The following is a 57671-nucleotide window of genomic DNA, read 5'->3' as shown; positions in this document are numbered from 1 at the left end:
AATGCCAATAATTGTTTGTGACAACATATCTAATGAAACACCCAATTCCTTTAGTCGAGATACCACTCCTTCTGCATTCTTAGCATGTACTGATGCAATAATTAAATGCCCCGTTAATGCACCTCGAATGACCATTTTTGCTGTTTCTTCATCTCGAATCTCTCCTACAATAATGATGTCGGGATGGTGACGTAGCGTTGATTTCAGTAAGGTTTCATATGTAATCCCTGCTGCTTCATTAACCTGTACTTGCAAAAATTCCGGTTCCTCTATCTCAACGGGATCTTCAATCGAAATCACTTGATTAGTCTCTTGAACCATCCGATGTTTAACTAAATTATACATCGTCGTGGTCTTACCCGAATCAACCGGCCCCGAGAATAAAATTAAACCACTTTTGTATTGAATTAATTGCTTTAATCGATCCAATTCATATTGAAAGAAGCATTGATGGCTAACATCAACATCTTCTTTTTTCTCTAGCAAACGAATCACTAGCGATTCATTGGTCCGATAATTGGAAATTGTCGACAGTCTCAAATCAACCTCTGATGCTTCCAACTCATAAACTAATGAGCCACTTTGCGGTTTACGACGTTCCCCCACATCCATATTTGCTTGAAATTTAAAATAAGAAATTAACCGCGTCCCTTCCTCCTTCTCCAAATAAAAATATTGCTTCATTTGTCCATTTAACCGAAAATAAATAGCATAATGACTTTTCTCCGGTAAAATATGGATATCACTCGTTCGATACGACGTCGCCAATGTTAGTACATGAGTTGCATATGATTCAATATCCACCAGTCATCCTCCTTACTCACTCATTGATTGACCCCTTCACTTATACTAGTACTCGAGGATCAAAAAAATTAGTTTTTTTAAATCTATTTTTCTATAAAAAAATAACCTCCTGCTAAAAATAGCAGAAAGTTATCTCTCATACATTTATTCAATTTCACCTTTTATACTTGGGCGTTGTGATACACTTCATCGACATCATCATCTTCTTCAAGTGCTTCTAAAATCTTATTTAACTGTTCTTTTTCTTCATCTGAAATAGGGACTTCAATATTAGGTTTCATGATAAGTTCTTTAGTTGCTAATTCGTAGTCTTCTTCTAATGCATCACGTACCTCAGCAAAATCAGTACCTTCTGTGTAGATTTCAAAAATCTCTTCATTAGCTTCTAACTCTTCGCCACCTGCTTCAATAACAGCCATTAACATATCATCTTCATCCATGTCTAGACCTTCACGTTCGATCACAATATAACCTTTACGTTCGAACATATAGCTAACGGAACCTTTCTCACCTAAGTTACCGCCATTTCGGTCAAAGCAAAGACGAACATTTGTTGCAGTTCGGTTCAAATTATCACTCAATGCTTCGACATAGATCCCCACACCAGCAGGACCATATCCTTCATACGTTACCTCATTGTAGTTGGCTCCTTCATTAGGATCCGTTGCTCGCTTAATCGCTCGTTCAATATTATCATTCGGCATATTCCCATCTCTAGCTTTATCGATTGCCAAACGTAACGCTGGGTTTGTATCTGGATCGTCTCCGCCTTCTTTTGCTGCTTTATAAATATGTTTCGTAAATTTCTGGAATTGTTTCGCTCGTTTTTTATCTTGAGCCCCTTTACGTTGCTTTATATTGTTCCATTTCGAATGTCCTGCCACATTATTCACGTCCTTTATTTAAAATAATCGTCTTCTATTATACCAAACTTACCTTCAATTGACAAAAACTCACTTTTAAGCTTATGGTTTCAAATGTAATTTATTACGAATTTTAACAGCGGTTGAACCGAGAAGATCATCGGCAATACGCGTCTTCAAGGTTAAGACCATATAGACAAGTCCACCAATTACTGCCAAGATAAGCACAGCTGCCAACGACTGAATGCGGGATTCATAATTGAGAAAACTATCTAGACCAAGTTTGCCAAGATACACAATCAGCGCCATAATCGCTGTAATCCCGATGAGTAAGCCGACACGTTTCAACAATCGCTTCACATCAAAATGAACCGCTAAACGCATAATCCAAATCATTAAGAAACAGGTTGAGGTAAGCCCAACTAGCGTAGATGCTAACATCCCAAACGGTCCCATCGTTAAGATGAAGAACGGTTGGGTCACTAACTTAAAACCAAATCCAATAAATACAGCATAGATTGCTGGACGCTGTTGATTCGCTGATTGTAAGACATTTCCTAGCAAAATATAGAGTGCCATAAAAATAGAAACTACCGCATACAAGACCGTTACATGAACACCGAGTTCACTATAGCCGAAGAAAATGACATAAATTGGCTCCGCTAAGATGGCCATCCCAATCGATGCCGGTAACATAATAAAGAGTAGCAATTGGATCGCTTTGCCGAACTGACGGCCAACTTGTCTTAAGTCATGTTTAATCATTAAGTTACTAATAAGAGGGACTGCCGTAATGGCTAGTGCTGCTCCAAAAGAAGTTAAAATCGTCGACAACTTTTGCGCATTTCCTTGCACAATCCCATACGTAATTTCGATCTCTTTTGCTGGTGTATTATTGAAATATTTCATTAGTGGTGCATAAGTTTGTTGATCAATTAATTGGAAAATAATAATACCCGTTGAAACCACAATAAATGGAATAGAGGTCTTAATAATTTCGATTATTAACTCATTTGCCGACACATTAACTTGTTGATGACTCTGTTCGGGTGCCATATTAAATGCGGTCGGAATAGATTTTAAGCGTACTCCCAAATAAACTAATGACGCAACCGCTCCGATAAAAGCTGCAAAAGTCGAAAAAGCCACCGCATAAACAACATCTGCTTTCAGAACAATCCGAATAACGTACACTGCTCCTAAAATAAACGCAATCCGAATCACTTGTTCCACTACTTGTGAGAGTGCCGGTTCTTTCATCCGATTATGTCCTTGAATCAAGCCTCTCGTAATACTTTGGACCGGAATAATGAGCAGAGCCGGTGCCAATGAGCGAATGACTAATACCGCATCATCAATATTTGAACTGGGTCCCGTTGAAGCTAATAGCGGTGCAAAAATAAACATAATACCTGCTGATAAAGCTCCTGTAATCAACATAATTTTTAATCCCTGTTTATAGATGACTTTGGACGTTTCAAATTCTCCCATCGCATTATATTTGCTCACACTCTTGGAAATGGCTGAAGGCACTCCTGCTGTGGCAAATGTTAAGAAAAATGCATAGGGAACGTAGCCAATTTGGTACAGCGCATTCGCACTCGCCGCAACATCTATATTTCCCATCATCGCCATCCACGGAATAATGTACAATGCACCTAATATTCGCGACAACATACTCCCTAAGGTCATCCAAGCTGAACCACTCAACATCTGGTCATCGAGATTTTGTTCATCTACAATTAAATCTTGCTCTAAATTATCCACACATTTCAATCCTTTTATTTTAAAATTGTCGTACTTCATTTTACTGTGTTCTCTAGTGTAGCGCAACATAATTCATCAATTTCACATAAAACTTTTACACCACAAGGCGAACAACAGACTAGCCCATCTGACCAGTCTGTTGCCTGTGGTAGGATATCCATTAGTTGGCTACGATATTAACTAGCTTCCCTGGAACAACAATTACTTTACGTACTGTTTTACCTTCTAAGTGAGCCTTAATATTATCGTCACTTAAAGCGAGTGCTTCCAAGTCATCTTTTGAAATGGTGCGGCTTGCTGTTTGTTTACCACGAACTTTTCCATTAATCTGGAAAACAACTTCTACAGTATCTTCAACTAATTTACTCTCATCATATGTTGGCCAAGCTTCATATGAAATACTGTCTTCTGATCCTGTTAGTTTGTGCCACAATTCTTCTCCAACGTGCGGTGCTATTGGCGCGAGAAGTTTGACAAATCCTCTCATGTAGTCCAGTGGCAAGGTGTCTTCCTTGTACGCCGCATTGATGAAGATCATAAGTTGTGAGATAGCCGTGTTGAAAGATAATGCTTCATAATCTTCTGTCACTTTTTGAACAGTCTGATTGTAGACCACCTCTAAGTTTTTATTCGCTTCCTCTACGATTTTCTCGCTTAACTGATTGTTTTCATTAATGTAGAGACGCCATACTCGGTCCAAGAATTTACGCGCTCCTTCTAAGCCTTCTTCTGACCAAGCAATAGCTGCATCCAGTGGGCCCATAAACATCTCGTACAAGCGCAATGTATCTGCTCCGTATTGTTCCACCACATCATCCGGGTTAACGACATTCCCTTTTGATTTCGACATTTTTTCATTGCCTTCACCGAGAATCATTCCTTGATTATACAATTTTTGGAACGGTTCTTTTGTCGGAACAATGTCTAAGTCATACAAGAATTTGTGCCAGAAACGTGCATACAACAAGTGTAGGACAGCATGCTCTGCACCACCAATGTATAAATCAACCGGCAACCATTTTTTAAGTTGGTCTGGATCAGCGAGTTGGTCTGGATTGTGAGGATCAATATAACGCAAGAAGTACCATGAACTACCAGCCCACTGTGGCATTGTATTCGTATCGCGCTTCCCTTTTAGACCCGTTTCAGGATCAGTAACATTCACCCAGTCTTCAATATTAGCAAGTGGTGACTCACCAGTGCCGGATGGTTTAATATGATCTGTTTTTGGTAATTCAAGTGGTAAGTCTTCTTCGGGTACCGTCGTTGTGGTTCCATCTTCCCAATGAATCACTGGAATCGGCTCCCCCCAGAAACGCTGACGCGCAAATAACCAATCACGCAAACGGTAAGACACTTTCTCTTCTCCAAGCTCATGTTCTTGTAAATAATCAATCATTTTCTTAATCGCTTCTTCATTGTTTAATCCATTTAAAAAGTCTGAATTGATGTGCAAGCCATCTTCGGTATACGCACCCTCAGCTACATTAAATCCTTCAATGACAGGAACGATTGGCAAATCATATTTCTGAGCAAATTCAAAATCACGCTCATCATGAGCAGGTACTGACATAATCGCACCCGTTCCGTATGAATCCAATACATAATCAGCTACCCAAATTGGCATCTTCTCGCCACTCACTGGATTGATTGCATAGGCTCCGGTAAAGACACCTGATTTATCCTTATTCAAATCCGTACGTTCTAAATCAGATTTTTTAGCTGCTTGTTTAATGTAGCCATCAACTGCTTCCGCTTGTTTCTCAGTTACAATAGCCTTGACTATAGGAGATTCTGGAGCGAGCACCGCATAAGTTGCCCCAAATAATGTATCCGGTCTTGTCGTAAAGACGTCAAATGTTTCATCAGAATCAGCTACTTTGAATGTCACATTAGCCCCTTTTGACTTCCCAATCCAGTTGCGTTGCATTTCTTTAATATTCTCAGGCCAATCGACCAATTCTAAGTCTTCCAGCAAGCGATCGGCATAAGCCGTGATTTTTAGAATCCATTGCTTCATTGGTTTACGATAAACTGGGTGGCCCCCCCGTTCTGACTTACCATCAATAACCTCTTCATTAGCCAAAACAGTACCTAATGCGGGACACCAATTGACAGCCACTTCTGCTTGATAAGCTAAGCCATGCTCATACAACTTTTTAAAAATCCATTGCGTCCATTTATAATATGTTGGATCCGTTGTATTAACTTCACGTGCAAAATCATAACTAAATCCGAGCGATTTAATTTGTTGTCGGAATGTGTCAATATTTTTATTTGTAAACTCAGCTGGATCATTTCCTGTATCTAAGGCATATTGCTCAGCCGGCAGTCCAAACGCATCCCAACCAATTGGATGCAGTACATTATACCCTTGCGCTCGCTTCATTCGAGCGATAATGTCGGTTGCGGTATAACCTTCTGGATGTCCGACGTGTAAGCCTTGACCAGACGGATAAGGGAACATATCTAACGCATAAAAATATTCCTTCTGTTCATCATCCCCGGTTTTGAATGTTTCATGCGTTTCCCAAAATTGTTGCCATTTTTTCTCGATTGATTTATGATTGAAACTCATTTACTTTCTCTCCTTTTAAACAGTTAAAATCGTCCTATGAAAAACTACCCTCTCGTAGCTTTTCATAGGACGATTCATTAGTCGTGGTACCACCTATGTTCCGCCACATCCATAAAATGGATGTGACGCTCTTCATCTTTAACGCAGATGAGTCGATTTTTTGTTCATTTAGACGAGTTCAGTCAGTTTAATATGCATTCGCACCACCCATGCACTCTCTGTTAATAAACAGTTCCTACTACTTCTAAATATAGTCTGATTTTATCTTATCATAATGTATCTCGTAACGCAATGATATCTTAACGCACTCGCAATTGTTGTCCCGGGTGAATTAAATTACTTGATAATTTATTCAACTGCTTCAACTGAGGAATGGTTGTATTATGTTTTTGTGCAATCGCCCATAATGAATCGCCCCGCTGAACAGTATAGTGTCTAGGTGCTTTTGGTTTTGCAGGTTTTGCTAGCTTAGAGGAACTTGGCTTAACATGACCAACATTCAAGCGTACGGTTAACTTCTGGCCCACCCAAATTAAGTTCGGATTAGAAATGTTATTCCATTTCACTAAATTGGCTACAGATACACCATAACGGTTACCAATTTTAGCTAGCGTATCACCTGATTGAACTGTCACTGTGACAGACATTTGTTTCGTTGGCTTACTGCTAGACGGTTTAGCTGGTGTTTGTTGGGTTGTTTCCGGCGCTACTTTTAGGACTTGGCCCGGTACAATTAAATTGCTAGACAAATTATTCCAAGTTTTCAAACGAGCAATTGTTGTGTTATTATCAAGCGCAATTCGGTACAACGTGTCACCATATTTTACCGTATGTGTGTTATTTGGTTTTGATTCTTGCTGTTTTGGTGCAGCTGGTTTATTCGGCTGGACTGTTTTATCTTGAGCTGGCTTGTTAGGTGTTGTTTGACTAGTTGAAGGTGTTGTCTTATTTGGACGCTTCACATCAAGTCGCGTTAAATCATATTGCTCGATAATACGATTTAATTTCCCTGCATATCCTGGATCCGTTGCATAGCGACCAGTCAACCATTTTGTCGCATCTTTGTAGGAATGAGTGTTCTCTACCCATGTTCCCTTGTAGAATTCATTATTCCAGGTTAAGCCCCCTCGCAAGAGCTTCGCATTATCGCGTAATGATGCCCCATAATTCGGGTAACTACGGAAATTCTGACGCACGCGAACCCACTGATTATTTAAATACTCAGACGTTAAGTAATTTGCTGAATTTCCGTTGTATGATCCTTTAATTCCGAATAAGTTGTGGTGTGGTGGCAATGACAATCCACTCTTACCATAACCAGACTCTAACGCTGCTTGAGCAACCATCACAGATGCGTATAAGTTATATTCTGCTGCAATTTGGCGGGCATACTCAGCAATGCTGTTAATAAAACTATTATTCGTTGAAAAAGGCATCGATGTAGATGGTTTTACTTCAGAACGATTTTGTTGTCGGCGATTACGGTCCAACTCGATCACACTACTTTCAATAATCAAACGTTGGCCAACTCGAATATGATTTGGATTTTTGATGCGATTACGACTTACAATAGCTTGTATATTGGTCTCGTGTTCCTTAGCAATTTTGGACAACGTGTCGCCAGCTTTAACAATATAGGTGGTTTCTTCTAAGGTTGGTTTTTGATTAGTTGCTTCAGCTTGTTGTGCACGTGAACGCGATGTTGGCATCATAGGTTGGTCTTCATCATCTAATGATGCTGAGCGCGAACGGAAAGTTGTTTGTGGACGCTGAACAGGCTCTGCTGTCGCTTCAACCGCGTCAGATACTGGTTCTTGTGCAGTTGATTCTTCTACAACTTCTGGTTTTTGAGTAGCATCTACTTCAGCTTGTGCCGCTTGTTCTAAGTCACGCTGACGTTCCAATTCTTTTAACGCTTCTTCTTGTTTGATCACATTAGGATGTTTTTCTTCTTGCTCTTCAGTCACTACCTTTTCTTGTGAACCTTGCACGAGTTCATCCCAAGTTGCTGGCATGTCTGGCTGATTGATCCATTGTTCCCCTTCATATGTAAGTTGCTCTTCAGCAGCTGTTTCGGGTGTTTCTGCTTGTCGAAGATTTCCATCTTCATGATTATTTTCGGTAACTTGTTCACTCGCTGCTTGTTCACCCATTGATTGAGTGCTTGAATGAGTGGTGTTATTAGCAGATATCGCAAGTGTGTTTTTGTAGTCAATAAAGGCATCGAACAGATATTCCAATTCCTGCACTGAGAATTTTTCCACTTGCAGTTGGTTCAATAATTCTTGACCACCAGTTTGTTCAATCATCGCAACTAATTGCTCTTTGTATTGAGCAAGTTGTTGTTGCTGATTCTCCGCTGTAACTTGTGCTTTGGTCATACTATATTGTGCCGATAATGCCTCAACCGCTTCAACACTAATGTTTTCTTCTGCTTGAGCAGTCTGACCTGCTTGTACTAATAAAAATGTTCCTAACGCAATACTTGTTGAAATCGCTAATTTTTTCTTAAATGGTAAAAATTTACTTAGATTCATATACCGTTTTCCTCCTGAAGATAATCGCTACGAAGCTCTCTATCTAGAAATCTGTACTTCTATTATATCGTGTTCATCTCCTTAAGATAAGCCTATTCTCCCAAATGTATTAATTGTTACATAAACGTAATATTTTTAATCTTGTTGATATCTCATGAATGCGTTAGGATAAAGATACATTATTAAAGAAAGAGGATACACACTATGTTACAGTCACCACTTGCCTTCAATCATCATTTACTGGCCACTCATTTAAAACCGAGAGATTGTGTTATCGATGCAACAATCGGTAATGGGCACGATAGTTTGTTTTTAAAACAACACATTGGACGAGAGGGTCATTTATATGGCTTTGATATTCAAGAGCAAGCCATCACACAAACCACAAATCGACTAAAGCAAGCTGATTGTCTCCACAATGTCACCTTAATTCAAGCTGGCCACGAGCAGATGCAAGCTCACATCTCAACTAATGAAACGATCTCAGCAATTGTCTTTAATCTCGGTTACTTGCCGAGTGCTGATAAATCTATTATAACCACACCAGACACAACTATCGCTGCCCTTGAACAAAGTTTACAATTAATTAAACCCGGAGGCATCGTAACGGTCATGATTTATTATGGACATGACGGCGGCCAAGCAGAAAAAGAATACGTATTATCATTCTTTCAAGCACTAGATCAACAAGCTTTCAGTGTTATCTGCTATCGCCCGCTCAACCAAATTAACCAACCACCATTCTTAATTGCAGCAGAAAAATTATAACCATTAAATAAAAAAATGTGGCGTCGAGAAATTTTCCTCGACGCCACATTTTTATTTATTTAATTATTTGTTGCCAAATACTTTAAAGCGCTTGTCATCATCCATGTATTCTTTTTCGCCTGGTTCACCTTCGATTGATCCGAATGGCATTTGAGCACGTAATTTCCAGCTATCTGGTAAATCATATTTTTTAACAAGTGCTTCATCTACAAGTGGGTTGTAGTGTTGTAGTGATGCACCAATGCCTTGTTCAGCTAATGCTGTCCAAACTGAGTATGCTGCAATTCCGTGAGAATGCTCTGACCAAACAGGGAAGTTATCCGCATAAAGTGGGAATTGTTCTTGTAATCCTTTTACATCATCTTGGTCTTCGAAGAATAGAACTGTTCCAATTCCTGCAGAAAAACTGTCTAATTTTTCTTTTGTACTCTCGAATTGGTCTTCCGGAGTGACCTCTTTCAATGCATCATGTGCGATTTCTTGCCAGAATGCATCTGATTCTTCGCCGAATAAGATAACAGCACGAGAAGATTGAACATTAAAGCTTGATGGTGATTCTTTAATGACTGATTGGATTAACTCCACCAATTCTTCTTTTGAAGCACTTACGTTCTCACCTAATGCATAAATAGAGCGTCGTTGTTGTTGTAATTCGTAAAATTTACTCATTCATATCTCTCCTTTTTGATTTCAACTTACTTTCTGTAAGTAGAATACCATCATAATTATTCCATGTCAACTATAAAGTTTCAGTTAAATTTATTTTCGCGTCAACACAGTTACAGATTCGATATGTGTTGTCTGTTCCTTTAGAATATAATTCTTGTTTTGAGTTTCACCTGTTTTGAATATTATGGTTAACATTGCAGGATCAATTTCTCCGTCGCTATTAACTCCACCTACAATAATTTTCTCAATAATACTTTCAAAAACTGTACAATCAAACTCCGTAAGAATTTTTTGCGAAGATAGCAAGTGCTTAAACTCAGTTAGTCTTTTCTTTACATCAACTTCTGACTTCAATGTTGTTTCAATATTTACCTTCTCTTCCGATAGAAACTCTTTTTCTGAGGAAATTTCAATCCTAGAATATGCCTATTGACTACAAGATAGGTATTTTGCTAAGTACTCTTGAGTAAAATCATAATCTTCTCTCAAATCTCTAATACGCCTATACATCGCTCACTCCTAAAAAAATTATAGTCGAGTTTTGAACGAATCTTGGAATTTATGCCAAACTGGTATAAAGTGATGTATAAGTAATTCTTTTTAATTAGAACATCTATCTTGTATTAATTTTTACAATTTAAGGTACTTATTGTTAATCTTGAAAATACTACAATGTAAGTAACATTCACTGCTAAAAAGAGAAGCAAATCAGATGAAGAAATATCCGCTAAAGCCCTGCTTCGAAGTGCAATCATTGGTTGAGAATAAGGGAAGAATTTTGTGAGTCTTTCACTAACAAAGATTAGAACAAAATTTAGCATGCTTCCTACAGTCGCCCATCCTATACTTTTACTAAAACTTTTTGTTTTCACAGTTATATAGGATTGAAGAGTAATAATTGAAAATGAAGCTATAATAGAAAGCAAAACCCACTTAATATACACAAACAAATTAAAATCCAATACAATTCCATCAATTTTTGATGAAACAATAAAAATAAAGAATAAGAACAATTGGATACACAAAAGAAGTATGCAAATACTAACCAATTTCCCACAATATAGTTTTCCCATTGAAACTTGATTTGCTTTTAAAAACTCAATGTTTTTTCTTTCAAATTCAGGAATAAGTAAAATTGCTGTGAGAATAGCCAACATCGGTGGAAACAAAAGTGAACTATTATAAAAGGTTAGCTGCCCCCATAAAACCAATGATTGTGTACCTTCTTTCAATACTTCTCGATTAGCAAAATAAATTCCTAATCCAATGAAACTTGCAAAAAGTAGAAAGGTAATTCCAATTAAAATAATTTGGATTTTACGAGTTTTTTTCCATTCTGCTAAGAAATAATTTCCCATATTAATTTCCTTTCCTTCTTAAAATAATACGAGCTAGACCGTATAATATAAAACACTGAACGACATAAATTATCATTTTCATAAATATCTGATTATCGAAAATATAATCAGATAATCCTTTTTTAATAAATTGATATTTATATGGAGCCAGACTGCCTGAGCCCGTGAGAGGATTTAGGAGACTTACAAAACTATCACTAGCAGGATTCAATACAATACTGATAAATCCGCCCAGCAATCCTAGTGCCAATAAAATTCCCTGCTTCTCAATAATCATAGCCAAAGTTAGGTAAAGACAGATTAAAGAAAATATTGCAAGAAGCTGTCCGATTATCTGAACACTCACAGCAGTAAAAGGAATAGAAATGCCTGCCTGAATTCCAAAAAAACTAATAACTCCAACTTCTAATATTGACAATACACTAAACAAAAGCATCATAAATAAAAATTTATGATTAAAGATAGTCAACATTTGTTGTCCATTTGCGACCTGTAACTTAAAAGTTTGTCCTGCATGCTCATTTCCAACAATTCTTGAAGCAAAGATACAAACCGCAATTGGTAGCATGAAAAGGTTGACATTTTGATTGCTAAAAAGTGTTCCTGTTACCTTCAATTCTGGGTGCTTAATTGCTGCTGAAAAAGTAAGGATATTCCAAATTGTAGCAATCATCAATAAAATGCTCACTATAAAGAAGGATTTTGTTCTCTTGCTTTTTAACAATTCAATTTGTATTGCTTTTATCATTTTAAGCCTCCTTCGTTAATGAAAGGAAAATCTCTTCAAGACTCTCACTTGCTCGGACTACTCGGAAAATACGATAACCATTTGTAGCCAAATAGCTCACGACATCTGCTAATTTTTCATCATCAATATTTTTCAGTTTAATTTGATTCCTTGAAACTTCCAATATTTCTAAACCACCAAAATCAAGTAAACTTTGAACAATATTATTTTGATAGAAATTTCCACCTATTTCTATCCAATTACTAGATTTTATACTTTCTATTTTTCCCTCATAAACAAGATGGCCTTTGTTTATAATTCCTACCCTATCAGCTATATGTTCTATTTCTGTTAGGATGTGACTGGAAATAAATACTGTTAGCCCTTTTACTTTTGCCAGTCTAACAATTAATTCACGAATTTCATGAATGCCGGATGGATCGAGCCCATTTGTTGGTTCATCTAAAAGTAAAATTTTTGGTTCTTTAACTAACGCAAATGCTAATGCAAGTCGTTGTTTCATCCCCAAAGAATAATCCCTAACCAATTTCTTTCTATTTTTTTCTTCAGTTAGTCCTACTAATTCTAAAGTTGGCCAAATATTACCTTCACTAAAACCAATCATTTTTTGAAATACTAATAGATTTTCGTACCCAGTTAAATTGGGATAATAAGATGGTTCTTCAATCATTGAACCAACTTGACTAAGGTAATCTTTATTTTTCTTTACATCTCTCCCATTTACTAGGATTTTTCCCGTAGTTGGTTCAATCAATGATAAAATCATTTTCATTGTCGTAGTTTTTCCTGCTCCATTTGGTCCTAGAAAGCCATATATTTCACCACTTTTAACTGTAATTTTTCTAATTTTACTGTTGTTACGTCGTTATAAACCTTTGTTAGGTTATGTAATTCAATTATGTTTTCCATGTATATAGTTCCTCCACTACACTCTCTCCAGAGAAAATTTCATTTATTTCATCAAATTAAAAGTTTATACATTTGATTTGATGAAATTTTGATAATTAATATTTGTTTTCATAAGCTGTTCAAGCGGATGATCTTTCTGGTCATTTGCTTTTTGGGCCATGTAATAGTGATACGTTGATGCTGGTAAAACAATAACCGTTAAGACATCTTTTAAGCGAAAGTAATCTTCAGTTAACTCAAAGGCTATCCTTGATTGTTGTCTTCGCGAGGGTCGCTCAATCCCCGCTCTCTCAACTTTTTTAAGTAGGCTAACTCAATCTTTAGTAAAGTATTTTCTTCTCGTAATTGTGCATTCTCACGAGCTACTTGATCTGTTTTTTGCTTTGGCTGTGTTGTTTTCTGGTTAGACGAACGTGATGATTTAGGCATTTTGGGTGGCCTCCCTATCGGCTTATTTAGACGTTGTGCGCCTCCTTCCATAAATGGCCGTTTCCAATTCGCTATAATAGAGGGTTCGCCTATGCCAAAGGCGTTAGCCGTCTCTTTATAGGAAGCGCCAGTCTCTAGCTTAAATTTTAATACATTGAGCTTGAAACGTAAAGTATATTTCTTCTTTTGAGATATGCTTGGACAATATTTAATTTAAACTGGTATGAATATGTTTTGGACATAAATGAACCCCCGAAAATTAGAATAATTTACTCTAACTTTTGGGGGTCAGTACAATTCCGATAGGTTATTTTCTTTACCGGTATTATATTTGTTGTAAACGTTTATACCTTGTACGGCAAAATTGCTTATCCTATCATTTAGAACTGCTGAACCACTGCTCCACTCCATCAGTTTCTCTATTTCTTTTTACCGTCTCCCCGATAACTAGATCAGCTGATACTATCACATCAAAATCTAGTCGATCATCCGGTGCTCTCTTAATATTCACTCTTTTCACTTCAAAAAAATCTAAAGAGGCTTCATCTGAGCATTCTACATCGTAGGAGCTGCAGTCTATCTCAGAAGGATTCTCTTCTACATGAGATGATAGCTCCTCAAATATTTCATTATAAAATAAGTCTTGTACGACATCTCTAAAAGAGTTTAGTTTCCCCATAGGCAAATCTCCTATTATACTTTTTCATCAATTTCCATAATATCTCTAATGTGAATATTATATCATACTATTGATCAATTTCCTGTACCTAATGACAGTCTATATTATCTCTTTATTGCTATCTTTAGAGTGTAGTAAAGAGATATTATCGCGTGTTAAAATATCCCCAAGAGGTGTCAGTAATGGATAAAATAACATTCAATAAGTTGCTAGGTCTTGAAATAAGTAAATTAAGGCATGACCTGAATATGAGCCAAGAAGAATTTGGTGAAATAGTAGGGATTAATCGAACTTACATAGGTGCTATCGAAAGAGGAGAAAAATCTATTTCTGCATTTAACCTCTACCGAATCATAAGTGCTTTTGATGTAAACTTAGAGCAGTTTTTCAGTAATATCTAAAATGAATCTTCCGGAGGTGTTATTATGATTAAAAAGAAAGACTTTAGAACTTACCAACGTCGGGCTGTGACAAGAAGAAGTGGTTATAAAGTATCTGGAGAAAAAACTGGCGGAGAGTGCATAATCCTTGACTCTGAAGCACTCGTCACTAATACTGAAACAGTACAGTTTAAATTTTTTAGAGATAACCTTCGACTTGTAGAGCTATTCGAATCTAACCTTGGAATGATAGCTTTTGGTGGTTATGTTTATACTGAATCTAAGGCAAAAATAAGATTTGTACTAGAATATGAGCTTGATGGAAAAACACTAAAATTTGAAAAAGATATTTCAAAGCCTACTATCTCAAATGACTGGAACCCTATCGGTTTTCATAAAGAGATCAGCCTTGATGTTGGTGACGAATTACATGATGTATACCTAACAATGGAGATCATTACTACTGTAGGTTCAAAACTGCACTTTATTGGATTTGATTTTGACGTTGTCAACTTTGAATACTATAAGTCTATTGATGCATATCGCTATTTTCAACAGAAAACATCAACGCATGTTCCACATATTTATTATCTAAACACACTGTTACCTTTTACTGAATATCTGATTAGTTCTCCTGAAGATTTTGAGCCTGGGCCTGAAGTAGTTCTGAAAGGTTGTAACCGATGTGCCAGATATTTACCTATAAATATTCATAATGAAGTTAATACACTTAGCTTTTCGCTCCATTGTAAAAAGAAAGCTCCATGTACGCATCCACCATTTATGAGTTATAAGATAGATAATTATGATGACCTTACCGAAAATATCCTTGAAAACTCTTATATAATGAATGATGATAAAAGAGTAAAAAGTTATTATGGTCATCAACTAGAGTGTACAGCTTGCAAGAAATTTTTCGTCAATGCAGCATTAAATCCAATGAGAAATTCACAGCAATTTAGAGAAGATAGTTTAAGAAGACGGGCAACAGAAGTTTTGGTTAACTATTTGCTTGACAAGGAACTTGTTCATCACGAGTTTAGGAAAAAAACAAAGAAAGAATTTTCTGAACATATATGGAGTAAATTTGGTCAGAGATGTTTTAAATGTGGTAAAAAACTGGCTTTAGATGAGATGCATCTAGATCATACTATGCCATTAGCTTTTTTATACAGATTAGATGAATCTGCAACCTGTCTTTGTGCTAACCATAATTCTCAGAAAAGGGATCATTTCCCTATCGATTATTATACCGAAGATGAACTTAAACGACTCAGTAGTATTACTGGACTAGGTGACGAAATCCTACATTCAAAATCAGCTAATTCAGTAGTTGTAAAACTTTTACGAGATAATATTGAATGGTTCTTTGATGTATTCTTAATGTGTAAAGAATATCAAAAGATTAGAGATGAGCGTCTTACAGCAGACAAAATCTACGCCTCTCTGCAACGAGTCATAGATTCTAATATCAATCTAGTTAATGAGTATTACTCAAAAACTGGAAAATACCCAACTTCAATAACTATAGACTAGGTGATATCATGAAAACAATCACTTTAATTCAACCTTGGGCTACTCTGATACTCCAAGAAGACAAAAAAATAGAAACAAGGTCTTGGAATACAAATTATAGGGGTAAGTTAGCAATACATGCCGGTTTGAAAGTTGATAAAACCGTTTTTAATGATCCGTTTTATCAACTACTACTAGAGAATTATTCAATAAATGATATTCCTAAAGGGCGGATAATTGCTATCTGTGAACTAGTTGACTGTATACCTACAGAGAAAATTAGGGATACACTATCTGATAAAGAAATAAAACTTGGAAATTACTCAAGTGGCAGATTTGCTTGGATTCTAAGAAATGTAATATCTATTGAGCCATCAATACCCACTAAGGGAATGCTTGGACTCTGGACTTATAAAGGAAGTAAAGCACTTGAAACAAAGCAACAATATTAATAAAATCTGAGAGTGGGAAAATAAATAATTAAACCCTGATTCAATCGATCGTTGAACCAGGGTTATTTTCATACTTACTTTTTCATTAAAAATAAAAACTGATGATGAGTTGTAGCACCTTTATCTTTGATCCCATGTTTTTCTATTTTTGATACATCTTCATCGCCCTTAAATATTACATTAAAATAAGGAGCAGCAATTATCGATAGTTCTTCAGCCATATCGCAATTCTTAGATTTCCCAAGATGCAGGATCATTTTCCCAGATTCATTTAACACGTCTGAACAAATACTGAAAAATTCATCATATATATCAAGACTTTTCTTTTGCCTAGATTCTAGAAAAGTCTTTTCTGCAACTTTAAAGTCATCTGGCTCCCATCCAGCAAGCCATAATCGCATCCAGTTTTGGGTATAAAATCTTATTGAAGCCACAAAAGGTGGAGAGGTTATGATATTATCAACTTTTACATCTAAATTTTCATGAAGTTTAAAAACATCTCCATAAATCATTTCCCCTTGTACGTATTGAGACCACTCATTTTCATTATGTTCAAACAAATCCAGCTGACCATTATTATTATATTCAATTGACGCGTAAACAAGATCAATTTTATTTCTAATGTGCTCTACAACATTTTTATAAATAAAATCTCCTTTGGGAGCATAGGGTGTTAAAGGATGTGAGTTTCTAGATAGAGCATATGGTCTATTTCCATGTAGAACATGAAGCAGTGATGACATTACAATGCTTTCAGCAGCTGTATAATCTTTTTTATTCATAAAGTACTCTCTTGCCAATAGTATTTCTTTGTAGGTTGACTCGTGGAAATACTCCGGTACAGTTTTATTAAACCCAAAATCTGAGTAAGGTAAATCGCCCTTAAATAGTTCAATATTACTAGAAATATAATTGTCTAAATCAGTTATTACGTCTTCTAATTCTTCCTTATCACAGTAATTTAACTTCGCCTTTGATACAACATAAGCTAGTCTACTCAAATCATTACCAATTCCAATCCTTCCTTGTAAACATGCTTCAAAAGGAATAGTTCCCACCCCAGATAGTGGGTCTAAAACCGTTTCCCCAGACTTTGTAAAACTCTTTATTAGCCAATGTGCAATCGCTGGTTTTAGCTTGCCATGATAAGAGCAAAGTGAGTGCCAACTGTTTCCCCAACTTCTCTTATTATAAGGGCTTACCATATACGGTAAGCCATTCATAAACCGCTCTGCTTCTTTTTTGTACTCATCTATATTCATTATTCATTAATTCACCTCAATTTTTTTCTTGAATATTAACAGTTCTTGACTCAGCGTCATCCCATTTTTTGATTTTCTGTTTCTTAATACTTCTTGATGGTCTAATACAAATCCATTCATTTGTGCAATTTCAGTTATAAATTGAAATACTGGAATATGAACACCATAATACTGGGAGTCTCCAATATCGAAGTATATTTTTCCCCCATTTTTCAAAATTCTATTGAAATTACCAAACACCTTGTACATATCACTAAAGTAAGCGCGAATCAACTTAGGGATTCTCTTATCTGGCGATACTTCGTCAAGCTCTGATACAACATTCTCTATAGAATCAAACGTATTTTCTATAATTATTCGACTTGATACATTGTTAATCCCTGCAGTAATTGCTTTTGTTCTTAACTCTCCTAAATCTTTATTGCTGCTAATATAATCAAGAACCCATAATTCTAGTTTTGTATTTCTAAAATAATTTGTCCCATTTACGTATGGCGGAGATGTTATTATTACATCGACCGTATTATAATGTTCTGAGTTTAAAATCTTCGCATTATCATTGATAAACTTTAATTCAGCAATGTCTCTATCATTGTTATTCACAATATCATTAACGATAAACCCTAACTGATCACAAAATCGTTTCTTAACATCTTTTGGAATTCTATTTAGTTCATTTGGCTTTTTTCTTCGTAAATCAACAGATCGAATCATATTAGACGACTCAACAGTAATTGAAGCCAACGCAAGTTTAAATAGATTCAAAATATCATCATCATCAATTTTTTTAATAAATTTCTTTATGTTTGCTATTTGCTTTATAACATAATCATTAAAAAAATCCATTCCTTTGTAACAGTCATTCATGTATTGCCATACATCAATGTCTTCTTCAAATTGATAGCTATTCATTAATTCAACTTCATTTATAAGTTTAGATAATTTATTTCCAACATAAATATTTCGAACCGTATTCACCTTAGTGTTAGCAATAAACCTCATTAAAGGGTTGATTTCAGAAGCTATGGGTTTAACTCCTCTGTATGCACATGTCAAAGAAGTTGTACCGCTGCCATTAAAGGGGTCATATACAACAACGTTGGAATTGTATTTATCAAGGATTTCATCTACAAATCCTTGTGAAAATCCTTCAATATATGGATACCATCTATGTACAGAGTTTATTTTGTTATTTAAAAAAGTAGCGTCATTTGCTTTAAATTCAAATCTTAAACCTTTTTTTAAATTCAATACTTCTGCTAATTTATTTTGCATTGAGTCAGTTATTTTAACATTCCCTTTCTCAATTTTTGTTATATATGAAGCACTTACGCTACATAAATTAGCTAGGTCTGTCACTGTTAAATTTTTCTTTATTCTTTCTTCTTTAATGATATTATAGTCAACCATAAATCCACCTCTATTCAATTTATCTTCTAAATTATAACATATTCTATACTACTTATCAACATGTAGTAAATAAGAACATTTTGGTTAAAAACTCATTCAAATAACCAATTCGTTTCTTACACATAAAGAAATCTCAAAACATTGTAATTCTGAGATTTAAAAGTGTTTTTTCTTGCTTATTATTTCCCATTATCTAATTACCTTGCTCATTAAGTTCTTTTAAAGATTTGCCCTGACTATTTTTCCATGACCTTGGCCCACTAGCACTGTAACCATATATAAAGTTTGCAGCAGCAGATGGGCTGGAAAATAGCGTATCTTTCATAAATACATTGTTAACAACAGTACCATCATTTAAATACTGTTTTCTTAGCTTTATAATATTTTCTGATAATGATTTCTCGGAAAATGAATTGTTAATCGTTGAATCTCTTAAAACGATAAAACCATCTGGAGCAACTAATCCTGTTGCAGATAAACCTTTATTAGTCTTTAAATATAGATAATCACTAATAGCCTCATCATCAACAACCTGAACTGTTTCTATTACAGGTATAAGCGGTTCAAAAACTTTGTGCCCTAATGCTGATACAACTAGTTTGACATTATCTATAAATTCTTCCATTTCACTTTGTTCTGCCTCCGAAACTGTTGATCTTTTAGGTGGTGTCGAATTCATAACTTCATATCTATCTATATCTCTAGCAATTTCATAAAACCTGCTTTCAAGATACTTAATATGGGCCTTATTTAAATGATCATCTTTACTAATAAATACAATAGCCTCAACCCAATAGTCTTTCTTCTCATTTTTTATGTGTTCGCCTAAACGCTGTATAGCATCTTCAGTCTCACCGATATAAACAAGAGGTTTACCATTTTCATCATCGTATCCAAAAAGAAAATAAACAGAAGGATTTCGAAGATCTCCTCTATCTATAGATTTTTTGTAACTGGTGCGAGGTATTTTATATGCCTTACCAGTCCAGTTGGAAAGTTCACACATCCAACGTCCACTAGCAGAACCATCCATTAAAAATATTTTTAAGTTTCTTCCACGTCTATTCATTATTTTTATCTACCTCCTCAAATTCCACTTGAACAATATCACTGATTTGACATTTTAGTGTCTTACATATACGCACTAAAACATCCATTGATACATATTCATTGTTAGACATTTTTGAAAAGGTGCTTGGTGCAACTCCAGTTAACTGACGCAAGTCAGTTTTTGATATCTCCTTATCAATTAACATTTTCCATAAACCTTTATAATTAACTGCCATATTCTAACCTCGCTTTTTATGACATATCTAAAACCTATACATTGATTTTATTATAACACTTATTGTATTGTGATCACACCTTAATTTTCGACTTTTCAAAATAATGTTCGAATATTCATTTCCAATGAATTAACTTTCAAATCACAAAAATAGTATTCCTTTTGCTAAACCGTTGAACCCTTAAAGCAAAACTACATTTTTAGTGGTGACTTCAATTGTAAGCGCCCATGATTTAGGCGACTAGTTTTACCTCAAATAATCCTCTAAAATAGTTAATGTAAGGCAAAACTATTGAGAGGATTGTTTGTATGTCAAAAACAGAAATTATCAAAGTAACACAGCCAAAGACTCACTCCGAAAAACTTAACTCCACTCAAATTATGAGTATCAAAACACGTGGGTTGTCCCTTATGGTATATGACTGTATCTCCTTAGATCAGTTAAGTATTCTATTAAAGGCGGTGAATGAACGTGATTATTGATTACGAAGTAGCCGATCACATTTATATTGTATGCGGAAAGACCAATTTAAGAAAAGGAATTGACGGATTAGCTGAAATCATCCGATCTGACTATGATTATGATCCCTTTTCATCCGCTTTGTTCTTGTTCTGTGGGTCTAGTCGCGATCGATTTAAAGCCTTGTATTGGGATGCCGATGGATTTTATCTATTGTATAAACGACTTGAGAATGGGGTATTCCAATGGCCCCGAACCAGTAAAGAGCTAAAAGAATTATCCCCCGAGGCCTTCCATTTATTATTGACCGGATTTAGTTCATTTCCATCAATAAATCCAGCAAAAACTGGCTCTATATTTTAAATAATTGATGATTTTCTAACTTATTATGTTATAATGATGTGATAAGGAGGTGAGCTATCATGGAAGAATTGAGATTATTGGTTGAACAATTACAGAAGCAATTGAAAGAAGTATTGCATATCAATCAGCAACAAGCCAATACCATTTTGGAATTACAAGAAGCATTGACGGAGGCACAAGAACAAGTGAATTATTTACAACGACTAGTTTTTGGTAAAAAAAAGGATAAAATTGCCAAAGGGCAAATGAATTTATTCGAAGTCAAGGCAACTACCCCACCTATTGACGCAGTCAAAAAAATAATAGTTCCAAAGCATAAGCGATCGGTTTCTCCGAAAAGGGGATTCAAAGAATCAGTCCAATTACTTCCCAAGCAAACTATTTATCATGATTTCGCAGCTGACGACAAACTATGCAAATTCTGTGGTGAAGCGTTGAAAGTGATTGGTCACACAGCTGGACAAAACCAACTTGTTTATCATCCAGCACGCCTTGAGGTAGTGTCTCATGTGGGAACGATACGCAAATGTGTCCATTGTGTTCATCCAACGACTGGTGGAGACGTATTGAAAAAATCATCGGTACCCAAGAAACCTATTTTACACAGTTACGCATCACCATCGTTATTAGCCGAGATAGCTTACCAAAAATTTTGTCTGTATGTACCCTTCTATCGTCAAGAAAAATCTTGGCATCGGTTGGACGTCGTACTTGATCGAGAATTGATGTCAAAATGGCTCATTTCAATCGCTGAACGATATCTTCAGCCGGTGATTGAGTTATTTGATAAACACCTTACGAACGAGTCTATTCTCCATGCAGATGAAACAACCGTCAAAGCATTAGAAAGTGACAACCAAACGAACTATCTGTGGCTGTTTCGTACAGGAAAAGATCATGAGCAGCCGATTATTCGCTATCTTTTTAGCGAGTCACGTGCGCGAGAAGTAGTCAAAACCTACTTAGATTACTTTAAAGGGTTTCTGCATTGTGATGGCTACTCCGGATATAACATGCCGAGACTGACCCAAGTTCATTGTTTGGCTCATATCCGTCGGAAGTTCACGGATGCCTCTCATACGAAGCATACAACCAGCGAAGCAGTAAATGGCGTTAATTTCTGCAATAAACTGTTCAAAGTTGAAGAACTGATTAAACAGAAGCAACTGAATGGTAAGCAGCTGCTAGATTACCATCGTACTCACTTAAAGCCACTGCTTGATGAATTCACCGAATGGTTAGACCATCATCAGTATCTAACGAAGGCTAAACTAGGCAAGGGCATTATCTATGCCCGTAAGATGCTTCCGAGTTTGTATTTATTACTCGATCATGCTGGGTTGAGCATTAGTAACAATTCCGCTGAGCGAGCTATGAGAATACCCGCTTTGGGACGCAAAAATTGGTTGTTTTCCCAGAGCATCAAAGGAGCGATAGCAAATGGGTATTTCTTAACGGTCATCCAAACAGCTCTAGCAAATGGTTTGGATCCGCGAAAATATCTGGAGTTTTTAATCGACAAGTTAGCTAATCTCCCTATTCTCAATCATGAGAGTATTGAGGCTTATTTGCCATGGGCTTGTCTCCCACAAAAACAGTGTAAACCACTTTTGTCAGACGTATAAACAAAAGCCGATTCCATCTGATAGTCATTATATCAGAATAGAATCGGCTTTTTCTATACGCTTAAATCATGGGCGCTTACCTTCAATTCGCTTAATTTCCTTCTTCTTATTAAAACACACCCAAAATCCATCACTTTGACCTCTCCCCAAAATCGAGTAGGAGACTAGCCATTAATTGACTAGTCGACCTCTCACACCACCGTACGTACGGATCCGTATACGGCGGTTCAATACCTTGCATAAGCAGACTCCGCTATGGTGGTTAATGATTTTAATCCCCATTTGTGGAGTCTCTTTGTTGTAATTGCCTTATTGACTTCATATGTTTGAGATAGATGCCAATAGGCTTTCCGAGAGAAGGCAATTCGTTTTGCCTCATCTTCTGTTAGTCCATATTTCTGAAGCATCTTAATCTTGGTTGAGCATTTCTTCCAACGTTTCAATATAAGCTGTCTAAGTCGCCTTCGCAACCACTCTTCAGTCCTTCTCACGAAGCTTTTAACAAAACCTAACCCAAAGTAATTAATCCAACCTTGAGTCACTTGGTTGATCTCTTTCACAATCTCCGCAAATATTCCTGGTCGATTGCGTTTGGTTAATCTCTTAAGTTTTTTCTTAAATTTTGCTTTCGCTTCGTCCGTTGGTCGGAATCGACAATTGCCGAAGTTGTTGTGGATTAGACAGCTCAAGAACTTTAACTGAGTCGGACTTCCTGTCTTGCTCTTTTCTTGATTGACTTGAAGTTCCAGGTCTTTTTCAATGAATTGAGTTATACTCTTCAGGATTCGTTCGCATGCTCGTTTTGATGATTTAAAGATTATAAAATCATCCGCATATCGCACAAATTTATGTCCACGTCGTTCAAGCTCTTTATCTAACTCATTCAGATAGATATTACACAGTAATGGTGATATCACACCACCTTGTGGTGCACCAGTTTCACTATCCGTAAATTCACCAGATAGTTCAATGGTGCCACATCTCAATGATTTACGTATGAATTTTAAAATAGCTTTATCTTGAACAAATTGTTCCACGTGATACATCATCTTATCATGATTAAGTGTGTCGAAGCATTGCTTCAAATCACAGTCTACCGCATATTTTAAGCCAGATTCGTAATATTCTACGCATTGTTTCCGAGCAGTTTCTGTTCCTTTTCCTGGTCGAAATCCATGACTACTATTAGAAAAGTGTTTATCTATTATAGGCTCAATTATCTGTTTAATAGCCATTTGGATTACTCGATCACGTGCTACTGGTATGCCCAGCTTCCGTGTTTTCCCATTGCCTTTTGGAATTTCCACTCGTCTCACTGGTTGTGGTTGATACGTTCCATTGAGTAATTTCTTTCTGATATATGGATAATATTCTCTGATATGGTGCTCAACTTCTTGAACAGTCATACCATCAACACCAGGAGCTCCATCATTCTTTCGAACTTTTTCGGCTGCTAGTATTAAATTCTCTTTTGTTACAACTTGCTTCATCAACGATGAAGACTTATGATACATTTCTGTCATTTCTTCCTAGGAGTATACTCAACACATCCATATCTTGTCGTTTTCAGTTCCACCTACTTGACTCATTGGATTGCCAGCTCTCGCTGTTTTCTGTTGTAATCGTAACTCCTAACCTCCAATCTTTACTCTGTATTGATATTGTTCTGTCCTTCATGCGCGATGCACACTACTATGACGTCGGCTGACTTCTGTCTATTCGCTATTGCTACAGTTTCCCGCTAGACAGACCTCCCCGGGTAAGAGCGACAACCTTCCACCCATGTCACTGCCTCATTTACCTGACGGTGCTCGTACAGTATTGGACTTCACTTTGTATTGCAAGCTTATCCACACCTATCCGGCCTTCTTTATGAGATTTCTGTTCGTCAGTGCAGGTGTTTGCCTCTGGCTTCCTTCAGATTCCACCTCACGATGGACACTCTTGCCTTTGGCTAATAATTCTTACTGTAAAGGCTCATAGTGGACTTTCACCACCAAGTTGTCTCCCATGCCGTGCGCACCCAAAAAAAGACCCACTAAAGATTTCCTTTAATAGGTCTGAAATATAAAAATAGACTACTAACTTGTGATTAGGGATATGAAATAATTAATCGTTCCATTTTCAAGCAATATATAGAGACCAAGTCCAATAAACACGACTGGTACTATTATTTTTTCGTACTTTTCTACAGTCTCTCCGATAGCAGATATTGAAGCGAGACTTTGAGATAATTTGCATAGAATAAAAATTCCTAATGCAAATATTACTAAACTTATACAAATCCCAATCAAACTCTTTCCTGTAAAATAGGGGATATAAATTCCTAAATTATCTCCACCCATTGCCACTGTTAAACTTGTAAATGCTAAGATTTTTGATCCATTTCCGGCAATTTTTCCCTCGATGTCTTCTTCATCAATATCTTCATCCACAAAAATTACTCTTATACCAAGACCTAGTGGAATTAGACCAAGGAGTCCGATAATCCAATCTTGTGGAATAAAATTTAAAAAGTAAGCGACAATAAGACTAACCAGTACAAGCAGTCCTGTACCTAAATACTGTCCTGCATAAATTGATTTTAAGCCTTCCTTGCCTTGACTGGCGAATAAAATAGTCAAAACAACTAAGTAGTCAATTGATGTAGAGACAAAAACTAATAAAGCGGATACTATTGTTTCCATTATTTCTCCTTTCGAAATGTTTAATTTTTATAGCCAATCAAAAATTGACTGCATACACATTCCGCCTTGGCAGTTGCCAATGGAGACATTTCAAGAAATAATTTCACAATTTTCCCACCTTTCCTTTAAATACTACTTAAAGTTTACTTAAATTATCGGATTTTGTCAAGTATGCTGATAGATACCACGCAAACTATGAAGATTGAAAATATATAAAATTAGATAGAGCAAACATTATTTATCCAATATTAAATCATGGTGAGTTGTATAATTAAATACAAGCAGGAAAACACTTAAAAAAGCCATATGCTCTGTTAATCTGATAGTATCTACACTCATACAGAAAGGACAGAGAAATATGACTCCAGTTAAGTGGACCAAATTAAAGCCAAAAGGTAAACATTTAGATGAAGATGATCGAGATTTCTGAATTGCATCTCTTGTTGCAATTCAGACAAATTTATTTTCGCGTCAACACAGTTACAGATTCGATATGCCTCGAGTCGTCACTATGGATAAAAAGCCCATTTTTACGTTTTCGCAAACATATCATAGGGGTTTTTATACTAGTACGTGTTCAGAAACATATCAAAATGTTCTATAATTGAAATTAGATCGAAAAATCAATTTAACTTTTTAATTCCTTTATCATTAATTTTCTCTAAAGACATCAGCTGTTTCCTTGCTAAATGCCTCAATTCTATCATACGCTCTTTTTGATTCATTCCTTTTTCAATCAAAATCGCATTATAACTTTCCATATTTGCTAAAACCAATAGTTCTTCCAAACTAGCATAGTATCTCATATTTCCTTTTAAATCTGGATTTTCCTCTCGCCACTCTTTAGCTCTTTTATTGAATAATGATACATTAAGCATATCTGCCTCACTTACATATTTAAATGCAAGCTGTGCATCGGTCAAGTCTTCCAAAAGATACTCTTTGATAACATCTGTATGGATTTTATAGTTTATTTTTGAGATTTCTCTATGTAAATTCCAATTAAGAGACAACTTTGAATTTTCATCTAATTTTAGTCTCTTGTAATCTTGTATAATATAAAGCTTAAATTCTGCAGATATCCAAGAAGCAAACTCCATTGCAATATCACTATGGGCATATGTTCCACCATATCTTCCAGATTTTGATACAATTCCAATTGCGTTGGTTGATTCAATCCACTTTTTAGGTGATAAGGTAAATGCATTACTGCCAGCTTGCATTTTAAACCCGTCGAATTCGACGCGTTTAAAATTTGGATTATTAAGAATTTCCCATAGGCCAATGAATTCTAAGGTATTTCTATTTCTCATCCAGTTTTGAATTAAAAATCTAGGATCATCATCGTTTTTATACTTGGAAATATCAGTTAAACTAATATAATCATTTTTAAAGTCTTCGGTGTAGACTTCTATCGAAAATCCCTGAGCTTGAATAGTATCTTTTTTTATCTTTGACATTTTTTCCTCCATTATTATAAAACAATTTCTTACCTTTTATTTGAACTGTTTCAATTTCCAAAATAGTTGGAGCTGTCAATAATATTATATCATTTATAAAACATTTGTTCTTGGGAAATGCTTTTGACAATTCGATTTAATAAAATAAAAAATTGGCACCATTTATAAATCTAACTTAAAAATGATGCCAATACAAAATATAATTAGTTATTAAATATTTTATTAAGTTCAGCTATTAGCTTCTCTTTTAATGCCATTAATTCAGTATCTGATGGACGATTCGAATCACTATACATTAATTCCATAGGATACCACCAAACTGGACCTTTTCCTTTATTACCATAGTTTTCTATATCACCCGCTATCCTTGGAAATAAATGCCAGTGTAGATGTGAATCTCCATTACCAAGTAGTTCATAGTTAATTTTATCTGCATTAAAACCTTTATATACAGCCTCTCCTACTAATGACATTTCTTCTAAGAATTTCAATTTAAAATTCTTTTCTAATTCAAAAAGTTCTGTCTTATGTTGTTTACATAAAAAAATCGTATACCCCTTAAAATGTTGATTGTCTCCCAACACAACATAACCGGTTTCTAATTCTTTTACGAAATATTGATTCTCATTATTATTAATCATTTCTATTCTTTCACATATTAAGCACATCTTTTTCCCCCAAACAATTTCTAATTTGTCCTTGTCATCAATACTAGAGCCTCAGCCGTAGATTCCACCAATCGAAGCTCGTTATTCACTCGCTTCTCTTTGGGAAAGCCTGGCATGCCCACAGGGCACACGTGAAGCCTATTCAGTTTTTCTCCAAGAGCGTAGCGATTGGCTAAGAAAAACTAATGCCTTTGGTACCTCTGCTTCGCATCGATTAGCTTTGCTAATCGCGCGATAGCAGGGTTAGGGCTTCAACATGTTTCGAGTTGCCTTGATAGCTATCAAAACTGCGTTCTCAACCCCTATGGTTAAGGGGAACATATCCACACTCGTAGTTGGAAACATATCCAACATTGGCTCTCGTTTGTGGCAAGATATCAACGGTTTTGTCTGTTCGTGAGAACATATCAACTCAAATCATTTCATGGTTAATCCCTTATCAATGGCTTCCTGAATAATCTTATGACAACATACCCCCAAAGGATTGTTTTCCTTACAAAGCAAATTTTTCATTGCTCCAGTTATGGCATTTACTTCTTTAACGGTTTTCGCACCATGCTTTACAACTGCTTAAATTACCTGATCTTCTGTGACTTTGCTGCAATAACAAGCATACTTAGGATCTGCATCTTTCTTAAACCAGATAGGAACCCTAACTTGGTCTTTTAAGAATTTTATTTCTTTATCTAAGTTATAGTAAATAACGTCGCAGTCCTCATTCATGCATATCTTATATTGATCTCCATCAACGGCATTACGATAATCATCTGTCACCAAGTGTTCAACGGTTATCCTACTAACTGTTACTCCTTCATTATTACAGACAGGGCAACTCGCCTTTGTTCTATTTAAATTTTGTGTGATACATTCACAGCAACATTCATCAATAACTTTCAATTAAATAACCTCCATATCTTTAAAACCATTTAATTCAAGGTAAATCCCAACCAATTTTCATTTATAGTTTTTAAATTAAAAAATACCCCTTAATTGTATCGTCAATTATCGGTATCATTCAAGGGGTGAATAGGAAAAATAGTTTATAGATTCTTTACATTCAAAGCTCTAAAAGCATTTAATACTGCAATGATAGTTACACCTACATCTGCAAATATAGCTGCCCACATAGTAGCTATTCCAAAAGCACTCAAAATAAGAACAATTATTTTTATTCCAATTGCAAATACTATGTTTTGATGTGCAATTTTTAGTGTCTTTTTAGAAATCTTCATTGCAGTAGCAATTTTCGATGGCTCATCAGTCATAATTACAACATCAGCAGCTTCAATGGCCGCATCAGAACCTAAACCACCCATTGCTATTCCAATGTCTGCACGAGCTAATACAGGTGCATCATTGATTCCGTCACCAACAAAGGCAAGTTTACCTTTTTTAGATTTTTGCGAAAATAATTCTTCTAGTTTTTCAACTTTGTCTGCTGGCAACAGTTCTGCATAAACCTTATCAAGACCAAGCTCTTTAGCAACTTTTGAACCAATACTTTTATTATCACCTGTCAACATAACTGTTTGTTTAATATTAGCTGCCTTAAGTTCTTTGATTGCTTGTGCTGAATCTTCCTTTACCTCATCGGCAATTACAATGTAACCTATATATTTGTTATTAACAGCAACATGTACAATAGTACCGATCAGCTCTCCCTTGAAATAAGGGATATCCATCATTTTCATAAGTTTGATATTTCCTGCCATAACCTTTTTGCCATCTACTGTTGCAATAACACCATGACCTGATATCTCTTCTACATCTGAAATACGTCCATTGTTTATTTCTTTGCTATATGCACGTTTCAGTGAAAGTGAAATCGGATGATTGGAATAGCTTTCCGCATGTGCAGTTAATTCTAGTAGCTCTTCTTTGGAAACTCCTTCTGGATGAATTTCCTGTACATTAAATACACCTTTCGTTAGTGTTCCAGTTTTATCAAAAACAACAATTTCAGTTTCTGCTAATGCCTCTAAATAATTACTACCCTTGACTAAAACACCTTTTTTTGAGGCTCCACCTATTCCACCGAAGAAACTCAAAGGAATTGAAATAACTAAAGCACACGGACAGGATACCACAAGGAATGCTAGTGCTCTATATATCCAATCACTAAAAGTCGCCCCGTCTATAACAAGAGGTGGTATAATAGCTAGAAAAACTGCAATTATAACCACAACCGGTGTATAATATCTCGCAAACTTCGTAATAAATTGTTCTGAATTGGATTTTTTACTACTTGCATTTTCAACTAAATCAAGAATTTTACTTACAGTAGATTCTCCAAATTCCTTGGTAACCTCTGCTGTAATAACCCCATTAATGTTGATGCACCCACTTGGGATATCACTTCCAACTTCTACTTCACGAGGAACAGATTCGCCTGTTAGTGCCGATGTATCAATCATTGAACTTCCCTCAATTACCTTGCCATCAAGAGGAATTTTTTCTCCTGCTTTAATTACAATAATATCTCCAATTTGTACTTCATCTGGGTCAACTTTGACAAGTTCATCACCTTTTTTAACATTTGCATAATCTGGTCGAATATCCATAAGGCTTGCAATTGACTTTCTCGACTTGCCAACTGCATAGCTTTGAAACAGTTCTCCAACTTGATAAAACAGCATAACTGCAACACCTTCAGGATACTCACCAATAAAAAATGCACCAATTGTTGCAATACTCATTAAAAAATTTTCATCGAAAACTTGACCTTTAAAAATATTTTTTACAGCTCTTTTTACAACATCTCCACCTACAATAATGTAACTTATTATAAAGAGAGCAATCTGTAACCATTCGTTATTTAAATTAAGCAATACTGCTGTAGCTAACACGGCTGCACCAATAATTATTCGCCATAGTCGTTTTGTCATACTAAATAGCCTCCTTTAAGCCTTTTTCATAGTTGTATCGGGTTCGATTTTTTTAACTATTTTTTCGGCCTCTGCTATTATTGTTGGCATTTTTTCATCCTCACCATCAATAACGAGTTTTGTGGTCATAAAGTTAACAGTAGCTTCTTTCACTCCATCAAGCTCATTAATAGCCTTTTCCATTTTTGCCGCGCAATTTGCACAATCTAAACCTTCAAGTATAAATTTCTTTTTCATTATTAAATCCTTCTAAATGTTATTTGTAATTTTATTTTGAATACTATAAGTCTTTTTCAAATTTTCTTGAAGCATTGCTCATTTGAAATGAAGACTTAAATATATGCCCAAATATCTTCAAAAAATATTCTATTCTACCGCATTACTACTTCTCGTTGATATGAATTAGACCTTGGTCAAATATTTCTCTTACATGATCATCAACTAATGAATAATATACTACTTTGCCTTCTTTTCTGTTTTTCACTAAATTAGCTTGTTTTAAGACTCTCAGCTGATGGGAAATTGCTGATTGTGTCATGTTAAGTAATACAGCGATATCACAAACACACATTTCAGCTTCATGTAAAGCCCATAATATCCTGATTCGTGTTGAATCTCCAAATACTTTAAATAATTCTGCTAGATCATAAAGGCTTTCTTCTTGAGGCATTTTATCTCTAACTTGATTTACAATATCCTCATGAATTACATTGCAGTCACATCTTTCAATTGAATTAAATTTTTTAGTCATATTATCACCTCTTTTTAAATCATTTCATCTGAATACTTGAACAAGCATTCATACGTTGTATATTTATTATATTATTGTTTTTCTCTTGTGTCAATAGTTATATGAGCATTTATTCAAGTGTTTTTTATATTATTTAAAATATCTCAAAAACATCTACTAAGACATTAGTACCATCCTTTCTCGGTATCCTGTTCCATACATATCCTTTAAACAAATCCTTAAAAATAAAGACTTCGCCTCCGTACAAGTTTTCGGTTTCTTTAATAGCTTCATCTAACAGCTTATTACATCACTCATGTGGTCAACTCCTTATCAATAACCTTATAAACAACATTTTTGATAATATCACATGTATAAATCATGTAAAAGTCAATGCAAAAACCGCCAATCAAGAGAACCTAACTCTTAATTGACGGTTTATATTAGTATTAAATCATACTTCCATTCCAATTCCAGATTTAAAGCATATTACAAAGTGGTCATCATAAACACTAACATTCTGGATAATCTTCCTTACTAGGGTATCATCATAGGAAGAGTGCATTTGCATTAGATTTGGCTTTACATAAAATCTTGTTTTACCTGATCCAGAACCACCTATTACTAATACATTTTTATTTCTGGCGTATTTAGGGTTTTTAGGTCTTGAGTTCATTGTTAGTCTTTCGGTATTAGTTATAAGAACATTGTTTTCAAACTTAGGGTCAATGTATGGAGCAATATCCTTGCTTTCTCCCCATCTTGCAGATCCATATTCCTTGCCTTGCCTATATTTCTTTTTATTTTTACCTTTACTATAAACAATTAACTTAATAAGACCAGCAACTGAAATACCTACTAGCAAGTCCCTTGGATTAATACTTGGTATATAAGATAAAGTTCCTATATCAGAAATTCCCACCATTATTCTATCAATAATATCTCCTCCAACATAAGAATTGATGTGCTTAGAAAAGATATTTCCAATATAGAAAAAGGATAGATAAGGAATGTTTGCTAATATAAATTTCTTTGGGTTGTCTATTTTAATTAAGTTTTTAATATCAGAAAGAATGGCTTCTAATACCTTATTCATCGTAGAAACCTTCACTATCTAATAAAATTAGTAGGTAGTGTCTTCTCTTTGGTGTTATAAATGTTTGTATTTCTATAAGTGTACCTAGTGGATCAACCCATTCCTTTACTTCAAAATATCCCTTGTTCTTATCTGCATAAGGTAAGAGTTTCTTTTTCTTATCCCTGTAAATTAATCCCTTATCCATTAAAAAACTTATAAACTGGTTTTGTGGTATTCCTAACTCCTTGGCAGTATTTCTAAAGTTTATAAGTAGGTTATAATCTACTAATTTGTCATAATAATCTGCCTTTGGTCTTAATTCTTCAATTTCTTCTTCTCTCTCGGCAATAATTCTATTGGCTACTAGAATTGCATCTGCAAGTAACTCTTCATTAGTTTTCTTTTCTTGACCAGCTATATATCCTCCATTTTTTCTAATACTTGGTAAGACTTCTCTAGTTACCCAAGCTTTGAATATTTTTGCTTGTGGTAGTTTTGATGAGAGGATAAGTGAATACAATCCTGACTCATTAACTATTGAAATATTCTGTATTCCTCCAGGGGTGTTCCATTTCGTTACACCCTTATCTTCCTCATCTACATGGTCATAAACAGCTTTTCTTGGATTGACATATCCTAGCATAGTTGCTACTTCATTTGCTATAAAGAAAAACTCACCGTCTTTTTCTATAACAGTGAGTTTCCCAAAATTCTTATTTTTAAATGTTTTTAAATTATTTATCATAAGCTTTGCTCCTTATGTTTATTCTTAACTTTATCTTTACTGATGGTGTCCTTAGCCATATCTTTAAACTTATTTATAGTCTTAGTTATTGAATCTCTTCTATCAGCCTTTCTTTCAGAAGCCTTAACAGCTTTTTTAAAGGCGTGTTCCATTACCTTTATATCCTTAGTTGGATTATTATTCTTGACCTAGTTCCTCTTCAGTCAGCCACTTATGGTTACGAACTACTTCTCCGCCGTCGGTTGGTTGATAATCTACCATATATACAGTTGATGTAACAGCATCATCAATTGTTGCAGTTGCTCCTTCCATACCTTCCATATGTCTAGCTTCTAATGTCACTTCTTCTCCGGGTTCAACAGCACTTTCAGTTGACTCAGCAATTTCTTCATGGATTACCCATCGATGATTTTCCTCGCGTTCTCCCCCATTAGTTGGGTCAAAGGATACTTCATAAGCAGTTGTGTCAAACGCACCAACAATAGTCGCTTCGGCACCTTCCATTCCAGGCATATGACCGTGCTGAAGAATAACGGATTCTCCTACTTCGTACATCGGATTTTCTGCTTCTTCCAAACCTGCTGGAATTTCACCAGATTCATCGTGCACCATGCCGCCGTGATCACCACTTTCTGAAGATGTTTCTTCGGTTGTCGTTTGATTTGTATCTGTTCCAGTAGATTCATTTATCTCGTCACTGCCACATGCTCCAAGTAATAAGGCAGATGACAGTAAAATAGTTCCTATCCATTTTTTATTCTGTTTCATTTTTTCCTCCTAAATTAAAAAAATAAAGCTCTAAATTTAAAGTTATTCTTTTATAAATTCAATTATAAAAATGGGTCGGTTAATAGTAACTTGAACATTCTTTTACGTTCCCACCGCAGAAATCAGTTTAGATTAGTATGACAATCTATGCTGTTTAATCATCTTGAGTTTGCTTCCCATTTTCCTCTATGTCTTCTATCAATTGTTCCATTTCAGCAATTTCTTCTTCTTGGGCTTGGATAATTTCTTCGCTTAATTGTTGCGCCCGTGAATCTGTGAGATTGGCATTTTCACTCGTCATAATAGCGGTAGAATGGTGTGGAATCATAGCTCTCATCCAAGCAGTATCATCTACGCCAACTTGGTTTTGAATAAGCCCAAACGATCCCACCACGAGTAAAACCGAAAGTCCCATTATGACGGTATTTAATTTTTTGTTGTCGTACATTTTCCACATAAAACCCATCATAATTATTGCCATGATAGCCCCCATTAGAATAGCCATATAAACACGGGTTTGACTCAAGTAAATATGTGCAAATTCACTAACATTCACAAACATTAGAAAGTACATCACAACAGTAGAAGTTAAAATCATTAATCCGAAACGTATATATTTATTCACAGTTAAACTTCCTTTCCTGTGAAACTATTGTATTTTTACACGATAAGGTCATTCAATTATTTCATGTGCCAAATAACTGTTTATTTTGGCTCTAATTTCAATGTCATAGCATTAATGGCGACGATGACTGTTGACACAGACATTAGAATTGCTCCTACTGCAGGACTTAATGTGAAGCCAAAAGGGGCCAAAATTCCAGCAGCTAGAGGAATAGCTATAAAGTTATAGCCGGCTCCCCAAAAGAGATTTTGTTTCATTTTACGAGTTGTTTTGTGTGCTAATTCAATGAATGATTCAATATCTCCTGGATCAGATTGAGTCAAGATGACATCAGCTGAATCCAATGCTACTTGAGTTCCAGCACCTACAGCTATACCAACGTCTGCTAAGGCAAGAGAAGGAGCATCATTGATACCGTCACCTACCATGATAACTTTCTTTCCACGATCTTTAAGTGTTTTAACTAACTCATATTTGTCTTGTGGAGATTGATTTGATCTATATTCAATCCCTAAATCTTCTGCCGCGCCTTGAGCCGCTTTTTCATTATCACCTGTTGCCATAATTGGTTGAATATTGTTCTTTTTAAGAGCTTTAATTAACTCTTTGCTCGTTGGTTTTAATTCGTCCCCTAAAGCTACAGCACCAATGGCATCTTCATTTTCTACTAAGACACTGAGAGTTGCTCCTTTTGGAATATCCATATCCAGATTACGTCCGTATGCTTTTTGACTGATTAATTGATAACGGTGCCCGCTTGCTTCACCTTCTACCCCAGCACCGGAAATCACATCAATCGAATCAAAAGATGCTGGACGTATATCTTGCTGCTCGGCGAAACTTATAATTGATTGAGCAATCGGGTGGCTAGATCCTCCTTCAATACCTGCCAGTAAAGCAATGATTTCCTCTTTTGTATATTTGTCATTAAGAAGTTTTACATCTAATACTTTAAACTCACCAGTTGTTAAAGTACCCGTTTTATCTAAAATCATCACATCTGCATCTTGAGCTATTTCTAAGGCTTGGCGGTCTTTTACTAGTAAGCCACGGCTAGCTCCTAAGCTTGTGCTACGGGCGGTTACCAATGGAATAGCCAGACCCAATGCGTGCGGACAAGCAATAACTAATGTAGTAACAGTAAATATAACTGCCGTTGGCACATCTTCTATAACCATCCATGTTACAAAAGCAATTAGCGCGACAATAACAGCAATATAGAAGAGCCACCCTGCAACCTTTTGCGCAATATTTTCTGCCCTGGAAGGCTGACTTTGAGCTTGGCTAATTAAAGTCTGTACTTGAGAGATAAAGGATTGATCACCTGTCTCAAGCACTTTAATATAAAGAACCCCTTCTCCATTTGTTGAGCCCCCGATTACTTCATCGCCAGGGCCTTTTTTTACTGCTTTTGACTCCCCAGTTAGAAGAGCTTCATTTAAACGTGATTCGCCACGTTCGATAGTTCCATCTGCTGGCACATTTTCCCCAGCTTGAACACGAATTAAATCACCTACCTTTAAGTCAGCAACTGGACGTGTTTCAATGGAATCATCTTCTAATACAACGTCAGCATCTTTCGGCACTAACTTAGCCAATTCTGTTTGTGCATCTCCTGCTTCTCCAATAGCTTTCATCTCAATCCAGTGACCTAATAGCATGATTAATAGTAATGAAGCAAATTCAAAGAAAAAGTCCATGACCTGTTCACCCGTGAGGTAGCTAGTGATAACAGCATAAACACTATATAAATATGAAACACTTATACCTAAAGAAACGAGTGCCATCATTCCAGGTTCTTTTTGTTTAAATTCATCAACTGCACCTTGATAGAATGGACGTCCACCATAAATAATTAATATAGTAGATAAAATAACTACTACAATATCAGAATATGGAAAAGTAAACTGAAATGGTAGCTCAAATCCATACATAGGGGATAAGAGCATAATAATAATTCCTAGTGGCAATGACTTTAAGAATAGTTCCTTAAAGTTTCCGTGATTATGATGCTCATGCCCTCCGTGTCCGCCGTGTTCATGACCCGCATGATGATCGTGATGTTTATGGTCTCCATGTTGTTCCATTTTGCTATTGTTGTGTTTTAAGTGATTCATATCGCCGTGATTATGGTGACGGTGAGACGAATGTTTGTTGTTATTCTTCATTTTTAATTCCTCCTTATTCTTCATGATGATGTAAATGACACTCGCATTGTCCTTCTGGACAATCGCAATCCACTTCTTCTACTGCGAAAGATTTTTTCATCTCTAATATTTTTTCTAGTCGCTCTATATCATCAAAGCTTAAGACATGATCTTCAATGATGCTTCCTATTACATTCCCGACTTTTTTTCGGCAAATACGGTTAAAAATATCCTCTGAATAATTTCTTACAGCCTCTTTCTCTTCAATATTGGCAGTGTAAATAAACTTTCTACCTTCTTGCTCCGTATTAAGTACGCCTTTTTCAACTAGTCGACCTAAGATCGTTTTGATAGTAGATTGTGTCCAGTCCATTTTTTCTTTCAATATGGAGATGACTTCTTTACTAGTCACTCGATCATAGGTCCAAACTACACGCATGACTTCCCATTCAGCATCTGTGATATGAGTATTATATACTATCGCACCCATTCTCTTTCCCTCCTTGCTGTTTACATGTGTAGACGTGAATGTCTGAAATTAGTTTACCATTGTAAACTAACCTTGTCAAGTATTATTTAAATATGTAAGCAAATATCATTACGTTTGTTTTCAAATTTCTTCCTAGTACGATTTATAAGGTTATCATTGATTTACATTTATCGCTTTTTTAATTCCTTATTTTTAATAATATGTTAAATATGATAAATATGATGATACCTTTTCTGAATTTATTGTTTGGCTAAATATATAGTCATAAATTTCACAAATTCTACCCTTTCATTTTTCATGGTAGTTTGGTTTAATTCACTTCAAGAACTTTACTCAAAATTTGTAGATTTATTTAAATGAAAGTTGTGCAATTGATTCATCTTATTAAGAAAAATCTGGAGAAGTTTTTCACAAGAATATAGGGCCTATTGTTTAAAAATTAGTTACTATGTAAGGTTTACAACCGATTTTTATTATGTACTTTTATCCAATGGATTTAATGGGCTAAAACTTTGAGATGGTGTTAAGAATCAAGGACTAAAATTAAAAAGTGATTTTATGTAAATTGGTTATTGTGCAAGTTTCGAAGGTTATATAGTAATAAATTTAGGTTCTACAATTTTTGGTGTTGGTGAGGATTTTCCTCGCTAGCACCTTTTTGTGCATTAAACTAAAAAACATGCGAGATTTCCTTTAAAATAAAGTCAACTAAACCAAAATTAAAGGAGAAATCTCACATGTCTAAAACTAATTCTATACTAAATTTGATTGGTATTCAAGATGAAAATATAAAACTAATTGAAAAAAATCCTATTAAAACGTCCGGTCCTAACGAGATTATTTATGCAACGTTGACGTATCAGCCTCAAGGTTGCTGTAAATGTGGCATTAAAAATGATGGATCCATCATTATAAAATATGGGACAAAGACCTCTCGAATCACATTATCTGGCCTAGAAAAGAATCGTTATCTTGTGCTGAAAAAGCAACGATTTCAATGTAAGGCTTGTGGGCAAACTTTCATTGCTCAAACCTCAGTGGTCGATAAATATTGTTATATCGCCAATCAAGTGAAACGAAAATCATTAGACCTCTCGAGAGAAACAATTTGTAAAACGACAAATGCTCGTTTATGTCATATTAGTGAGGCAACTGTTCAACGCATTTGTAATGCTGAGGTCCTTAAATATAAAGGATATGGACAACGACTACCTAGTAATATTGGGATTGATGAATTTCGCTATCGCAACCAAACAGTGGCATTTGATTATATAGATAATGATTCAGGAAATATCTTAGGTATTCTACCCAATCGTCGGATAAAAGATATTAAAGATCATTTTTACAATCGGTACAATCTGAAAGAACGAAAAAAGGTCCAGACCGTAACGACTGATTTAAATGCAGGATATATTCATATGATTCCTGAACTGTTTCCCAATGCCACGATCATATTAGACAGATTTCATCTCGTCCAACTGATGGTTCGTGCCTTAGATCGTACCCGAATTAAGGTGATGAATCGCCTTAAAAAAGGAAATAACACAGATCAAAAACGATACCGCCGGTTAAAACGGTATGGAAAAATGCTTAAATTAAAATCAAAAGATATCTCATTTACAGACTATAAACTGTATTATTTATTCGGTTATTTTACCGCACAAATGATTGTTGATAAATTACTTGCCTACGATGAACTATTAAAACGGACGTGGGAGGTCTATCAATGCTTTATGCGGGCTGTTGATCAACGTGATGGTGTCGCTATGAGTACACTAATCCATACAAATTGGTCAGGTATATCTCCGTTTATGCGCAAATCACTCCGTACCCTTAAGAAATACAGTCATTTATTAACCAATGCCATAGAAAGCCCATATTCAAATGGCTTAATTGAAGGGACCCATAATACTATTAAACGTATGACTCATAATGGATGTGGCTATCGTAATATTGAAAATTTATCCAACCGCATCCTGATCATGAATAACCTAAAAACAAAATCAAGAAAAGCTGCCGTATAATACTTAATAAACGGTTATCTAAGTACAACATAGCTAAATTGATTACATTTATTTTAGCCTTTAGGTACTTTATTGATGAGCCATCCTAAACTATCCTCTGGATAAGATATATTCCATAAATAAGAATATCTTTTAATAAACCAAATCAGCAGTGATATATTTATAATAAAATAGAAAAAACCGCTCAACTTTATCTATCTTATGGAGTAGATAAAATCAAATGATTTATTCCGTTACGAATGTGTTGACTTTATGATGACCAACACTAAATGTTGAAGAGCCTTAATTTATATTTTGAAAAGGATGTAACGAATCATTACTCCCTTTAATAAAAAAGAGCAGCCTTTTAAGCTACTCTTGTAGAAAATACAAAACGGGTTTATCTTATTAATTTTTTCTTTGTGTTTCCTCATACTAGTCTCAAAACTACGCTCACGTCCATGTAGTTTTTTGAATTTTTTTGATGTATCCTTCTTCATCTTTATCAAAGACAAAATGCTTATAAAACTGCTTGAAATGTAGGATTTCTAAATTTACATCTTTTGTATCAACGCTATGGCCTCCACGTGATACGTTTGTGGGAACATATCAACGGGCTGGATTTCTCTTGCAGTATAGCCAAGTTCATCAAATAGCTTCAAATCACGGGCCAAAGTAGCCGGATTACAACTAATATAGACTATGCGACGTGGTTCAACTGCAACAGCTTTGTTTATAAAATCTTCGGTCAACCCTTTTCGTGGTGGATCCACTACAATAATGTCTGCTTTATTCTCATCGCTCACGAATTGTGCCATCCACTGACTTGCATCACTGGTCATAAATTCGGCTCGTTCCACTTGATTCAACGCGGCATTTTTGCGCGCGTCCGTAACAGCCGCTTCAATCATTTCAATCCCATACACTTTTTGGGCTTTTTTTGCTAGCGCAAGCGTTAATGTCCCGATCCCACAGTACGCATCAATCACAACATCATTGCGTGATATAGCTGCATAGTCCAAGGCCTGCTCATACAATTTTTCGGTCTGAAGTGTGTTCACTTGGAAGAATGAACGGTGGGAGATATTAAACGTAAATCCTAATAACTGATCACGATAAATATCTTCTCCAAAAAGAACAGTCGATTGTTCCCCAAGAACTAAGTTTGTTTTTTTCGTATTCATGTTGAAGATAATACTGACGACATTGGGAAGCGAATGGACGATCTCTGATACAATCGCGTCTTGGTCAGGGAAGGTTGTCCGATTTAGAACCATAACGATCATCATCTCGCGCGTATAATGGCCTCGGCGAATCATGATATGCCGCACATCGCCTGTATTCGTCGCCGGATCATATCCACTCAAGCCGTGTTTCTCCAAAATTTGGCGCACTTCTGTTATTGCTTCGTCAATAACCGGATCTTGAATAATGAAGTTTTCAATGGAAACAACTTCATGACTTTGTTGCTTGAAGAATCCACTATATAGTCGTCCATCCTCGCGTTCACGGACAGGAACTTGGGCTTTATTCCGATATTCATATGGAAAATTCATCCCAATGATATCATGCACTTTGACAGAGTCCAGCTTTGCAATACGGGAGATTGCTTGTTTGACTTGATCTGTCTTGAATCGTAATTGTTCCTCGTAATTCATATGCTGCAAATCCATCGTGCCACTCTCGGCATATGCTTGACCAATAATAGGCACTCGATGTGGACTTTCTTCAATAATGTCGTGTACTTCTCCGCGACTAAAAGACTTTCCGGTTGATGTTATCCGAAAATTAACGACTTCTCCTATCAATGCACCTTCAATAAAGATCGGATAGCCCTCTATTTTAGCAACACCCCAACCTTTATGTGTATAATTTTCAATGCGTGCTGTATAGTGTTGATTTTTTTCTACTGGAATAGTTCGTTTAGCTGCCATCCACTCACCTTTCTTTACTAAACACATCAATTGACTACTCTAATAAGATCGTAAATCAGATTAGTCAGACACGTCATTTATGTCGCTAACCATACGATCGATATCGGCAACAAATTCAAGATGTTGCTTTAAATTATCAAAAGTAGCAGGCGCTTTTCCTCCTAGTTCCCCGTCAACATTAATGAGTAATTCTTCATCATTATCAACCTGAATGCTCACTTGTTTGGTTTTAGTATAAATTAACTGATCGCTCTCAATATGATCGCCATTTTTGATCAGACGTCTGGATAAGCGGATAAGCTCATTCATGTTACTCGTCTTCACCACAATCAAGGTAAACATCCCGTCTCCCATAATCGTATCTGGGGCAATTTTTTCAAACCCTCCAACTGAATTGGTTAAAGAAACAAACACAATCGTTGCATTCCCGTGATACTCTCCTTGATCGTATGTAATATGGAGAGGAACGCCGCCTAACTTAGGCAACAATTCCACTCCTTTCGCAAAATACGCAAGCGGTCCGAACATTGTCTTCAGTTGGCTTGGGACATCATAGGTTAATTCAGTCAATGATCCTACTGCCCCAATATTGGCAAAGTACGTTTGTCTGACTTCTGATGTATTGCGATCACGTAAATTAATCTTTCCAATATCCATTAAAACAGTTCGGTTAAGGTCAATTATTCGGGCTGCTTCCACTAAATCATTCCGATTCACCCCAAGTGCGCGAGCATAGTCATTCGTGGTCCCGGCCGGCAACACAGCCACTTTTGGCCGTTTAGGAAGTTTTACTAAGCCATTAATGACTTCATTAACCGTTCCATCCCCGCCCGCTGCAATAATCAAATCAAAGCCGTCTTCCCCACATCGCTGTGCTTCATGCATAGCAGATAGAGGCTCAGGTGTCGTTCGAAAACTACTTGTCTCGTATCCAGCTTCTTCATAAACTTGTAAAATATCCGGCAAATTTTTTATAACAACTTCTCGCCCAGATGTCGGATTATAGATTAAACGAGCACGTGGTCTCATACGCATTCCTCTCCTCTCATAAATTACGGCAATAATCTGTTTAACGTTTAGCTAGAGCTTCTGCTAATAGTTTTTGGACAACTTGTGGATTTGCTTTTCCACGTGTTTCTTTCATAATTTGTCCGACTAAGAAGCCTTTTGCTCGATCTTTTCCATCTTTGAAATCATCCACAGATTGTTGGTTATTATCTAAGATTTCTTCAATAATTGGTGTTAATTTCGCAGGATCCGATAATTGAACCCATCCTTTTTCTTCCACTAAGGCATTAACATTATCGCTACCTTCTTTTATCAATTCCAGGTAAACTTTTTTACCAATTTTGGATGATATAGTGCCATCTTCAATTAATTGAATCATCTCAGCTAATGACTCTGGGGTCAGCTGTGTGTCAGCTAGCTCGACTTGTTCTTTGTTCAAGTAAGCTAATATGTCTCCCATTAACCAGTTAACAGCTTGCTTAGCATCCGCTCCAGCTGCAACAGTCGCATCGAAGAAATCAGACATCTCAACACTAGCCGTCAACGTTTCAGCATCATAGTTCGAAATACCTAGTTCATTGACGTAACGCTCAATACGTTCTTCCGCGAGTTCTGGTAAGCTATCTTTCACACGGTCAATCCATTCCTGTTCAATGACTAAGCGTGGTAAGTCAGGTTCAGGGAAGTAACGGTAATCTGCTGCTCCTTCTTTTACTCGCATGAGGACTGTCTTACCAGTATGTTCATCATAGCGACGTGTTTCTTGCAATAATTCTTTACCGGCTAAGAGTTCTTTTTCTTGTCGCGTCACTTCATAAGTTAACCCTTTGCGCACGTTATTAAATGAGTTTAAGTTTTTAAGTTCTGTTTTTACGCCGAATTTTTCTTGGCCAAATGGTCGTAAGGAAATATTCGCGTCCGCTCGCATGGATCCTTCTTCCATCTTCACATCAGAGACACCCGTATATTGAATAATTTGTTTTAATTTTTCAAGATAGGCTTGTGCTTCTTCAGGTGAGCGGATATCTGCTTCAGAGACAATCTCAATTAATGGTGTGCCCTGACGGTTTAAGTCAACATAAGAGTACCCATCTGGGCGGTGCATATTTTTCCCAGCATCTTCTTCTAAGTGAACACGCTCGATGCGGATTCGTTTTTTCTCACCATCTACCTCAATATCAATATAGCCATTTACTCCGATTGGGCGGTCAAATTGTGAGATTTGGTACGCTTTCGGATTATCTGGGTAGAAGTAGTTTTTACGGTCAAATTTTGTATCTTTCGTAATATCGCAATTAAGTGCTAAGGCCGCTTTCATTCCGAATTCAATCGCCCGTTTATTCACTTTTGGCAAGACACCCGGGTAACCCCAGTCAATTTCGTTTGTGTTCTCATTCGGTTCAGCGCCAAACTCTGCTGGCGTGGGTGAGAACATTTTTGAGGTCGTTTTTAGTTCAACGTGACATTCTAATCCAATAATTGTTTCAAAATTCATATTTATTCTCCCCCTTTGAAGGTTGGTAGTTGTTTGTGATAGTCGGTATTTGCTTCAAAAACAGCTGCAAATTGGTAAAGTGTCGCTTCATCGAAATGTTTCCCAATTAACTGCAATCCAACCGGCATCTCATTAATAAAACCACATGGAATGGAAATTGCTGGTATACCAGCTAAGTTAACGGTAACGGTCATTTCATCCGCTTTATACATCTTAACTGGATCTTTTACGCGCTTACCAATTGTGTATGCTTCTGTCAATGATGCTGGTGTCAGAATGACATCGACATCACTAAAAGCTTTCTTGAAGTCTTCAATAATCAGTGTACGTGCGCGGGCTGCTTTTTCGAAGTACGCATCATAATATCCACTGCTGAGTGAGAATGTTCCTAGTAAGATACGGCGCTTCACTTCATCGCCGAATCCTTCTGAACGGCTCTTAACGTATACTTCTTCCAATGATTCAGCCTCTTCATTGCGGTACCCATAGTGAATGCCATCGAAACGTTGTAAGTTACTAGAGGCTTCGGAACTAGAGAGAATGTAGTAAGCAGCTACACCATATTTGGCATGTTCGAGCGATACTTCTTTAATTGTAGCACCGAGCTCTTCATATACTTTAATCGCTGCTTTGACTGTATCAATAATATCATTCTTAGCATGTGACTGATTCAGTAATTCTTTTGGAACACCGATTGTCTTGCCCTTAATCGACTCACCGATTTTTCGGGTGAAATCTTCTGATTCGCGCGGTGAGGAGGTAGAATCTTTCTCATCGTAGCCACTGAGCGCGTTCAAGACTAAGGCATTATCGCGGACTGTTCGAGTTAGTGGACCAATCTGATCCAAGCTTGAACCGAATGCAATCAAGCCGTAACGTGAAATGCGTCCATAAGTAGGTTTCAATCCAACGACACCATTATACGCAGCTGGCTGACGAATCGATCCACCCGTATCCGTTCCCAATGCTGCCGGAACTAATCCAGCTGCCACTGCTGCCGCTGAACCACCAGATGAGCCACCCGGTACTTTATCAAGATTCCACGGGTTGCGTGTAAGTTGGTAAGCTGAGTTTTCTGTAGAGCCACCCATTGCGAATTCATCCATATTTAATTTCCCGAATGAAATCATGCCAGCTTCTTTTAATTTCTTAATAGCTGTGGCATCATAAACTGACTGGAAGCCTTCCAACATTTTAGAAGCAGCTGAGGTAGTGCCTTCTTTGGTAACAATATTATCTTTAATCCCGATTGGAATGCCCGATAGTGGATTGTTCGGATCGATCCCTTGTTCATCAATCGTACGAGCTTGCTCGAGTGCACTCTCTTTATCGAGTGTTAAAAAGGCACCAACTTTTTCATCCACCTCTTGCACACGCTCATATAGCGACTCGACTAATTCAACCGCTGTCAGTTCGCCTTGTACCAATAATTCGTGTAATTGTTCGATTGTCTTGTATTCAGTCGTCATTAAGCTTGTCCTCCTTCATCACTCATCACATTCGGCACTTGAATAAGGCCATCTTTTTGTGCTGGCGCGTTATCAAGTAATGCTTGTCGATCAAGCTCATTCACTGCTTCATCGTCACGCATCACTGATTCTAAGTTAATCCCATGATAGGTTGGGGTAACATCACTGGTATCTAATTCATCTAATATCGCTACTAAATCAACAATACCTTGCATCTCTTTAATTAATAGCTCTAGTTTCTCTGCTGGATAGTCTAACTTAGCTAATTGAATCGTTTGTTCCATCGTTTCTTTACTAATTGTCATTGTTATCCTCCTAATAATTTATTTCTTTAATACAAAACGTTTGAATTGAAGTGTTCTTCGCCCATTTCACGGCTTAGGAAACTCTCCAAGCCATTCAGTGACTCAACTTCTATCTGGATCCGCGCATGATCTGGTAAGTGATTCCTTGCAGCTGTTTCCAAATACTGAGTCAATGCAATCACTTCACCGCGCCCATAGAATTTAGTCGTTACATGAATGGTCAAGCTGGCCAGTGTCTCATCCATATAGTGCGCTCGTGCGTATACACCATTCAAACTTGGAAATACCGTTTCGACATCTTCTTGGAAATTCCGGAACATGTTCCCTTCATCTGTACTTCCACCTTCTAATGGGAAGAGCAACCGTTCCTCATCTAAACTTGTCCACTCAATCTCATCTGACTCTACTTGGTTCAGACCTTCTAGTATATACGTTCCCCCACTTAAATCATTGCTATCAGCTTGTTCATAGACACCAATAACAATCGGTACACTACCAATCTTATCACTCTCGCGAATACGTGCTACAATCGCTCCAGCGATTTGTTGAGCTTGTTCAATCATTTCACCTTGTGGAATTTCCTGAACACCTTCATCGGTCTCATAGCTCCCATTCATTGCCAAGCCAATCGTCAGACCACCTAATTCGAAGGCTTCACCATTATGTGTATAAAAATCATGCTCTAGAATAGATGCCAAATATAACGGAGAAGTCCCTTCTCCCTCAGGGGGATTCAACCCTGAAGGATTCTCATCAGATTCCCGTCCCAACCAATTCGATACAGTCTCTTCTATTAATAGCTGTCCTTCTTGAATAAAGTACTGATCCGTCGAAAAATGTTGCGTTGACAATCGTAATAAATCTGTCTCAAATAAGTTTAAATTAATATCAGAATTAAGTGTTAACGTCAATCCTCGATTTTTGCTTGGAGGATAATGTCCCTGATCATCGATTAAGGGTTGATAATAATTATTATGTGGCTGTTCCACAACTAATTGCCCATCAGCAATAGGGGCATCTTGCTTTGTTGCTGGTGGATTTTGTCGCTCAACATGGCCACGTGGAATAACATTACACGCTCCTAAAATAGCCGTAAGACCGATAATCGGCACCCATTTTTTATATTGTTTCACTAAAGATACTCCTTTCTGACATTAGCTTAATCGCGTCATTAATGTCTCTTCATCCCAAATTTCAACATCAAGCGATTTCGCTTTGTCAAGCTTGCTCCCGGCCGCTTCACCGGCGATTAAAAGATCCGTATTGCCGGACACACTTCCAACAACATGAGCCCCTAAATCTGTCAATATAGCCTTCAATTGCGAACGCTTAAAATGCGTTAACTTTCCAGTCAGTACAACGGTCTTTTCTTTAAAAAACTCATCTTCTGTTTCGATCCCTGCTTCTTCAGCAGCATGTGACCCCCGATAAGTCATATTCACATTCGCTTGTTTATATTTATCAATCAATTGTTTTGTTTCATCTAATTGGAAAAATTCTGCGGCACTTTGGGCAATGACATCACCGATACCGTCAATCGCCATGATTTCATCTGGCTTAGCCAACATGACTTGATCCATATGATCAAAGGTTTCCGCTAGTAAGGTGGCTGCTTTTTGACCGACATAACGAATGCCCAAGCCGAATAATAGCCGTTCCAATGAATTATCCTTTGACTGCTCGATTGCAGACAAGAGATTATCGGCGGACTTTTCGCCGATGCGATCTAATGCAATCAATTCCTCACGCTTCAGAGTATATAAATCAGCTGTGTCAGCGATTAACTCTGCCTCAAATAATTGTGAAATGAGTTGTGGCCCTAAGCCATCAATATTCATGGCATTGCGTGAGACGAAGTGAATCGCCCGCTCTTTTTGTTGGGCAATACAACTCGGATTAATGCAGCGCAAGGCAACCTCATCATCTAAATGAACTAAATCACTCTGACAGACCGGGCATTGCGTTGGAATTTTATACGGGGTACTGTCCCCTGCGCGGGCTTCTTTATCCACACGAACAACTTCGGGGATAATGTCTCCCGCTTTTCTAACGACCACGCGATCTTCCAACCGCACATCTTTAGCCTGAATTAAGTCAACATTGTGCAGGCTTGCTCGTGAGACTGTCGTACCTGCTAATTGGACGGGATCCATGATAGCAGTCGGCGTGACTACACCGGTTCGCCCCACAGTCCATTCAATCTCTCGAAGGGTCGTGAAAGCTTCTTCAGCTGGAAACTTATATGCAATTGCCCACTTCGGTGCTTTCACTGTATAGCCCATCGCATCTTGTTGTTGGAATGAATTGACTTTAATCACTATCCCATCAATTTCATATGGTAAGTCCGCTCGATGGGTTTGATAATGTTGGATATAGTCCCAAACTTCTTCTATCTCGTGAACAACTTGGCGCTCCTTATTCGTCCGTAAACCAATCTCATCGATAAATCGTAGCGCTTCTGCCTGAGTCGACACATCTTGCTGCTCATATTGATTCAGTGAATACAGAAAAATATTCAACTGGCGTCTTGCCGTTACTTTTGGATCAAGATTTCGCAAGGTACCGGCGGCCGCATTTCTAGGATTGGCGAATAGATTCTTCCCATCCTCTTCACGCGCTTGATTTAAGTTCAAGAAGCTCTCTTTTGGCATATAAATCTCGCCTCGTGCTTCAATCGTCACCGGAGATTTTAGTTTCAATGGAATCGGACGAATTGCTCGCACATTGGCTGTAATATCTTCACCCACTTGCCCATCGCCTCGCGTTGCGGCTTGCGTCAAGTGACCATTCTCATACTTTAAGGATACCGCAAGGCCATCAATTTTCAACTCACAGTGATATTCAACTGCTCCCACTTCTCGTCTCACTCGCGTGTCGAAAGCAAGTAACTCTTCCTTATTGAACGCATTGCCTAAACTTAGCATCGGTGAATCATGAGAGACTTTATCGAAGCCCTCAAGCACCTCCCCGCCAACTCGCTGTGTCGGGGAATCCTCTGCGATCAACTCAGGGAACTCAGACTCAATAGAGACTAATTCCTGGTACAATTGATCATATGCTTCATCTGTAATGCTCGGATGATCCTCAACATAATATTGATGACTGTGATGCCGAATTTCGGGAATCAATTCATCTAATCTATCTTTTGCTTCCTGCATAGATAAATCTGACATAAAATATGCTCCTTCTTATACTTTCTCAATCGGGGCAAATGAAGCCAATAAGGTCTTGATACCTAAACCTGGGAAAGCAATATCCAACTCCTGGTTATTCCCTTCACCGCTGATTTTCACAATTGTACCGACTTGCCACTTCTGGTGCTTCACTTTATCACCAACTTGCCAATTGAACGTCTTGGTCGTCGATGAGCTAATAGTTTTGCCGCGTGTTTGTCGCGCTTTAGGTCGACCGAAAAAGCTTTGACGCTTTTGCTTAATGATTGTCGAACTGCTTGAGTCAAGTTGATTGCTTTCAACAATCGCCTCATTAATCTCACTTAAGAATCGTGATTTCGGATTGCGTTTTGTCTGACCGTAAAGCTGACGAGATCTTGCATGTGTCAAGTATAATTCTTGCTCTGCTCGCGTAATTCCTACATAAGCTAAGCGCCGTTCTTCTTCGAGTTCATCAACTTCTTCGGCAGCACGAGATAACGGAAAAATCCCCTCTTCCATTCCAACAATAAAGACATACGAAAACTCTAATCCCTTCGCAGCATGCATGGTCATTAAAGTAACGTCACTTTCTTCAAGGGGGACTTCATCGACTGGACTCAGCAGTGATAAATCGGTTAAGAATGCCAGGAGCGTCTTATCTTCACGCTCTGATTCATCGAATTGCTTCGTCACTGAGTAGAACTCTCGCAAGTTCTCAATTCTTGCTTCTGCTTCCAGTGATCGCTCTTGTTCTAACTGTTCAAGATAGCCCGTCTTATCTAGTACAGCTTCCACTAATTCTGTGATTGACACATCATCGGCTAATTGACGCAACTCTGCAATCATTCGCGCAAAAGCTTCTAGATGACCACTCGCTCGTGTCGAGAGATTAGTATGCACTGCATTCAGCGCCGTCTCATATAAGCTCCAACCCATCTCTTCTGCTGCTAACGCAAGCTTGTCCAACGTTGCTTGCCCAATGCCACGCTTCGGTTCATTCACAATCCGATTAAAACTCATCATATCAGCTGGGTTCACAATCAATGTTAAATAAGCAATTAAATCTTTAATTTCTTTTCGATCGTAATAACCCGTTCCTCCAATAATATTATAAGGAATATTGGATTGCACGAACGTCTCCTCAACTACACGACTCATCGCATTCGTTCGGTACAACACTGCGAAATCATGGTAGCTCAACTGGCTATTGTCTGCCATTTTCTCTTTAATCGTCGAAGCAACAAACCGTGCTTCTTCTCGCTCGGTTCCTCCACTATAGATTGTAATCTTTTCTCCTTCTGGGTTATCCGTCCAGAGATTTTTTTTGCGACGATTCAGGTTGTTTGTAATAACATCATTAGCTGCTTGGAGAATTCGCTTAGTTGAGCGGTAATTCTGATCAAGTAAAATCGTGCGTGCTTCGGGATAATCTTTCTCGAAGTTTAAAATATTTTCCATATCTGCGCCACGCCAACCATAAATACTCTGATCAGCATCTCCAACTACACAGATATTTTTCAGTCGATCCGCAAGTAATTGCACTAATGCATACTGTGCATGGTTCGTATCTTGGTATTCATCAACATGAATATACTGGAACCGCGTCTGATAATAACCAAGCACCTCACGATGTTCTTTAAATAAACGTACCGTCTGCATAATTAAGTCATCGAAATCCATAATTTCTGCTTGACGCAGCTCGCGTTGGTACATCTTGTAACATTCGGCTACTGTCTCTGTCCAGTAATCAGAAGCCTGTTCAGCATACAACTTCTCATCGATCAACTCATTCTTGGCATTGCTGATGCTAGCTAAGATCGCTTTCGGTGAAAACTGCTTACTATCTAAGTTTAATTCTTTCAAAATCCGCTTCATTAAGGTCTTGCGTTCACTTGTATCAGCAATTGTGAAGGCACGTTGGTAACCAATATGATCCGCTTCTCGGCGCAAAATACGCACACATAATGAGTGGAATGTCGAAATCCAAACCTCACTTCCACCATCTTCCACGAGCGTCTGCACCCGTTCCTTCATCTCTGATGCTGCTTTATTCGTAAAAGTAATGGCCAAAATATTATATGGATTAATCCCTTTTTCTTGGATTAAGTAGGCAATTCGGTGCGTAACCGCCCGCGTTTTTCCCGATCCAGCTCCTGCCATAATCAGCAAGGGGCCTTCAGTATGTAAGACGGCTTCTTTTTGCTTCGGATTCATGCCGCTAATAATGTCACGTTTAAGAACCAAGCTCATCATCCTTTCTAAACCTCATACTCTCTCATTATACATGAAAACAAGCGTAGATGATAGCCTAACAGCCAACTCAATCTACCTCACACGTATTCATACAAAAAGAACACCCATGATGGATGCTCTCTTCACTTTACGATACGCCTTGCAAGACATTCATGTTTAGTTTATTGATTAAGATGCGTACTTCCCGCCGTGCATATGGGTAATTACTTGCTTGCAAGAAGTCAATCATCTTTCGGTAGTGTCCCACTTTTTCCTTACGTGAACTAATTAAGGTATTATGAATATGACCACGACTCGGAAAGATTTCACGCAGCGCCGTTACGATTGAATTTTGCATATAACTATTCTCACAATACTTCAAAATAGCGATCCAAAAATCAATTTCGTAATCTTCAAACGTTTGTTCAGAGTCTTTTTTGGAGATCAATTGTTCCAGTTGATCCACCATTTTATTAAGCTCTTCATTCTGATAATCATGTTCGCGTAGCTCCAACTTCTGGAAGTGATAGGTAATAATCAACTCCAAAAATTGCGTACGTTCTTGGAAAGCTTCCCTATCTACCTTGGGCTCTAAAATAACAGCGCCTTTATACGGTTCAATACGAATGACCTGTTCTTGCTCAAGCCGCTTCAAGGCATTACGAATCGGTGTTCGACTCATATTGAGCTCTTCCGCTAATTCCATTTCTTTCAGATGCTCTTTCGGTCGCCATTCTTTAGCTTTTATTTTTTGTTCGATATAATCATATGCTCTGTTCTCTAATTTTTTGTTCCTGACCATAACAATTCTCCCTACCATCATTTTTCATTCAGATGTGTTTACAGCAATAGGAATTATTATTTATCTATTCTTCAGATTGATCCGCACGTTCTTCTGGTTTGTCTTGATTGCTTTGTTTTGACGAGGTTGCTTTTGCTGTCTGATGCATGAAGACATGTCCAATCGTATCATACGGATCATTTCTTTCATCAAGATAATTCGGATAAAATACAACATCTGTACTTGTATTGTTCAGCAACTTCTCTTCTACCATGCCCAGTTGCTTCTCGTTAAATCGCCAATAAATCAGATTGGCAGTCGGATGATTAAGCTGGTTGAGAGGCAGCCCCACAGCCAAGCGAATCATGGCTTCGTATGTCGAGAATGTATGAGATTTTAATGTATGATCCAATGCTTTGTGCGGATAGTTCGTAATTTCCTTAATGTAGAACGTATCATCTTCCGTTAAAGCATATTCCACCGAGAATAAGCCCACAAAGTCATTCATCCGACCAATACCTTCCGTAGCTTGCTCCATTAAGTGTGCCGTTGCTTCTTCAAGTTGCGCCGGTGCACTTACGAATCCCTTAGTCTCATCATCAATACTGATCGCACTGATTGGAAAATGAGAGAATTCTCCAGCTTCATCTTTAATGGCTGTTATAACAATACGACGGACGCGTTCTTGAACAGGTTCTACAATACATGGACCGTATCCAAGCAAGGCTTCCGCTTGTGACAGATCTTCTTCAGAGTTTATCTCGATGGCTGGCTTATGCGTCGCACTTAATGTCGTTCGAATCGTACATGGACTACCGAAGCTACTTAATGCGTCTCGCACATCTTCAACCGTCACCGCCAATACATACGGATATAAGTCAAGACCGCTTCCTTCTAACATTACATTTTGTACCGAACGATCTGTCGTGAAGAAATGCATGTTCTCACTTTGAGGAACATGGGCAAATTGATTCATCAGTTTAATAAATTGGTTCGGGAAGTTTTCATTCGTATATAAGACGACATCACTGACTTGTGCTAATTTCTTGAACGCTCGCTGATCCTGCATTGATTCCACGATAAAATACTGATCCGCTTCTGCTTTCACTAAATTAAACATCGATGTCCCTAAGACATTCACTCGGTAACCTAACTTCTTAGCAGCTAGAGCTAATTGATAGGCTTGTTCATTCGTTCCAATAATACCTATACTACTTCTAGGACTTAAATAATTACTCATAATATCTCCCTTCAATTGCGTTCCTTGTTGCATCTATTATTCTGTGTTTTCTGCTTCTTGACTCATATAGTCATCTTTTTCAATCTTACGATATTTTTTCATCTTCTTACTGAATAATTCACCGTTTGACGGTGGCGTATACGTAATCGCATTAGCTCCTGCAGCAATCGTCTCTCTAATATCCGCTTCGGTCGGACCACCTGTTGCAATGATAGGTAATTCTGGATACTTTTGGCGAATCGCTCGGACGATTTGAGCTGTCTTTGCTGCCCCCGACACACTGACGATATCGACTCCCGCATCGATATTTTCCTGAATATCTGTATACTCTGACACAACAGTCTTAATGATAGGTATATCAATAATTTCATTCACATATGAAATCGTTTCAATTGGTGTAGGTGAATTTAAGACGACCGCCTGACACCCATGCGCTTCAGCGAATAATGCCATATTCCCTGAACGCTTCCCTTGGGTCATTCCTCCACCAACTCCTGCTAATACAGGAATATTGGACGTCGCTGTAATGGCTTCAATAATTGCGGGATGAGGTGTGAACGGATATACCGCTAAGACTGCATCAGCATTATTATTTAATACAATCGCAATATCTGTCGTAAATAGAAGTGATTTTATTCGCTTGCCATTAATCAGAATCCCCGATGAATCCTTAATCACATTAGGCACCTTCACATAATCTCTACGTAAAGTTGTCGTGACTTCTGGAACAAATTTTTTCGATTTTTTTTGATTTGATTGATTTGCACTATCTGTCATCTAAGTCTCCTTCCTAGCCATCGTATTGGTTTAGATGGTAGGTCTCAATTAATTTAATCAATTTTTCAGCATAATTCGGATCAGTCGCATAGCCGGATGCTTGTAAGGCATGTGCAGCTTCTTTATAATCAGTCGCTTCGAGAACACTCTGGTACTGCTGATTATTCCAAGTCGTCCCATAATAGAGCAACTTAGCATGATCAACCATCGACTCTTCCATCGAGTCATAACTTCTGAACGGTTCATCAACTGTCTCCCATTCTCCCGTATATTCCTGCGTCTGGTAGGTCGGCGATCCAGTACCACCTTTAATCCCAAAATAATTATTCTCTTTCTGAGCTAGACCACTCTTGCCCCAGTCTGATTCAAGAATACCCTGAGCAATAATAATACTCGGCAAGATATTGTACGTCTGTTGAATTTCTTGAGCTTTCGGAGCTAATTCATTGATAAAAGCTTGCTGCTCTTCCACTGTCTCCTGCCGAGGAGTGTTAACTGTTTCTTGTAAGGGAGTATCAATATTCATCTCGACAGGTGCCATGGGTGACATGACCGTCCGTGACCCAAAATAAATAAACACCCCAATTGTCACTAGCGAGAACATTAAAATAGCGTATACCAATTGATGTTGATAGTGTTTCTGGTGATGTCGAGCCATAGATCTCCTCCTCTACAATCAAAGCATATCATATATAACCCTACGCTTTTACAAAGTCTTTCTCATTATAACACAACATCAGCAAGATTTCATTTTCTAGCGAATGAATCCTGTTTCTTCTGCCAAAAAAAGATCACCGATTAACTCGGTGATCCTTTTTCGTTATTAAGCATTCGGCATTTTACCGATTGCAGCTAGATATTCATCTACATTTGATTTAATATTGGCTACTTTTGGTCCGTAGATCACTTGAACGTTCTTCCCTTTCACTACCACGCCAGAAGCACCGGTTGATTTTAATAACCCTTGATCAACTTGTTCGCCGTCTTTCACTGTTACACGCAAGCGTGTCGCACAGTTACCGACATCTACTAAGTTGTCTGGACCACCTAAACCAGCCACAACATCGACAGATTGTTCTGTATAACCAGCTTCCGCCGCTTTCTCTTTTTGAGCTTGTTGCTCTTTGTAGTCTGCCTTTGTGTACAATTTTGATTCTTGAGTTTCATCTTCACGACCTGGTGTTTTCAGATCTAACTTCACAATCAAAATACGGAAAATCGTGTAGTACAAGACACCGTAGACTAGACCAACTAGCACAACTGGCATCCAGTTCGTCATCACTTGACCTGGTAAGATTCCGTAGAAGAAGAAATCAATAAATCCACCAGAGAAGGTTAATCCGACACCAACTTGTAAGATGTGCATCAACACGTGTGAGAACGCTGCTAAGACAACGTGAACACCGAAGTATAAGAGTGGTGATGCGAACAGAATAGAGAACTCAATCGGTTCCGTAATCCCAGTAAAGATAGAAGTTAGAGAACTTGAGAATAAGAGCCCTTTTACATCCGCTTTACGTTCTTCTTTGGCTGTCTGATACATCGCAAAAGCCGCTGCTGGGAAACCAAAGATCATGAATGGGAACTGTCCAGAGAAGAATCGAGCTGCTTCATAAGAAACAGGTTCTCCCGCTGCTAATTGCGCGAAGACAATATTTTGTGCCCCTTCAACCATTTGGCCAGCTACTTCAGCTGTTCCACCCAGTGCTGTCTGCCAGAACGGTAAGTAGAAGACGTGGTGTAACCCTGTTGGAATCAACGCACGGTAAATCAATCCGTACAAGAAGGTTCCCACATACCCTAAGCTAGCGACTGCTGTTCCTAACCAAGCAATCCCCATTCCGATATACGGCCATACGAAGGCAAAAACCATCCCAAGTACTACCCCAGCTAAGGCAGAAACAATCGGTACAAAACGCGTCCCCGCGAAGAATGATAGTGCATCAGGCATTTCAATTTTATAATATTTATTATGCAACCATACAACAACTAACCCGATAATAACTGCACCAAACACACCTGTATTCATTGTGTTCTCGAAGCCAACAACCGTGCTGATTAAGCCTGGAACTTCTTTCAATTCCTCCACATTACCGAAGTGCTCCAACGTACTCGTCATTGTTGCGTACATCACGAAATAAGCAACTGCTCCAGAGAACGCTGCTACTTCTTTCGCCGCTTTTGCCAAGCCCATTCCGACTGCAATCGCGAAGAAGAGTGGTAAGTTCGCAAAGATAACTTCTCCCGCATCAGAGAGAATAGATAAGAAACTATTCAAGATCGTTCCTTTACCTAAAATACCCTCCAAACTATACAACTCAACGAATGCCTCTCCCGTCAGTGAAGCACCAATTCCCAGCATTAACCCGGCAATCGGTAGCAACGCAATCGGCATCATAAAGGTACGTCCTAACCGTTGCAAGACGTCCATAAACTTATCTTTCATCAACAATTCTTCCTTTCTACATAATATAGTGCAGGGCAATTTGCCCATACACTCTATTGTAACACACTTACACTTCATAATTAAATCAACTTGAACAAAAAACCGATTTCATCAAAAAAATGATTACATAGACTCGCTCAATTCAACCACAGTGCCATCTTCCATCACAGCAATCAATAATTGATTGGAGACCACATGCACTTGCTTCACTGCCCTATCACCTACCGTCTCTAACCGACCTAAGCGGATTGACTGCTTATTATCTAAAGAGACCACTAATTGGTGCTGCTCATCAAGTGCTAGATGATCTATAGCTTCCTGTCTGTAGTAGATATGATGCTCCCCTTCAGCTGATCGAACCATCAATCGTCCCTCCTCAACCCCTTCATACTGCAACTGACTCGCAGCTTGACGGAAGGGCCACATATACATTGCCGCCAACTCTTGGAAGGACGTAGACTCAGAGAGGTGTTCCATTAACTCTGATAACTGCTGTCCAGCTCCTTGCGGCAACTTCAACGTGCCCATATTCTTAATCTCGCCATCTTGATAAATAACCATTAATTCCTGCTTATTATTAATAATATAGTCAACAATCAGCTCGCGTTCTTCAGCTGTAATTGTCCCAATCGGAAGTGATGTCCCATCCGTCAGTTCAATCATCACCTTAGACGCTTGAATATAGACATCCCTGAACTGATCGAAGGCATCCGACACTTCTAACGACTTATAGCCAAAACCAATCCGACGCTGTGAACCGTCTTCGTACTGCGCAAAAACCCCATGGCCTTCCACTATAATCTTTTGAATGGTATTGACCGCTTCTAGTTTTATATTTAATATCATCAGCGCTTCACCAGAGCTCAAGTGCAGTAAATCTCCCTGCTCTGAACGGGCATGAACGACAACTTGTCCAGAGCTAACACCTAAGAGAGGCATATTATTCCCATTATCCAAGATAATCTGCACGGCGTCTTGATAGAGTTTCACCCCCATAATCTTCGCACGCTGATGTGGTTCCAGTTGATGTTGCTGCACGACATGTTGTTGACGCTCTAGGATATAGGTCACAAATTCAGACACATTTCCTGCTTCATTCCCAGGAAGGGTCAGCCACCGTTCATAAGCCGTCTCCCCTTTGTATTTATAGTTCAGTAGATAATTAACATAATCTTGCATGGATTCTTGGTTATTATTGACTTGAGTACGCCACTTTGTATAAGTTAAGATTCCCATCTGGACACTCCTATCCTTTTTCCTATTATAGCATGTTCTATGTAAGAAAAGCACACCGCTAATGTATGCTGATGTGCTTTTCTGTATGGCTTGACGATTTTAGATTAACTGATTATGTTCCTATTATTCGTCATCTTTCTTCTTTTTCACTGCTAGTACGGCACCGCTTGACAGACTGACTAATGATGCGAGGGCAAGCATCCATGAATCTGTTGCTGTCTCAGGTAATCGTTCACCTGTAATTGATGAGCGGTCTGGCTGAGCAGGTGTGTTACTTAATTGTGTTGGTGTATCTGGTGTTTCATTTGTTCCAGGAGCTTCTGGTGTCTCACCTGATTGACCCGGCGTTTCTTCCGGTGTACTTGGAACATTTGGTGTTTCATTTGGTTGTTCCGGAGTATTATCTGGAGTTTCGTTTGTTCCAGGAGCTTCTGGTGTCTCACCTG

The 57671-nt window shown here is 37.5% G+C and carries 50 protein-coding genes and 5 pseudogenes (1 of these 55 running past the window's edge); 7 read left to right on the top strand and 48 right to left on the bottom strand.

The annotated features are described in order from the left end of the window. The 5 genes from comGA to HMPREF9703_RS08610 all read right to left on the bottom strand — a co-directional run. Window positions 1–804, bottom strand: the 5' portion of a protein-coding gene (comGA, locus tag HMPREF9703_RS04650; protein WP_004636027.1) for a competence type IV pilus ATPase ComGA. The gene continues 261 nt to the left of window position 1, outside the view; the window shows 804 of its 1065 coding nt (coding positions 1–804); the start codon lies at window positions 802–804; its stop codon lies beyond the left edge, outside the window. A gap of 161 nt (window positions 805–965) precedes the next feature. Then, on the bottom strand, window positions 966–1688 hold the full coding sequence (locus HMPREF9703_RS04645) for a YebC/PmpR family DNA-binding transcriptional regulator (protein ID WP_004636025.1): 723 nt from the start codon (window positions 1686–1688) through the stop codon (window positions 966–968). 81 nt (window positions 1689–1769) lie between these two features. Next, window positions 1770–3434 carry a putative polysaccharide biosynthesis protein gene (locus HMPREF9703_RS04640; RefSeq protein ID WP_004636024.1) on the bottom strand — a complete coding sequence of 555 codons (1665 nt, stop codon included), beginning with the start codon at window positions 3432–3434 and terminating at the stop codon, window positions 1770–1772. Between the two features lie 160 nt (window positions 3435–3594). Then, window positions 3595–6012, bottom strand: a complete 2418-nt coding sequence (gene leuS, locus HMPREF9703_RS04635) for a leucine--tRNA ligase (protein WP_004636021.1) — start codon at window positions 6010–6012, stop codon at window positions 3595–3597. Window positions 6013–6311: 299 nt separating this feature from the next. Then, entirely contained in the window at window positions 6312–8549 is a 2238-nt protein-coding gene (locus tag HMPREF9703_RS08610; RefSeq protein ID WP_004636020.1) for a LysM peptidoglycan-binding domain-containing protein, read from the bottom strand. A 204-nt stretch (window positions 8550–8753) separates the two neighbouring features. Here HMPREF9703_RS08610 and mnmM point away from each other — a divergent pair, with 204 nt between their 5' ends. Beyond that, window positions 8754–9317 (top strand): tRNA 5-(aminomethyl)-2-thiouridylate-methyltransferase MnmM, encoded by a 564-nt coding sequence (gene mnmM / locus HMPREF9703_RS04625; protein WP_004636017.1) that lies wholly within the window; start codon window positions 8754–8756, stop codon window positions 9315–9317. Window positions 9318–9380: 63 nt separating this feature from the next. Here mnmM and HMPREF9703_RS04620 read toward each other — a convergent pair whose 3' ends face one another. From HMPREF9703_RS04620 to HMPREF9703_RS04590, 8 genes and pseudogenes are all read right to left on the bottom strand, one after another. Further along, on the bottom strand, window positions 9381–9986 hold the full coding sequence (locus HMPREF9703_RS04620) for a nitroreductase family protein (RefSeq protein WP_004636016.1): 606 nt from the start codon (window positions 9984–9986) through the stop codon (window positions 9381–9383). Window positions 9987–10136: 150 nt separating this feature from the next. Beyond that, window positions 10137–10397, bottom strand: a pseudogene (locus HMPREF9703_RS09230) (recombinase family protein); the annotation flags it as partial. A gap of 18 nt (window positions 10398–10415) precedes the next feature. Further along, window positions 10416–10496 (bottom strand): annotated as a pseudogene (locus tag HMPREF9703_RS09225) (transcriptional regulator); the annotation flags it as partial. 113 nt (window positions 10497–10609) lie between these two features. Continuing rightward, window positions 10610–11344, bottom strand: coding sequence for an ABC transporter permease (locus HMPREF9703_RS04610; RefSeq protein ID WP_004636011.1), 735 nt, complete (start codon window positions 11342–11344; stop codon window positions 10610–10612). A gap of 1 nt (window position 11345) precedes the next feature. After that, window positions 11346–12092 carry an ABC transporter permease gene (locus HMPREF9703_RS04605; RefSeq protein ID WP_004636009.1) on the bottom strand — a complete coding sequence of 249 codons (747 nt, stop codon included), beginning with the start codon at window positions 12090–12092 and terminating at the stop codon, window positions 11346–11348. A 1-nt stretch (window position 12093) separates the two neighbouring features. Then, a pseudogene (locus HMPREF9703_RS04600) lies at window positions 12094–13001 on the bottom strand (ABC transporter ATP-binding protein). A 243-nt stretch (window positions 13002–13244) separates the two neighbouring features. Beyond that, complete coding sequence (locus HMPREF9703_RS08955) at window positions 13245–13625, bottom strand: helix-turn-helix domain-containing protein (RefSeq protein ID WP_256998290.1); 381 nt, start codon at window positions 13623–13625, stop codon at window positions 13245–13247. A 181-nt stretch (window positions 13626–13806) separates the two neighbouring features. Continuing rightward, a complete protein-coding gene (locus HMPREF9703_RS04590) occupies window positions 13807–14109 on the bottom strand; it encodes a hypothetical protein (RefSeq protein ID WP_004636002.1) in 303 nt (100 codons plus the stop codon). 182 nt (window positions 14110–14291) lie between these two features. Here HMPREF9703_RS04590 and HMPREF9703_RS04585 point away from each other — a divergent pair, with 182 nt between their 5' ends. The 3 genes from HMPREF9703_RS04585 to HMPREF9703_RS04575 are packed head-to-tail and all read left to right on the top strand — an operon-like array spanning window position 14292 to window position 16456. Next, window positions 14292–14510: a helix-turn-helix domain-containing protein gene (locus tag HMPREF9703_RS04585; RefSeq protein WP_004636000.1), complete on the top strand. Its 219-nt coding sequence runs from the start codon at window positions 14292–14294 to the stop codon at window positions 14508–14510. Window positions 14511–14534: 24 nt separating this feature from the next. Next, entirely contained in the window at window positions 14535–16025 is a 1491-nt protein-coding gene (locus tag HMPREF9703_RS04580) for an HNH endonuclease (RefSeq protein WP_004635999.1), read from the top strand. An 8-nt stretch (window positions 16026–16033) separates the two neighbouring features. After that, window positions 16034–16456: an ASCH domain-containing protein gene (locus tag HMPREF9703_RS04575; protein ID WP_004635997.1), complete on the top strand. Its 423-nt coding sequence runs from the start codon at window positions 16034–16036 to the stop codon at window positions 16454–16456. A 74-nt stretch (window positions 16457–16530) separates the two neighbouring features. Here the strand turns inward: HMPREF9703_RS04575 and HMPREF9703_RS04570 are convergent, their stop codons facing one another. From HMPREF9703_RS04570 to HMPREF9703_RS04555, 4 genes are all read right to left on the bottom strand, one after another. Next, the gene (locus tag HMPREF9703_RS04570; protein WP_004635995.1) at window positions 16531–17718 is read right to left on the bottom strand and encodes a TRM11 family methyltransferase; all 1188 of its coding nucleotides are present in this window, start codon (window positions 17716–17718) and stop codon (window positions 16531–16533) included. A 6-nt stretch (window positions 17719–17724) separates the two neighbouring features. Continuing rightward, complete coding sequence (locus HMPREF9703_RS04565; protein WP_004635993.1) at window positions 17725–19128, bottom strand: helix-turn-helix domain-containing protein; 1404 nt, start codon at window positions 19126–19128, stop codon at window positions 17725–17727. Window positions 19129–19321: 193 nt separating this feature from the next. After that, the gene (locus HMPREF9703_RS04560) at window positions 19322–20197 is read right to left on the bottom strand and encodes a GIY-YIG nuclease family protein (protein ID WP_004635991.1); all 876 of its coding nucleotides are present in this window, start codon (window positions 20195–20197) and stop codon (window positions 19322–19324) included. Next, entirely contained in the window at window positions 20190–20414 is a 225-nt protein-coding gene (locus tag HMPREF9703_RS04555) for a helix-turn-helix domain-containing protein (RefSeq protein ID WP_004635990.1), read from the bottom strand. The genes HMPREF9703_RS04560 and HMPREF9703_RS04555 overlap by 8 nt, the downstream gene beginning before the upstream one ends. Before the next feature lie 471 nt (window positions 20415–20885). Between HMPREF9703_RS04555 and tnpB the strand changes: the two genes are divergently transcribed. After that, window positions 20886–21236: an IS66 family insertion sequence element accessory protein TnpB gene (gene tnpB / locus HMPREF9703_RS04550; protein WP_004635986.1), complete on the top strand. Its 351-nt coding sequence runs from the start codon at window positions 20886–20888 to the stop codon at window positions 21234–21236. Between the two features lie 59 nt (window positions 21237–21295). Then, window positions 21296–22861: an IS66 family transposase gene (gene tnpC / locus HMPREF9703_RS04545; RefSeq protein WP_004635984.1), complete on the top strand. Its 1566-nt coding sequence runs from the start codon at window positions 21296–21298 to the stop codon at window positions 22859–22861. 227 nt (window positions 22862–23088) lie between these two features. Here the strand turns inward: tnpC and ltrA are convergent, their stop codons facing one another. The 16 genes and pseudogenes from ltrA to HMPREF9703_RS04470 all read right to left on the bottom strand — a co-directional run bounded on the left by ltrA (window position 23089) and on the right by HMPREF9703_RS04470 (window position 37144). After that, window positions 23089–24384: a group II intron reverse transcriptase/maturase gene (ltrA, locus tag HMPREF9703_RS04540; protein ID WP_004635983.1), complete on the bottom strand. Its 1296-nt coding sequence runs from the start codon at window positions 24382–24384 to the stop codon at window positions 23089–23091. A 558-nt stretch (window positions 24385–24942) separates the two neighbouring features. After that, window positions 24943–25548: a CadD family cadmium resistance transporter gene (locus HMPREF9703_RS04535; RefSeq protein ID WP_004635981.1), complete on the bottom strand. Its 606-nt coding sequence runs from the start codon at window positions 25546–25548 to the stop codon at window positions 24943–24945. Window positions 25549–26171: 623 nt separating this feature from the next. Next, window positions 26172–27008, bottom strand: a complete 837-nt coding sequence (locus HMPREF9703_RS04530) for a KilA-N domain-containing protein (RefSeq protein WP_004635980.1) — start codon at window positions 27006–27008, stop codon at window positions 26172–26174. Between the two features lie 203 nt (window positions 27009–27211). Further along, window positions 27212–27676, bottom strand: a complete 465-nt coding sequence (locus tag HMPREF9703_RS04525; RefSeq protein ID WP_004635978.1) for an HIT family protein — start codon at window positions 27674–27676, stop codon at window positions 27212–27214. A 570-nt stretch (window positions 27677–28246) separates the two neighbouring features. Then, a complete protein-coding gene (locus tag HMPREF9703_RS04520; RefSeq protein ID WP_004635975.1) occupies window positions 28247–28573 on the bottom strand; it encodes a hypothetical protein in 327 nt (108 codons plus the stop codon). Window positions 28574–28716: 143 nt separating this feature from the next. Next, a complete protein-coding gene (locus HMPREF9703_RS04515) occupies window positions 28717–30561 on the bottom strand; it encodes a heavy metal translocating P-type ATPase (protein ID WP_004635972.1) in 1845 nt (614 codons plus the stop codon). Between the two features lie 15 nt (window positions 30562–30576). Continuing rightward, window positions 30577–30798: a cation transporter gene (locus tag HMPREF9703_RS04510; protein WP_003145146.1), complete on the bottom strand. Its 222-nt coding sequence runs from the start codon at window positions 30796–30798 to the stop codon at window positions 30577–30579. A 145-nt stretch (window positions 30799–30943) separates the two neighbouring features. After that, on the bottom strand, window positions 30944–31312 hold the full coding sequence (locus HMPREF9703_RS04505) for an ArsR/SmtB family transcription factor (protein ID WP_003145044.1): 369 nt from the start codon (window positions 31310–31312) through the stop codon (window positions 30944–30946). A gap of 133 nt (window positions 31313–31445) precedes the next feature. After that, the gene (locus HMPREF9703_RS08755; RefSeq protein ID WP_425278141.1) at window positions 31446–31577 is read right to left on the bottom strand and encodes a DUF1413 domain-containing protein; all 132 of its coding nucleotides are present in this window, start codon (window positions 31575–31577) and stop codon (window positions 31446–31448) included. A gap of 264 nt (window positions 31578–31841) precedes the next feature. Then, window positions 31842–32387 (bottom strand): annotated as a pseudogene (locus HMPREF9703_RS04500) (VirD4-like conjugal transfer protein, CD1115 family); the annotation flags it as partial. Further along, on the bottom strand, window positions 32380–33114 hold the full coding sequence (locus HMPREF9703_RS04495) for a phage antirepressor Ant (protein WP_004635963.1): 735 nt from the start codon (window positions 33112–33114) through the stop codon (window positions 32380–32382). The pseudogene HMPREF9703_RS04500 and the gene HMPREF9703_RS04495, both read right to left, overlap by 8 nt. Continuing rightward, a pseudogene (locus HMPREF9703_RS08950) lies at window positions 33111–33281 on the bottom strand (DUF3801 domain-containing protein); the annotation flags it as partial. The gene HMPREF9703_RS04495 and the pseudogene HMPREF9703_RS08950, both read right to left, overlap by 4 nt. A gap of 10 nt (window positions 33282–33291) precedes the next feature. Further along, complete coding sequence (locus HMPREF9703_RS04485; protein WP_004635958.1) at window positions 33292–33882, bottom strand: YdhK family protein; 591 nt, start codon at window positions 33880–33882, stop codon at window positions 33292–33294. A 154-nt stretch (window positions 33883–34036) separates the two neighbouring features. Beyond that, on the bottom strand, window positions 34037–34507 hold the full coding sequence (locus tag HMPREF9703_RS04480; RefSeq protein WP_004635957.1) for a DUF305 domain-containing protein: 471 nt from the start codon (window positions 34505–34507) through the stop codon (window positions 34037–34039). An 80-nt stretch (window positions 34508–34587) separates the two neighbouring features. Next, a complete protein-coding gene (locus HMPREF9703_RS04475) occupies window positions 34588–36675 on the bottom strand; it encodes a heavy metal translocating P-type ATPase (RefSeq protein WP_004635955.1) in 2088 nt (695 codons plus the stop codon). A 13-nt stretch (window positions 36676–36688) separates the two neighbouring features. Further along, window positions 36689–37144 carry a CopY/TcrY family copper transport repressor gene (locus HMPREF9703_RS04470; protein WP_004635953.1) on the bottom strand — a complete coding sequence of 152 codons (456 nt, stop codon included), beginning with the start codon at window positions 37142–37144 and terminating at the stop codon, window positions 36689–36691. Between the two features lie 737 nt (window positions 37145–37881). Here HMPREF9703_RS04470 and HMPREF9703_RS04465 point away from each other — a divergent pair. Continuing rightward, entirely contained in the window at window positions 37882–39168 is a 1287-nt protein-coding gene (locus HMPREF9703_RS04465; RefSeq protein WP_004635951.1) for an ISL3 family transposase, read from the top strand. 533 nt (window positions 39169–39701) lie between these two features. Here the strand turns inward: HMPREF9703_RS04465 and rlmD are convergent. The 15 genes from rlmD to HMPREF9703_RS09045 form a co-directional block, all read right to left on the bottom strand. Further along, a complete protein-coding gene (gene rlmD / locus HMPREF9703_RS09055) occupies window positions 39702–41108 on the bottom strand; it encodes a 23S rRNA (uracil(1939)-C(5))-methyltransferase RlmD (RefSeq protein ID WP_004635949.1) in 1407 nt (468 codons plus the stop codon). 33 nt (window positions 41109–41141) lie between these two features. Then, the gene (locus tag HMPREF9703_RS09050) at window positions 41142–42116 is read right to left on the bottom strand and encodes a diacylglycerol kinase (protein ID WP_040376950.1); all 975 of its coding nucleotides are present in this window, start codon (window positions 42114–42116) and stop codon (window positions 41142–41144) included. 34 nt (window positions 42117–42150) lie between these two features. Beyond that, entirely contained in the window at window positions 42151–43584 is a 1434-nt protein-coding gene (gatB, locus tag HMPREF9703_RS04450) for an Asp-tRNA(Asn)/Glu-tRNA(Gln) amidotransferase subunit GatB (protein ID WP_004635944.1), read from the bottom strand. Window positions 43585–43586: 2 nt separating this feature from the next. Continuing rightward, window positions 43587–45053 carry an Asp-tRNA(Asn)/Glu-tRNA(Gln) amidotransferase subunit GatA gene (gene gatA / locus HMPREF9703_RS04445; protein WP_004635943.1) on the bottom strand — a complete coding sequence of 489 codons (1467 nt, stop codon included), beginning with the start codon at window positions 45051–45053 and terminating at the stop codon, window positions 43587–43589. Further along, complete coding sequence (gene gatC / locus HMPREF9703_RS04440; protein ID WP_004635940.1) at window positions 45053–45358, bottom strand: Asp-tRNA(Asn)/Glu-tRNA(Gln) amidotransferase subunit GatC; 306 nt, start codon at window positions 45356–45358, stop codon at window positions 45053–45055. Before gatC ends, gatA begins: the two co-directional genes overlap by 1 nt. 26 nt (window positions 45359–45384) lie before the next feature. After that, window positions 45385–46491: a CamS family sex pheromone protein gene (locus HMPREF9703_RS04435; RefSeq protein WP_004635939.1), complete on the bottom strand. Its 1107-nt coding sequence runs from the start codon at window positions 46489–46491 to the stop codon at window positions 45385–45387. A 21-nt stretch (window positions 46492–46512) separates the two neighbouring features. Continuing rightward, complete coding sequence (ligA, locus tag HMPREF9703_RS04430; RefSeq protein ID WP_004635936.1) at window positions 46513–48531, bottom strand: NAD-dependent DNA ligase LigA; 2019 nt, start codon at window positions 48529–48531, stop codon at window positions 46513–46515. Between the two features lie 15 nt (window positions 48532–48546). Next, the gene (gene pcrA, locus HMPREF9703_RS04425) at window positions 48547–50766 is read right to left on the bottom strand and encodes a DNA helicase PcrA (protein WP_004635934.1); all 2220 of its coding nucleotides are present in this window, start codon (window positions 50764–50766) and stop codon (window positions 48547–48549) included. A 127-nt stretch (window positions 50767–50893) separates the two neighbouring features. Next, window positions 50894–51547, bottom strand: a complete 654-nt coding sequence (locus tag HMPREF9703_RS04420) for a GntR family transcriptional regulator (protein ID WP_004635932.1) — start codon at window positions 51545–51547, stop codon at window positions 50894–50896. Between the two features lie 64 nt (window positions 51548–51611). Then, the gene (locus HMPREF9703_RS04415; protein ID WP_004635931.1) at window positions 51612–52766 is read right to left on the bottom strand and encodes an ATP-grasp domain-containing protein; all 1155 of its coding nucleotides are present in this window, start codon (window positions 52764–52766) and stop codon (window positions 51612–51614) included. Window positions 52767–52802: 36 nt separating this feature from the next. Continuing rightward, complete coding sequence (locus tag HMPREF9703_RS04410) at window positions 52803–53543, bottom strand: beta/alpha barrel domain-containing protein (RefSeq protein WP_004635929.1); 741 nt, start codon at window positions 53541–53543, stop codon at window positions 52803–52805. A 13-nt stretch (window positions 53544–53556) separates the two neighbouring features. Next, entirely contained in the window at window positions 53557–54201 is a 645-nt protein-coding gene (locus HMPREF9703_RS04405; protein WP_004635927.1) for a glycoside hydrolase family 73 protein, read from the bottom strand. Between the two features lie 165 nt (window positions 54202–54366). Then, window positions 54367–55989, bottom strand: coding sequence for a PTS transporter subunit EIIC (locus HMPREF9703_RS04400; RefSeq protein ID WP_004635926.1), 1623 nt, complete (start codon window positions 55987–55989; stop codon window positions 54367–54369). A gap of 123 nt (window positions 55990–56112) precedes the next feature. Then, the gene (locus HMPREF9703_RS04395) at window positions 56113–57225 is read right to left on the bottom strand and encodes a hypothetical protein (RefSeq protein ID WP_004635925.1); all 1113 of its coding nucleotides are present in this window, start codon (window positions 57223–57225) and stop codon (window positions 56113–56115) included. Between the two features lie 123 nt (window positions 57226–57348). Beyond that, on the bottom strand, window positions 57349–57671 hold a 323-nt coding region (locus tag HMPREF9703_RS09045; RefSeq protein ID WP_004635924.1), incomplete at its 5' end, for an LPXTG cell wall anchor domain-containing protein.

This window comes from Dolosigranulum pigrum ATCC 51524 (genome assembly GCF_000245815.1).
Lineage (GTDB): Bacteria > Bacillota > Bacilli > Lactobacillales > Carnobacteriaceae_A > Dolosigranulum > Dolosigranulum pigrum.
This window is presented reverse-complemented; position numbering and strand designations above follow the sequence as displayed.

Coding starts and splice junctions, on each gene's coding strand:
- HMPREF9703_RS04535 (WP_004635981.1), bottom strand. CDS start 25,548: ATGGAAACAATAGTATCCGCTTTATTAGTTTTTGTCTCTACATCAATT.
- HMPREF9703_RS04505 (WP_003145044.1), bottom strand. CDS start 31,312: ATGACTAAAAAATTTAATTCAATTGAAAGATGTGACTGCAATGTAATT.
- HMPREF9703_RS04585 (WP_004636000.1), top strand. CDS start 14,292: ATGGATAAAATAACATTCAATAAGTTGCTAGGTCTTGAAATAAGTAAA.
- HMPREF9703_RS04415 (WP_004635931.1), bottom strand. CDS start 52,766: ATGAGTAATTATTTAAGTCCTAGAAGTAGTATAGGTATTATTGGAACG.
- ligA (WP_004635936.1), bottom strand. CDS start 48,531: ATGTCAGATTTATCTATGCAGGAAGCAAAAGATAGATTAGATGAATTG.
- HMPREF9703_RS04560 (WP_004635991.1), bottom strand. CDS start 20,197: ATGAATAGACGTGGAAGAAACTTAAAAATATTTTTAATGGATGGTTCT.
- leuS (WP_004636021.1), bottom strand. CDS start 6,012: ATGAGTTTCAATCATAAATCAATCGAGAAAAAATGGCAACAATTTTGG.
- HMPREF9703_RS04525 (WP_004635978.1), bottom strand. CDS start 27,676: ATGTGCTTAATATGTGAAAGAATAGAAATGATTAATAATAATGAGAAT.
- HMPREF9703_RS04580 (WP_004635999.1), top strand. CDS start 14,535: ATGATTAAAAAGAAAGACTTTAGAACTTACCAACGTCGGGCTGTGACA.
- HMPREF9703_RS04570 (WP_004635995.1), bottom strand. CDS start 17,718: ATGAATATAGATGAGTACAAAAAAGAAGCAGAGCGGTTTATGAATGGC.
- HMPREF9703_RS04610 (WP_004636011.1), bottom strand. CDS start 11,344: ATGGGAAATTATTTCTTAGCAGAATGGAAAAAAACTCGTAAAATCCAA.
- HMPREF9703_RS04555 (WP_004635990.1), bottom strand. CDS start 20,414: ATGGCAGTTAATTATAAAGGTTTATGGAAAATGTTAATTGATAAGGAG.
- HMPREF9703_RS04465 (WP_004635951.1), top strand. CDS start 37,882: ATGTCTAAAACTAATTCTATACTAAATTTGATTGGTATTCAAGATGAA.
- HMPREF9703_RS04605 (WP_004636009.1), bottom strand. CDS start 12,092: ATGATAAAAGCAATACAAATTGAATTGTTAAAAAGCAAGAGAACAAAA.
- HMPREF9703_RS04485 (WP_004635958.1), bottom strand. CDS start 33,882: ATGAAACAGAATAAAAAATGGATAGGAACTATTTTACTGTCATCTGCC.
- HMPREF9703_RS04530 (WP_004635980.1), bottom strand. CDS start 27,008: ATGTCAAAGATAAAAAAAGATACTATTCAAGCTCAGGGATTTTCGATA.
- ltrA (WP_004635983.1), bottom strand. CDS start 24,384: ATGACAGAAATGTATCATAAGTCTTCATCGTTGATGAAGCAAGTTGTA.
- HMPREF9703_RS09050 (WP_040376950.1), bottom strand. CDS start 42,116: ATGCGTATGAGACCACGTGCTCGTTTAATCTATAATCCGACATCTGGG.
- HMPREF9703_RS04475 (WP_004635955.1), bottom strand. CDS start 36,675: ATGAAGAATAACAACAAACATTCGTCTCACCGTCACCATAATCACGGC.
- HMPREF9703_RS04575 (WP_004635997.1), top strand. CDS start 16,034: ATGAAAACAATCACTTTAATTCAACCTTGGGCTACTCTGATACTCCAA.
- HMPREF9703_RS04565 (WP_004635993.1), bottom strand. CDS start 19,128: ATGGTTGACTATAATATCATTAAAGAAGAAAGAATAAAGAAAAATTTA.
- HMPREF9703_RS08610 (WP_004636020.1), bottom strand. CDS start 8,549: ATGAATCTAAGTAAATTTTTACCATTTAAGAAAAAATTAGCGATTTCA.
- mnmM (WP_004636017.1), top strand. CDS start 8,754: ATGTTACAGTCACCACTTGCCTTCAATCATCATTTACTGGCCACTCAT.
- rlmD (WP_004635949.1), bottom strand. CDS start 41,108: ATGTGTTTAGTAAAGAAAGGTGAGTGGATGGCAGCTAAACGAACTATT.
- HMPREF9703_RS04410 (WP_004635929.1), bottom strand. CDS start 53,543: ATGACAGATAGTGCAAATCAATCAAATCAAAAAAAATCGAAAAAATTT.
- HMPREF9703_RS04590 (WP_004636002.1), bottom strand. CDS start 14,109: ATGGGGAAACTAAACTCTTTTAGAGATGTCGTACAAGACTTATTTTAT.
- HMPREF9703_RS04515 (WP_004635972.1), bottom strand. CDS start 30,561: ATGACAAAACGACTATGGCGAATAATTATTGGTGCAGCCGTGTTAGCT.
- HMPREF9703_RS04420 (WP_004635932.1), bottom strand. CDS start 51,547: ATGGTCAGGAACAAAAAATTAGAGAACAGAGCATATGATTATATCGAA.
- gatC (WP_004635940.1), bottom strand. CDS start 45,358: ATGACAATTAGTAAAGAAACGATGGAACAAACGATTCAATTAGCTAAG.
- HMPREF9703_RS04620 (WP_004636016.1), bottom strand. CDS start 9,986: ATGAGTAAATTTTACGAATTACAACAACAACGACGCTCTATTTATGCA.
- HMPREF9703_RS04400 (WP_004635926.1), bottom strand. CDS start 55,989: ATGAAAGATAAGTTTATGGACGTCTTGCAACGGTTAGGACGTACCTTT.
- HMPREF9703_RS04395 (WP_004635925.1), bottom strand. CDS start 57,225: ATGGGAATCTTAACTTATACAAAGTGGCGTACTCAAGTCAATAATAAC.
- HMPREF9703_RS04405 (WP_004635927.1), bottom strand. CDS start 54,201: ATGGCTCGACATCACCAGAAACACTATCAACATCAATTGGTATACGCT.
- pcrA (WP_004635934.1), bottom strand. CDS start 50,766: ATGATGAGCTTGGTTCTTAAACGTGACATTATTAGCGGCATGAATCCG.
- HMPREF9703_RS04510 (WP_003145146.1), bottom strand. CDS start 30,798: ATGAAAAAGAAATTTATACTTGAAGGTTTAGATTGTGCAAATTGCGCG.
- tnpC (WP_004635984.1), top strand. CDS start 21,296: ATGGAAGAATTGAGATTATTGGTTGAACAATTACAGAAGCAATTGAAA.
- gatA (WP_004635943.1), bottom strand. CDS start 45,053: ATGACGACTGAATACAAGACAATCGAACAATTACACGAATTATTGGTA.
- gatB (WP_004635944.1), bottom strand. CDS start 43,584: ATGAATTTTGAAACAATTATTGGATTAGAATGTCACGTTGAACTAAAA.
- HMPREF9703_RS04470 (WP_004635953.1), bottom strand. CDS start 37,144: ATGGGTGCGATAGTATATAATACTCATATCACAGATGCTGAATGGGAA.
- HMPREF9703_RS04495 (WP_004635963.1), bottom strand. CDS start 33,114: ATGATAAATAATTTAAAAACATTTAAAAATAAGAATTTTGGGAAACTC.